At 54.8% G+C, this 57,671-nt stretch carries 50 protein-coding genes and 2 tRNA genes (1 of these 52 running past the window's edge); 23 read left to right on the top strand and 29 right to left on the bottom strand.

What is annotated here, in order from left to right; genetic code table 11:
- A protein-coding gene (locus BUC04_RS10060; protein WP_143165672.1) for a hypothetical protein crosses the window boundary here: on the bottom strand, positions 1 to 316 show its 5' portion. The gene continues 1,778 nt to the left of window position 1, outside the view; 316 of the gene's 2,094 nt are visible here — the first part of the coding sequence; it begins with the start codon at positions 314 to 316; its stop codon lies beyond the left edge, outside the window.
- 137 nt (positions 317 to 453) lie between these two features.
- Positions 454 to 828, bottom strand: coding sequence for a hypothetical protein (locus tag BUC04_RS10055; RefSeq protein WP_067654954.1), 375 nt, complete (start codon positions 826 to 828; stop codon positions 454 to 456).
- 163 nt (positions 829 to 991) lie between these two features.
- Here BUC04_RS10055 and BUC04_RS10050 point away from each other — a divergent pair, with 163 nt between their 5' ends.
- Positions 992 to 2,650, top strand: coding sequence for an SPFH domain-containing protein (locus BUC04_RS10050; RefSeq protein ID WP_067654957.1), 1,659 nt, complete (start codon positions 992 to 994; stop codon positions 2,648 to 2,650).
- A gap of 67 nt (positions 2,651 to 2,717) precedes the next feature.
- Here BUC04_RS10050 and BUC04_RS10045 read toward each other — a convergent pair whose 3' ends face one another.
- The 5 genes from BUC04_RS10045 to BUC04_RS10025 form a co-directional block, all read right to left on the bottom strand.
- Entirely contained in the window at positions 2,718 to 3,323 is a 606-nt protein-coding gene (locus tag BUC04_RS10045; protein ID WP_067654960.1) for a hypothetical protein, read from the bottom strand.
- 248 nt (positions 3,324 to 3,571) lie between these two features.
- Positions 3,572 to 4,645: a hypothetical protein gene (locus BUC04_RS10040; protein ID WP_067654962.1), complete on the bottom strand. Its 1,074-nt coding sequence runs from the start codon at positions 4,643 to 4,645 to the stop codon at positions 3,572 to 3,574.
- A gap of 68 nt (positions 4,646 to 4,713) precedes the next feature.
- Positions 4,714 to 5,514, bottom strand: coding sequence for a metallophosphoesterase (locus tag BUC04_RS10035; protein ID WP_067654966.1), 801 nt, complete (start codon positions 5,512 to 5,514; stop codon positions 4,714 to 4,716).
- A 33-nt stretch (positions 5,515 to 5,547) separates the two neighbouring features.
- Positions 5,548 to 5,772 (bottom strand): hypothetical protein, encoded by a 225-nt coding sequence (locus BUC04_RS10030; protein WP_143165671.1) that lies wholly within the window; start codon positions 5,770 to 5,772, stop codon positions 5,548 to 5,550.
- A gap of 131 nt (positions 5,773 to 5,903) precedes the next feature.
- Positions 5,904 to 6,623, bottom strand: a complete 720-nt coding sequence (locus BUC04_RS10025; protein ID WP_067654977.1) for a hypothetical protein — start codon at positions 6,621 to 6,623, stop codon at positions 5,904 to 5,906.
- A 138-nt stretch (positions 6,624 to 6,761) separates the two neighbouring features.
- On the opposite strand from BUC04_RS10025, the gene BUC04_RS10020 reads away from it, so the two are divergent.
- The 6 genes from BUC04_RS10020 to BUC04_RS09995 all read left to right on the top strand — a co-directional run bounded on the left by BUC04_RS10020 (position 6,762) and on the right by BUC04_RS09995 (position 10,491).
- Positions 6,762 to 7,469: a hypothetical protein gene (locus BUC04_RS10020; RefSeq protein WP_067654980.1), complete on the top strand. Its 708-nt coding sequence runs from the start codon at positions 6,762 to 6,764 to the stop codon at positions 7,467 to 7,469.
- A gap of 19 nt (positions 7,470 to 7,488) precedes the next feature.
- Positions 7,489 to 8,361, top strand: coding sequence for a hypothetical protein (locus tag BUC04_RS10015; RefSeq protein ID WP_067654982.1), 873 nt, complete (start codon positions 7,489 to 7,491; stop codon positions 8,359 to 8,361).
- A 10-nt stretch (positions 8,362 to 8,371) separates the two neighbouring features.
- Positions 8,372 to 9,241: a hypothetical protein gene (locus BUC04_RS10010; RefSeq protein WP_067654985.1), complete on the top strand. Its 870-nt coding sequence runs from the start codon at positions 8,372 to 8,374 to the stop codon at positions 9,239 to 9,241.
- A 418-nt stretch (positions 9,242 to 9,659) separates the two neighbouring features.
- The gene (locus BUC04_RS10005) at positions 9,660 to 10,238 is read left to right on the top strand and encodes a hypothetical protein (protein ID WP_067654988.1); all 579 of its coding nucleotides are present in this window, start codon (positions 9,660 to 9,662) and stop codon (positions 10,236 to 10,238) included.
- Positions 10,239 to 10,276: 38 nt separating this feature from the next.
- Positions 10,277 to 10,353: transfer RNA gene (locus BUC04_RS10000), tRNA-Met, on the top strand.
- A gap of 47 nt (positions 10,354 to 10,400) precedes the next feature.
- Positions 10,401 to 10,491, top strand: a tRNA-Ser gene (locus BUC04_RS09995).
- 39 nt (positions 10,492 to 10,530) lie between these two features.
- Here the strand turns inward: BUC04_RS09995 and BUC04_RS09990 are convergent.
- From BUC04_RS09990 to BUC04_RS09965, 6 genes are all read right to left on the bottom strand, one after another.
- Complete coding sequence (locus tag BUC04_RS09990) at positions 10,531 to 11,040, bottom strand: hypothetical protein (protein WP_067654991.1); 510 nt, start codon at positions 11,038 to 11,040, stop codon at positions 10,531 to 10,533.
- 66 nt (positions 11,041 to 11,106) lie between these two features.
- A complete protein-coding gene (locus BUC04_RS09985; protein ID WP_067654997.1) occupies positions 11,107 to 12,375 on the bottom strand; it encodes a Y-family DNA polymerase in 1,269 nt (422 codons plus the stop codon).
- A complete protein-coding gene (locus tag BUC04_RS09980; protein WP_067655000.1) occupies positions 12,372 to 12,746 on the bottom strand; it encodes a S24 family peptidase in 375 nt (124 codons plus the stop codon). Before BUC04_RS09980 ends, BUC04_RS09985 begins: the two co-directional genes overlap by 4 nt.
- Positions 12,747 to 12,907: 161 nt before the next feature.
- Positions 12,908 to 13,594, bottom strand: a complete 687-nt coding sequence (locus BUC04_RS09975; RefSeq protein ID WP_067655003.1) for a hypothetical protein — start codon at positions 13,592 to 13,594, stop codon at positions 12,908 to 12,910.
- Between the two features lie 260 nt (positions 13,595 to 13,854).
- Positions 13,855 to 14,904: a hypothetical protein gene (locus BUC04_RS09970; RefSeq protein ID WP_143165670.1), complete on the bottom strand. Its 1,050-nt coding sequence runs from the start codon at positions 14,902 to 14,904 to the stop codon at positions 13,855 to 13,857.
- A 39-nt stretch (positions 14,905 to 14,943) separates the two neighbouring features.
- A complete protein-coding gene (locus BUC04_RS09965) occupies positions 14,944 to 15,591 on the bottom strand; it encodes a hypothetical protein (protein WP_067655009.1) in 648 nt (215 codons plus the stop codon).
- Positions 15,592 to 15,851: 260 nt separating this feature from the next.
- Between BUC04_RS09965 and BUC04_RS09960 the strand changes: the two genes are divergently transcribed.
- The 4 genes from BUC04_RS09960 (at position 15,852) to BUC04_RS09945 (ending at position 21,546) form a co-directional block, all read left to right on the top strand.
- The gene (locus tag BUC04_RS09960; protein ID WP_143165669.1) at positions 15,852 to 16,523 is read left to right on the top strand and encodes a hypothetical protein; all 672 of its coding nucleotides are present in this window, start codon (positions 15,852 to 15,854) and stop codon (positions 16,521 to 16,523) included.
- Positions 16,524 to 16,556: 33 nt separating this feature from the next.
- Positions 16,557 to 17,021, top strand: coding sequence for a hypothetical protein (locus BUC04_RS09955; protein WP_067655013.1), 465 nt, complete (start codon positions 16,557 to 16,559; stop codon positions 17,019 to 17,021).
- A 185-nt stretch (positions 17,022 to 17,206) separates the two neighbouring features.
- Positions 17,207 to 20,644: a hypothetical protein gene (locus tag BUC04_RS09950; RefSeq protein WP_143165668.1), complete on the top strand. Its 3,438-nt coding sequence runs from the start codon at positions 17,207 to 17,209 to the stop codon at positions 20,642 to 20,644.
- A 98-nt stretch (positions 20,645 to 20,742) separates the two neighbouring features.
- A complete protein-coding gene (locus tag BUC04_RS09945) occupies positions 20,743 to 21,546 on the top strand; it encodes a hypothetical protein (RefSeq protein ID WP_067655019.1) in 804 nt (267 codons plus the stop codon).
- Here the strand turns inward: BUC04_RS09945 and BUC04_RS09940 are convergent.
- From BUC04_RS09940 to BUC04_RS09925, 3 genes are all read right to left on the bottom strand, one after another.
- Positions 21,537 to 22,358, bottom strand: a complete 822-nt coding sequence (locus BUC04_RS09940; protein ID WP_067655021.1) for a metallophosphoesterase — start codon at positions 22,356 to 22,358, stop codon at positions 21,537 to 21,539. The genes BUC04_RS09945 and BUC04_RS09940 overlap by 10 nt on opposite strands.
- Positions 22,359 to 22,750: 392 nt before the next feature.
- Entirely contained in the window at positions 22,751 to 24,268 is a 1,518-nt protein-coding gene (gene sbcB / locus BUC04_RS09930) for an exodeoxyribonuclease I (protein ID WP_067655025.1), read from the bottom strand.
- Positions 24,269 to 24,392: 124 nt separating this feature from the next.
- On the bottom strand, positions 24,393 to 24,998 hold the full coding sequence (locus tag BUC04_RS09925; protein WP_067655028.1) for a peroxiredoxin: 606 nt from the start codon (positions 24,996 to 24,998) through the stop codon (positions 24,393 to 24,395).
- A gap of 295 nt (positions 24,999 to 25,293) precedes the next feature.
- Here BUC04_RS09925 and BUC04_RS09920 point away from each other — a divergent pair, with 295 nt between their 5' ends.
- Both BUC04_RS09920 and BUC04_RS09915 read left to right on the top strand, forming a co-directional pair.
- A complete protein-coding gene (locus tag BUC04_RS09920; protein ID WP_067655031.1) occupies positions 25,294 to 32,493 on the top strand; it encodes an Ig-like domain-containing protein in 7,200 nt (2,399 codons plus the stop codon).
- A 255-nt stretch (positions 32,494 to 32,748) separates the two neighbouring features.
- Complete coding sequence (locus tag BUC04_RS09915) at positions 32,749 to 33,579, top strand: hypothetical protein (RefSeq protein WP_067655034.1); 831 nt, start codon at positions 32,749 to 32,751, stop codon at positions 33,577 to 33,579.
- A 14-nt stretch (positions 33,580 to 33,593) separates the two neighbouring features.
- On the opposite strand, the gene BUC04_RS09910 is transcribed toward BUC04_RS09915, so the two are convergent.
- The gene (locus BUC04_RS09910; protein ID WP_143165667.1) at positions 33,594 to 34,574 is read right to left on the bottom strand and encodes a hypothetical protein; all 981 of its coding nucleotides are present in this window, start codon (positions 34,572 to 34,574) and stop codon (positions 33,594 to 33,596) included.
- 638 nt (positions 34,575 to 35,212) lie between these two features.
- Positions 35,213 to 35,839, bottom strand: coding sequence for a YkgJ family cysteine cluster protein (locus BUC04_RS09900; protein WP_067655041.1), 627 nt, complete (start codon positions 35,837 to 35,839; stop codon positions 35,213 to 35,215).
- Between the two features lie 153 nt (positions 35,840 to 35,992).
- Here BUC04_RS09900 and BUC04_RS09895 point away from each other — a divergent pair, with 153 nt between their 5' ends.
- From BUC04_RS09895 to BUC04_RS09880, 3 genes are all read left to right on the top strand, one after another.
- On the top strand, positions 35,993 to 36,712 hold the full coding sequence (locus BUC04_RS09895) for a hypothetical protein (RefSeq protein WP_067655044.1): 720 nt from the start codon (positions 35,993 to 35,995) through the stop codon (positions 36,710 to 36,712).
- A gap of 59 nt (positions 36,713 to 36,771) precedes the next feature.
- Positions 36,772 to 38,739: a hypothetical protein gene (locus BUC04_RS09885; RefSeq protein WP_143165666.1), complete on the top strand. Its 1,968-nt coding sequence runs from the start codon at positions 36,772 to 36,774 to the stop codon at positions 38,737 to 38,739.
- Between the two features lie 308 nt (positions 38,740 to 39,047).
- Complete coding sequence (locus BUC04_RS09880) at positions 39,048 to 40,388, top strand: hypothetical protein (RefSeq protein ID WP_067655053.1); 1,341 nt, start codon at positions 39,048 to 39,050, stop codon at positions 40,386 to 40,388.
- Positions 40,389 to 40,638: 250 nt separating this feature from the next.
- Here BUC04_RS09880 and BUC04_RS09875 read toward each other — a convergent pair whose 3' ends face one another.
- Positions 40,639 to 41,097 (bottom strand): hypothetical protein, encoded by a 459-nt coding sequence (locus tag BUC04_RS09875; RefSeq protein WP_067655056.1) that lies wholly within the window; start codon positions 41,095 to 41,097, stop codon positions 40,639 to 40,641.
- A gap of 353 nt (positions 41,098 to 41,450) precedes the next feature.
- On the opposite strand from BUC04_RS09875, the gene BUC04_RS09865 reads away from it, so the two are divergent.
- Positions 41,451 to 42,467, top strand: a complete 1,017-nt coding sequence (locus BUC04_RS09865; protein ID WP_143165665.1) for a hypothetical protein — start codon at positions 41,451 to 41,453, stop codon at positions 42,465 to 42,467.
- Positions 42,468 to 42,538: 71 nt separating this feature from the next.
- On the opposite strand, the gene BUC04_RS09860 is transcribed toward BUC04_RS09865, so the two are convergent.
- A complete protein-coding gene (locus tag BUC04_RS09860; RefSeq protein ID WP_067655065.1) occupies positions 42,539 to 45,370 on the bottom strand; it encodes a hypothetical protein in 2,832 nt (943 codons plus the stop codon).
- A 215-nt stretch (positions 45,371 to 45,585) separates the two neighbouring features.
- On the opposite strand from BUC04_RS09860, the gene BUC04_RS09855 reads away from it, so the two are divergent.
- A complete protein-coding gene (locus tag BUC04_RS09855) occupies positions 45,586 to 46,323 on the top strand; it encodes a hypothetical protein (protein WP_067655068.1) in 738 nt (245 codons plus the stop codon).
- A gap of 126 nt (positions 46,324 to 46,449) precedes the next feature.
- The gene (locus tag BUC04_RS09850; protein WP_067655070.1) at positions 46,450 to 47,133 is read left to right on the top strand and encodes a hypothetical protein; all 684 of its coding nucleotides are present in this window, start codon (positions 46,450 to 46,452) and stop codon (positions 47,131 to 47,133) included.
- 130 nt (positions 47,134 to 47,263) lie between these two features.
- On the opposite strand, the gene BUC04_RS09845 is transcribed toward BUC04_RS09850, so the two are convergent.
- Positions 47,264 to 47,902 (bottom strand): hypothetical protein, encoded by a 639-nt coding sequence (locus tag BUC04_RS09845; protein ID WP_067655073.1) that lies wholly within the window; start codon positions 47,900 to 47,902, stop codon positions 47,264 to 47,266.
- Between the two features lie 241 nt (positions 47,903 to 48,143).
- Here BUC04_RS09845 and BUC04_RS09840 point away from each other — a divergent pair, with 241 nt between their 5' ends.
- The gene (locus BUC04_RS09840; RefSeq protein ID WP_067655076.1) at positions 48,144 to 48,665 is read left to right on the top strand and encodes an SHOCT domain-containing protein; all 522 of its coding nucleotides are present in this window, start codon (positions 48,144 to 48,146) and stop codon (positions 48,663 to 48,665) included.
- Between the two features lie 32 nt (positions 48,666 to 48,697).
- Here the strand turns inward: BUC04_RS09840 and BUC04_RS09835 are convergent, their stop codons facing one another.
- Both BUC04_RS09835 and BUC04_RS09830 read right to left on the bottom strand, forming a co-directional pair.
- Entirely contained in the window at positions 48,698 to 49,330 is a 633-nt protein-coding gene (locus BUC04_RS09835) for a hypothetical protein (RefSeq protein WP_067655078.1), read from the bottom strand.
- 118 nt (positions 49,331 to 49,448) lie between these two features.
- Positions 49,449 to 49,976, bottom strand: a complete 528-nt coding sequence (locus BUC04_RS09830) for a hypothetical protein (protein ID WP_067655081.1) — start codon at positions 49,974 to 49,976, stop codon at positions 49,449 to 49,451.
- A gap of 322 nt (positions 49,977 to 50,298) precedes the next feature.
- On the opposite strand from BUC04_RS09830, the gene BUC04_RS09825 reads away from it, so the two are divergent.
- The gene (locus BUC04_RS09825; protein ID WP_067655084.1) at positions 50,299 to 50,745 is read left to right on the top strand and encodes an RDD family protein; all 447 of its coding nucleotides are present in this window, start codon (positions 50,299 to 50,301) and stop codon (positions 50,743 to 50,745) included.
- Positions 50,746 to 50,803: 58 nt separating this feature from the next.
- Here the strand turns inward: BUC04_RS09825 and BUC04_RS09820 are convergent, their stop codons facing one another.
- Both BUC04_RS09820 and BUC04_RS09815 read right to left on the bottom strand, forming a co-directional pair.
- Positions 50,804 to 51,904 (bottom strand): tyrosine-type recombinase/integrase, encoded by a 1,101-nt coding sequence (locus tag BUC04_RS09820; protein WP_143165663.1) that lies wholly within the window; start codon positions 51,902 to 51,904, stop codon positions 50,804 to 50,806.
- Positions 51,905 to 52,016: 112 nt separating this feature from the next.
- Positions 52,017 to 52,502: a hypothetical protein gene (locus BUC04_RS09815; protein WP_067655088.1), complete on the bottom strand. Its 486-nt coding sequence runs from the start codon at positions 52,500 to 52,502 to the stop codon at positions 52,017 to 52,019.
- Between the two features lie 812 nt (positions 52,503 to 53,314).
- On the opposite strand from BUC04_RS09815, the gene BUC04_RS09810 reads away from it, so the two are divergent.
- Positions 53,315 to 53,707, top strand: a complete 393-nt coding sequence (locus tag BUC04_RS09810; protein WP_067655090.1) for a hypothetical protein — start codon at positions 53,315 to 53,317, stop codon at positions 53,705 to 53,707.
- A gap of 73 nt (positions 53,708 to 53,780) precedes the next feature.
- Here BUC04_RS09810 and BUC04_RS09805 read toward each other — a convergent pair whose 3' ends face one another.
- Positions 53,781 to 54,239: a hypothetical protein gene (locus tag BUC04_RS09805; protein ID WP_143165662.1), complete on the bottom strand. Its 459-nt coding sequence runs from the start codon at positions 54,237 to 54,239 to the stop codon at positions 53,781 to 53,783.
- Between the two features lie 424 nt (positions 54,240 to 54,663).
- Here BUC04_RS09805 and BUC04_RS09800 point away from each other — a divergent pair, with 424 nt between their 5' ends.
- The gene (locus BUC04_RS09800; protein WP_159437685.1) at positions 54,664 to 55,347 is read left to right on the top strand and encodes a DUF2913 family protein; all 684 of its coding nucleotides are present in this window, start codon (positions 54,664 to 54,666) and stop codon (positions 55,345 to 55,347) included.
- Between the two features lie 502 nt (positions 55,348 to 55,849).
- Here BUC04_RS09800 and BUC04_RS09795 read toward each other — a convergent pair.
- The 3 genes from BUC04_RS09795 to BUC04_RS23930 form a co-directional block, all read right to left on the bottom strand.
- A complete protein-coding gene (locus tag BUC04_RS09795) occupies positions 55,850 to 56,518 on the bottom strand; it encodes a hypothetical protein (RefSeq protein WP_143165661.1) in 669 nt (222 codons plus the stop codon).
- A 47-nt stretch (positions 56,519 to 56,565) separates the two neighbouring features.
- Positions 56,566 to 57,099, bottom strand: a complete 534-nt coding sequence (locus BUC04_RS09790) for a potassium channel family protein (protein ID WP_159437684.1) — start codon at positions 57,097 to 57,099, stop codon at positions 56,566 to 56,568.
- A 163-nt stretch (positions 57,100 to 57,262) separates the two neighbouring features.
- The gene (locus tag BUC04_RS23930) at positions 57,263 to 57,400 is read right to left on the bottom strand and encodes a hypothetical protein (protein ID WP_159437683.1); all 138 of its coding nucleotides are present in this window, start codon (positions 57,398 to 57,400) and stop codon (positions 57,263 to 57,265) included.
- Between the last annotated feature and the right edge of the window lie 271 nt (positions 57,401 to 57,671).

Genomic DNA, 57,671 nt, shown 5'->3' with positions numbered 1-57,671 from the left:
CCGCAAGCAAGCGCAGGTGCCGATCCGCACGCTGCGCCCCCTCCACCAGCATCTCATCCATAGTGGACTTTACAGCGGTCACATCGACAACCCCGTCGTTAGACGCAGCCTTCTCATGAACTGAACTGGCCACCTGCCTGAGGGTACCGGGATGATTACCGGCTAAGCGGTACATCAGCGTCAGCGCCTTGGGGTCCACCCGCGTCAGTTTCGGGGAACCGGGGTCAAATTCAGCCTTGAGGAACTCTACCGACTGGGCTTTAGAAAGCATGCCGACACCTTCACGGCTACCGATCCCGTCGGCAGTATCGTGCATCGACTCTACGCCGTCAGGGGTGAGTCCTGCGGCTAATATTTCCTGTTTCCCGTTCATAGATGGGGGCTGGGCCATACGTCAGTTTCCAACAGCAACATACTTTAATTGTACTTGCTGGCGGTTCTGGGCCGGACAACTCAGGTAGGTAAGCGGAGCGTAATCGACAACAAAAAGCACAGCGAAGCCATGATGTGCGGGACAGGAACCTGCTGGCAGTTGATGAGCGACCGTATTGCCCGGTCATAGCAACGGTAAGGATCCTCCAACTCTGTTACCGGCGAACCAATGTGCAATTCTCCCCATTTGTCGGTCACCAACCGGCCACCGTTAAGATGAAGCTCTTCAGCCATCTCATAGAAGGCATTACGGTCACTCCAGAACCTGGCGGGGATTATGTGCCGGCCAAAGACAAAGCGGGTACTGCCCAGGATGGCCTCTGCTTCGTCCAATCCGTCAAAGTGACTCGCCTCCAGCCTGGCCATCTCACCTTCGAACTCGATATCGTTGATCAACCTGCTAACCCTCGTTATTAATGCTGCCTCTCTCCATACTACCGCACCCGGCCCGCCACTCAGTGATGCCCGCTTGGGATTTGCTGGGACCGTTGTTAGTCTGACTCCAACCCCGCCCTGAGCGGGTTCAATCGTTGGGCCTTCTGGCCATGGAGTGGATGGAATGATCTTTATATTTCTGGGCCTGGCGTTTATCGTCGCGGCCCTGGTTGTGGTACCTCAACTTAATGCGCTGCCGATCATCAAACGATCAGTCAGTGCGGTTTGCGTGCTGGTTGGCCTGCTTATGTTCGCCAACACCAGCTTCCTGATGGTCCCTGAGGGCAGTTTTACCACGCTTAATCGCATCTACATGGCCGATGACCTGCCCCAGGGCCGCGTGATGGGGTATGAGCAAGGCAAGGTATTTAAAGGACCGCAAGCCCGGTACATCACCCAGGGCTTTCACTTCATGCCGTTCGTATCGGTACTGCACGACACCCGCACGCACCCGCTGACCACAGTCAACGAGGGCCAGTACCTGAGCCTGGTGGCCAAAGACGGGCGTACCCTGCCCACCGGCCAGTTCATGGCCCCGGAGTGGGAAATGGACGTCAACGAAATGCTAAAACCCGAAGTGTTCCTAGACCCCAGCCGCGGCAACGGCTTTAAGGGCACCCAGCTGACCGTGCTCCCCCCGGGGCGCTACCCTATTCACCCGGATCTCTGGGATGTTAAGCACGGGGTCGCCCTGACCGTCATGACCGGCGAAGTCGCCGTGGTTAGGTCGAACGTCGACACCAACACCGATTTGGACTGCGACAAGCTGCCGGCAACCAACAACGCCTCCGACCTTAACGCCATTCTGGTTCCCCGAGGCTGTAAAGGGGTCTGGGACGAAGCACTGGTTCCCGGCCGCTACTACCTGAACCAGCTGGCTCAGACAGCCACCAAACAGACCACTCGAGCGGTACTGTGGGCCTACGTTGGTGGCTACACCCGCCGTGAACTCAACCTGACCGTGGCGGACGACGGCACCATCAGCCAGGAAGAAAGCGTTCAGGAAGTACCGATTGACCCGGAAGCGGCCGGCGAGGCGATCATCGTCCGCACTAAGGACGGCTGGACTTTGGCGATCGAGCTTTACGTGATTGCCCAGGTACACGCCAACAACGCGCCCCGGGTCATTGCTGGTGTCGGCAGCATGGAGGCGGTAGAGAACCGCATTGTGACCAACATTGCCCGCGATCTGCTGCAGCAGAAAGCCGGTGTGACTGACGCCAAGGACATGGTCACCGCTCGTGAAGACCTGGTTGCCCTGCTGGAAGACGCGATTAAGCCGGAGGCCGCCAAGACCGGCGTGACCGTGGCAGAGGTTCGGGTAGGTGAGATTGTGCTGCCGCCTGAGTTGCTGCTGCCACTTCGCCGCAAGCAACTGGCCAGCTCACTGCAGGACACCTACGCCCAAGAAACCCTGGCAGCAACCGAGCGCGCCAACACCGAGAACGCACGAGAGATTGCTAATCAGCAGAAGACCATCGTAGCTGCTGAGATGAATGCCAAGGCCGCAAAGATCATCGGTGAAGGCAAGAAGAACTCGATGATCCTGGTGGCCGAAGGTCAGGCCGCCCAGCGTGACGTGATCGGTAAAGACGCCACGGTACAGTTGATGATCTTCGAGCGGTTCCTGGAAGTCGCCAAAGACAACCCGGATCTGATCAAGGTACCGATGGTGAACGTCCAGGGTGGCGGCGACGGCGAGAGCCTGGCCGGCATGGCAGCGGTACTGGGTTCCACCTCTAACCTGGCCCAGTTCATGAAGTCCGGCAAAGAGACCGAGTAAGCCCCAACAAAAAGGCCCTGCGGGTGTTACCACCTGCAGGGCCTTTTTAGTATCTGCTCTACGCCAATTAGGCGACCAGCATGGTCTGCTCCAGGTGAGACTCGATGTCACGCCAACTCCGGAACAACCCAGGCTTAGACGGGGCGCCATTGGGACAGAACTGGAACTGGTAGCTGGGGATCCCAAGCTCCTTACCGGTTTCGACGTGCTCTGCCAGATCATCGAACCACGCAACCACCCTGCCCTGCTCGGTAAAACGGGCCAGATGCTCCTTCTTGCTGACACGCAGCGGCAGACACACTACTTCTCTGAAGACATCACCAAACAGATCCTTCAGGTTTTGCCGGCGCCGCTCATGGGTCTCAGCCCACTCCCCAACTGAAGTGATGGCCACAATGTCAAAGTGCTGGCTTAAGCGCTGCAGCACATCGACTGCACTGGGATCCAACAGGGGCAACTGGCCCAGCATTGGCGAGCGGTTAAACTCGATCATCAAATCGTACGCCTGGTCGCGGCATTCGGTATCGAATAACTGGCGCAGGGGCACATCGTTTCGCGGACACAGGTACTCCCGAGGAGTAGCAACCCCCCTGGAGGCGTTAAATGCGGCAACGCCGCCTTTCCAGTTCAACAGTACGCCGTCGACATCGGTCGCCAGGATTGGTTTTTCCATAACAGCAAAACTCCATAATTAACTCAGGCTCGAAACTAACACCACTCTGGGAAAATCCCAATAAAACAAAGGGCCGGCAAATTTCTTTGCCGGCCCTATGCTCTTGCTCATTGGTACACACGGGTTATTCCCGAATGCGGAAGACAAGGAGATTGACGGATCCCGATGTCTGGCTCCCAAGGTTCATCAGAAGCGTCTTCATCCTCTCAAACCCAAAGAGTCATGTCAACAGTATATGAAAATATATTTTACCTTTGGGGCTCAATGCCGGTAAGCTCACGCCCACCATAGGCATTATTAGCAATCCGCTCAAACGCCGCAGGGAGATCGGTTACCTCATCCAGGTGCTGCGACAAGCGCTCCAAACCGGCAATGGCCCGGGCGGATGCACGACGCTCCCTGATGAACAGGCAATTACTGGCCATCCAACCTACGAGTTCTTCGAAGTCAGTACGTTCAGAACCCGCACTCTTGTCGCTGACCAGCTTAAACCGGTCGAGCCGAACAGCGGGGTTATTTTCGTAGTCATCGCTCCGATAAGGAAACACGCTATGCGCAAAGGCCTCTTTAGAATCCGGCCCAGGCTTCACTGCAGCGTGCTCAGGGAATAAATCCAGGACTCTCGCGACGGCGTCCCTCCAGGCGTGATGGCACTCACTCTTATCCCGGCGGAACACGGTCCAGGCCGAATCCCCGCTGACACCACCGCGCATCTCTCGGTGCTTGTCTTTAATCAGATCGGCCAGCGCTACAACTCGGCCGTAACCTTCAAAATAAGGATTTGGTAGTGCGTTCTTGCAGACCGACATCACCGCCGCTGCCAGACCCTTTGCTGAGTTATCATCGAATCCCCATCCCTTTACCAGGTACTGGGTTACCTCCCGCACCCAGGTACCGTCATCATAGGTCCTGGCTGCAGCCAACTGCTCTTGCTCGAAATCCTCGGCCTGTTTAAAAAGCAAATCGTAGCCTTTCGTTGAGACTGTGGTGGGGTCCCCGGGCATATGCCGAAGCAACACTTCGTTGGCGGCACGCGATCTCTCGAAGTCCCCGAGCCACCCAGGCCTAAAATTTGTCTTGATCGTCTTGCTATGATGCGCAAACGTTACCGCTTCCAGGTCTGACATCCACTGATGAACTGCCGCCAAGTCTTCGCATGGGATCAACAGGTCGTTGTAACAGGACACCGTCTGGCCAAGGCCCTGCACCCGGCGCTGGAATTCATGCAGATGAAGCTCTGAAGGGAATCTGGCGATTAGTGTGTGCCTTGCCTTGGTGTTGGTGCAGCCAACACCACGCCCGGCGTGTTCACGCTTGCTCATATTGAACCTCACAACATTATGCCAGGCGCCTGGCACTCAACGAGGCCCCACCGGGCCCCTCCCATTAATTACGTCCTCTGCTTTGCCCCATGGAGCAGCGATGAGTAGTGACGTACCCGCTTAGCATCAGGACCGATCTCGAGCAGGCTAAGGCCCGCCCCTTCCCTGTCAGGATAGCCAGCTCCGGTGTCCAACCACACCTGGTTTCCGAGCTGCTTTGCCCGGGCCACTGGGGTATGGCCGGCCACTACCATACCAATACCCTCGATGCTGGCGGACTCACCGCTCTCGATCCGCGATTTGCCCTTCAAGGCCTGCTTGATGAGGCGCCCGCGGGGAAATTTGGATGAGATGTCCCGACGCCCTTTCTTCCACTCAGCGGGGTCGCGCAGCACAAGGAAGTCTCGAAACTCATCCCAGCTGTCAAACGGGATCTCGGCATGGACCACACCGACACAGACACCCGGCGTAATCACCTCCATGGCCACAGGGAACTCCTCCAGCGCCTGCTTTAGCGCAGATTCAAGCCGATGGCGGTCTACCGCATCTGACCATTCTCCACCGGCGCCAAACCACTCGCGCTGGTCATCAGGATCGTCATCGAACAAGGCCTGCAGGGCCATTGACTCGTGGATCCCCAGGACAGAAACGGCGTTCTCGTTGTCCAGAAAGAACTCCAGTACCTCGAGACTCTGCGGGCCTCTATCGATGAGATCACCACAAGCCACCAGCAGATCAGAATCGCTGAATCGAACGTCACGGAGAGCGTGGGATAGCAGTGTGAAGTCGCCGTGGATGTCTCCGACGAAAAACACGCGCTGGTAATGGGTAGCGTGTACGGTCCGGTACAGCAGATCAGGGATGAACAACGGTGATCTCCAACTTCAACTTTTCAACGGCGCTCAGTCGTAGATGAGCACGTACTTTCGATCCAGGGCTGCATGAGCGATTTTGTCCAGGGCCGCGGTGAGCTGTAGCGGCGAACTGCTCGCTTTTCTAATGTGATCCAAGGGGAGGTCAACCAGTTCTGGGTAGCGCTGAGTGATGCGATGCAACACCTGCAAGCAACCGGTGCGACTGTAAGGGATCGGCAGCTGAGCCTGCACCGGAGTGTAGTTAGGGTCCAACGCCCGGCCCCTTGGTGTATCGATCACCAACTGCTTCAAGCGATCCTTATAGGCTATATGGCTCTGTTCCATAGATTGTTTTTCGTACCATTAACGCGTAGCGGTCATACTAGCACACGAATCCTTCCTGGCTATAGCTTTGGATCTGGCCACAACTCTGGCCCCGGATTCAGGCAGCGCTGGTTTTCCAGGTTGCTGCTGAGCATTTCTGGGTACGCTAACTCAATGGGCAGGGCCAGCTTGGTCCTTACCTGTTTGGCAGTAAGCACCTTGCCGGGGCTCCAGCCAATGCTTTCACCGCGCTCCCCCCGCCTTTTCAGGCTCTTGGTGTAATCCACAAGTGCGCGGAACATCCGCACGCAGTCGGATTGCAGCGCCGCCCGCAACCCCTCCTCGCTCTCGACCTCAATTCGAGTCTTGTCTTCTTTATTGCCCCGGACAGCGGGCCATTCAAACAAATACCCTAACCGACCACTTCCCCTATCTTTTCGGCCATAGCCGGCCATGGCCAGGCATTCCAGCACAACTGGCCCAAGGACAGAGCCTCGACGCACCTTGTCTGCATCGAAGAAGATCCTGGTCTGGTAGGTCCGGTCAAAGCCGTCCTTTCGCTCATCCATATTAGGAAGAGGGACATCGAGCTTGAGATCCGCCAACGGACCCTTGCTGTCCTCTTTGAATCCGTGGTCTAGGTTGTAATCGCTGAGTTGGAGCATAACCTCAGCAACCACCGCCTCTACATTAGCCGGGCCTATCATCGGTAGGTACAAGCCCCGCTTCTCCGCCTCAGCGCAAAACTGGCCTAATGTTGGCTGCCCCAGGTTTTGTTGCGCGATATCCTTACCCTGCATGACGTCTTCACTCGATGCACCTTCTCTTCCATTAATTTTACCACTCAGCCGTTACTACTCCCCTGAACCCAATGGGTTTCACCCGTCATCCCGGCCCAAGGGTTATTATTTGAGTAAGCACTGTATCGAGTATTAATTATGGCTTCTGACCTGCTCCAGGCCTTCGTCGACCAAACGAATAAAGACAGCGCACTACTTTTCGAAGACTCCGGCTATGAATTCCAATTAGGCGACTACACCTACACAAAAAAGGAAAACGATATCATCGCCATCTTCCCTGATGGTCCAGCAGCTGATGAAGCATTCAGAAAGTACCAGGCCAGCGCAGCCCCACTTTGCCATGAGGATGCCTCCGTGGAGTACGCCTCGGCTATGTTTACCCTTGATGAAGACGGTGATGCTTCGCTAACCAGCATCACTCCAACAATGGTTAAAGCGCCCCACCCGGACTGGCCTAATCACAAGATCGTCATCTACAACCCTGAAGGGGTCCAATTGACTGGCGTTGCCTTGGCGCAACAACTAGCTGCCTTCAATGTCGTCCTCTCCACTGAAATGTTCGAGGATCTAAGGGAGCACATCAGTACACGTCATCAGAAACAATACCGGCACCCCCCAGGGACGCTAAAGATCCTTGAACAGGCCCGAAATACCCTAACCGCTAACTCCTACCTCAACGATCACTGTGCACGCTTAAACTCGTTCAGGATTGGACTATCCAGCATAAAAGAAATCGCAGATGCGATTAAGAGCCTAGCGATTTCCGAACCGACCAAGGCCGACCTCCTCCGCAGAGGGGTACAGCAATTCCATAAGAACCAACAGTCCGTTGAGCGGGCTCATTAATACCACAAGGAAAAGTCAGATGACTCCCAATAAACTTCGGTCCTTTTGCCAACAGCTGATCAAAGACTTAGGGCTGCATTCTGGCACCCCTGCAGATGCATCAAGCACTAGTCGTGCATTGCTATCACCTAGTGTTCAGGGATTCAAAGCACCAACATCTTTAAGCGCCGGGGCCATTCCTGGATTTAAACAACAGCTCAGTGATTGGACCCTGGTGTGCGACAGCGAAGCGGAAGCGACTGAGGCCTTTCACGCGCTTACAAAGCACTTTCCTTTTTCCTGCCAATCTAAGACATACTCTATTGGATGCTTGGAGCCAGAGGCTCGACCCCAGGCCGGCAAGGTCAGCTACGGCAGCTTGGAAATTGAGGAACCAAACGCCTCGTTCGAAGCAGATCGGTTCCCGGTGAATGCACTAATGTTACGGCACCCCCACGAAGACAACCGCTACCTGGTTCTCTTTAGCCACGAAGGGCTGGCACTGGATAAAGACAAACTGGATACCAAATTCGCGAAGTTTCTTGAGCACGTGAAGAACGACTATGCCAGTGACCTCGCCAAACAGTGCAGAACTGGTCGCAAAACCCCAGTCGGCCACAAGTGGCACTCCCCACTACTTTTGACGGGTGATATCGACCCATGCATGCGTGACGCCCATCAATTCATCAACAAATCCTTTGAGCAAAGTCAGCGATTGTCTGATACGGCCCTGGCGGCCTGCAAGCTTCTGGCATTGAATCCGAAGGCACCAGGTAGTGCTGTCTTCGCACGCTCAATCCTGGAAAAGCGCAGCACTATTAGCGAAGAGCACATGGCCCTCTTAGAAGCACATGTCTCAGAGAACTTCCGTGATCTCAGCCAGGCGCGCAGTGCAGCGCCGGAACTTGGATAAGGGGTAGGTTGTGACGAACAAGACCAATATCATACAGCTCACTGAAGACTTTAAAACGTTGCAAGTGGTGTCCAAAAGGTTCAACAACAACCTTCTCTATGATTCAACCAAAGAAGCGATTGAAGTAGCTGAACGCGGCAAACGCAGTTTCCCACCTGAAGCGAAAGCCGTTTCTCCCACTGTGGGTTTATCGGCCAACTTGAGGGGCGGGTACGCGCTTCCAGTCCATAATCGTTCCGATGCCGAAAAGCTATACAATGCTCTCGCTGAGAAAGCCAGGTTCTCATTCGATCTAAAGGACAAGAACGGCCAGCGTGTGCGGTTCTATATTGATGAGGCGGTGTTCTTTAGAAACCGACCGAAAGACAAGTTTGATTACGAGAAGGGCCGCGTGGAGTTTGATGTCGCCGGAGCGATCCTCCCAGTATCAAATACGTCCCTAGAAGACCTTACCCTGGTTTGCCATGGTTACTTCTCTGATATCAGAATCGACCCTGATCTAAAGGCCATCGCAGAAAAGCGGATCCGTGAATATGCACAAGAGCATACTGACCAACTTTATCTTGTTCTAGATGACGACAAATATACGCAGTTCGGTCGGAGTCGTGACCTGATGTGTGCTACCAGCGACTTTTTTGAAACACTTGGAGCATATCAAGCTAATATCCAATACTGCATTGATGCGCTTAAGGATGCCCAACGCGAGACGTCCACTCACGAAAATAAAGTCGGGTTCGTGTATCGCAATCTCTTTAATGAGGACCGATCAAAGCGCCTACCAGATGAGTTGCATGATATCGTCGCCGGTGCCGCCCAGTCTCACTTGGGCATTGAAGCAAGAGACCTGGCGCGTGCGCACAACCATCTGGTACGTGCCTGACTGACAGAACCTAATGGTATATTCGGGATCTGGCTCACGTTCTGGCGCTGCCAGATCTTCTTTTCATCACTGCTCCTAGTGACTGGTGTAACCGGGATCGACTCAAAGGTGGAGGCGATGTCCATACCTCTGCGCTGAATCTTATTTCGCTCAGGTTCATGGTTTCGCTCCTGAAACGCATATATACCAAGGGCTCAAAAGGAAAAGTCATTGGATCCTCCCCCGCACATCTATTAAGAACGCCAGCAAGGCGTGACTGTCTTTGGTGGTATAATTGTTCCATCAATTTATTCAAAGGCTTATAGGTGCACCACTGAGCCGTATGTCAAGAGCCTTTTCCGGCTTGGATATGCGGGCGTGACAATCCATTTCTTCTGGTTATTATCTTCACACCCAATCGGAACCTAAGAAATCCTGCATGAGCATTACCACCCCCTTTTTCAAGAGCCAAAAGACCAAAATCGCTTACAACCCGCCCGGGGGCAACCCCACCTCAACCTCCATTGACAGCTACTACCTCTTCTCTTGGCATCAGGATGCACAGAACCAAGGGCATTGCCCAGTCACTGCCTTTGCCGCGGCCAAGACGGAAGCCCGGACCCAGATCTACTCACTCCTAGCTAGTGGTGTCAGCAAAGACCAGGTCCGGCACGCCCTTAAGGTCGCCATTTTGCTAGAAACCGTCCCAGGCATCGCCGACAAAATTGGGACACGCGACGCGAGCGCCCTAAGTCACTACTACGGCCGCAAACTTGTTCAGGTAACTGCCGACAAAACCACTACGGTTGAGCTCGACAAGCTGATCTACGAATACCTGGAAACCCTCTATGGACCCGGCCGCAAGCGGTTCCTTGACGAGTTCATCGCTGACCTAATCCCGGACATCGCTAGTGGCGAAAAGCTGGCGCAGGTCGTCCGCCAAGAGTTGTTGTTCCGGTTATTCAATCCAGCGGCGCTGTTGCAGCATTATCCAGCACATGAGATGGCCCGTGGTTGACCTCATTCTCTGGGTTGAGTTAGAGTCTCTTTAACGGACGCGGGGTGGAGCAGCCTGGTAGCTCGTCGGGCTCATAACCCGAAGGTCGTCGGTTCAAATCCGGCCCCCGCAACCAATTCCAAGGGTATCGCGCATTTTCGCGGTGCCCAGCAGAACGTTTACGGTGAGATGGCCGAGTGGCTGAAGGCGCGCCCCTGCTAAGGGCGTATGGGTTAATAGCTCATCGAGGGTTCGAATCCCTCTCTCACCGCCATCCCTCCCCTAGCACTAGATATACTTAGGTATATACGGGCTATTTCTTAAGCAGGTTGTAGAGATACTGATCCAGACTTTGGCCGGCCGCCTCAGCTTGCTCCTGCAGTTTGCCCGCGACGTCCTCATCTAGGCTCAGGTTGTGCTTACCTGGCGCAAACCGGGACCGCAAGAACTCATCGACGCTTTTGCACTCTTCCTTCTCTGCTAATCGGTTGATTTCGTTGCGCACTTCAGTCGAAACGTTTAGCTGCTTCATCTCCCGTTCGCTGTACCTCTTGTCCTTATTAGAGCGTGCCTTGCGGGCACTGGCGTACAGACGCTTGAGCGCTGGCTCGGAGCACACTTCGCAAAGCAGAGCTGCGAGTGATGCTACATCTTTGTCTTGGATGCTGCGTAGCCTTGATGCCACCGCTTCACGATCAGTGACTTCCTCTTTCACCAGCAGGCTAAACTCCAGCGGGCTCATGAGCTTTCTATTCGCCCAGTTACGCAAGTAGATGTAGTCCTGCTCTTGGACGTAGGTTTGCAGCGGATGGGTATCGCTCATGGAGTGCCTCTTTGTGAACCGTTCACAAAGACTCTACCCTCTCGTGGCGGGGTCTTCAAGTCCGCCTTAGCAGCGAGCCTTTGGGATGTCGCTCCAGCGGGTAAGTGGGTTTTTCGACAGGAATTGCCGGTGGTTTAGCTCTGCCCTATCTAACATACCAGTGGCGGCCGTTTGTAGGGCGCCAGAGCCAAACCGGGCGTTGATGTCGTCCATTGCCTTCATCAGCGGTCCCGAGTTCGCTGGCGGCGCCTCAAACAGGCTCATTTGACTGCTGCTGGCGTTCGATAGTCCGCTGAGGATCACACCGTGCTTCGCAACGCGGGCCCCGGGTCGCCACATGGCCTCTACCTCTGTCATGACTTTGCTGACCAGCGTGCGGGTGTCGTCGGTGGCCACCGGCAACTGGATCACCTTAGAGGCCGAAAAGCCATTGCCACGCTCGCGGTCCCCCTGACTGGCATAGGCAAATACGCTGATCACCTCACACATCTGACCCTGGCGTCGCAACCGCTCTGCGGCGTACTCGACACGCAGTGCCATGGCCTGTCGGAAGCTGACAAGATCAGTCAGGCGCGCCTTCACCGTCAAGGAACTGCAGATCTCCTTTGCTGGCGGTGGCACTTCGTCAAATCCCATGGCCAGTTCGCCGTTCAACTCACGGACGATGCGCTCGACGTTGACGCTGAACTGCCGGCGCATCTGCTGGGGTTGCTGTTGGCTCAGATCCAGCGCAGTGCGCAAGCCAATGGCCTCCATCCGAGCTGCCAACCTGGAACCAATGCCCCAGACATCCGTCAACTTCATCTGGGCCAGGATCCGGCGTCGTTCATGGTCGTTGTCGATCACCGCAATGCCCCGGTAGCCCTCTAACCGCTTGGCTGCGTGATTGGCGGCCTTCGCCAGCACGTAGGTGGGCCCAACGCCCACACCCATTGGGATCCTCTGCTCTTTCCAGACACGCTGGCGGATGGCCCGGGCCAGTTGGTGGTGATCAGTGATGCCGTAGTATTCCTGGAACGTCTCATCGATGCTGTAGACGTGATGTCTGGCCGGGCCGAAGCTACGCAATGTCTCATTCATCCGCTGGGAGACCGCGGCATAGAGCTCATAGTTTGAGGAGTGAACCCGGATCCCATGTTGCTCTACCAGGCCCTCAATCTGGAAGTAAGGTTGGAATTTCTTACCGAGGATGGCCAGAGCCGGCTTGGTCGCCGCGCAGACACAGCCATCTGAGTTGGTCAGCACGATGTGTCCGTTGGTCAGGTTACGCAGACTGGGATCGACGGAGGCCTCGGCACCACAGTAGAACGCGTTGGCATCGATCAGGTAAATCATCGGTAACGGTTCAGGCAGCCGATCACCACCCCCTCAATCACCACCTCACCAGAACGGCCTAGGCCAACCGCTGGGTAGCCGGTCTCATCACCCGGTAGCGGTTCCGCAACCAGCAACTGGTTCATCTCATCGACACGACGTACCAGGTGCTCACCATCAACGACTGCCAGCACCAGATCGCCATGGCGTTCTCGGAACCCGCGCTCAATGATCAGCACTGAGCCATTCAAGATCCCCGCTCCGGCCATGCCGTCTCCACTGGCCTCGCAAAAGATGGTGGCGTGCGGCTTTTCAATCACTAACTGGTCCAGCGACAGCTGATTACCTTCGTAACTGCGCGCCGGCGACGCAAACCCCTTGATACCTGCCAATCCAACCCCCCAAGATCAATTGCGGTCAACAAAACACCGTAACCTGTACACCCATACAGTGTACGGTAGTTTTACTATCAACGACCAGCCATTGATCCCATTGTGACACCGGTTGGCGGATATCTGGGCACAACAACAGTCCCGGGGGCACCCGTCTGCTACTAGATGGGCGTAACCGTATTGAACCTGGAGATGGACTTGCCCGGGTCCCCCTTGAGCTGATAGTAGGTATCCTCGTAGATACCCCAACGACACAGATCAATCGGTGTCACTTCCGATGCATTCACCGCCCCCACGGCGCCAGCCATTTCCAGTCCTGCGGCAACCAACTCACTACAGAAGAATCGGGAGAAATCCTCTCGATTGTAGGTAGGCCCATCCGCACCAAAGGGCAACTGATCCAGTGCGTCCAAGGCTGACCTTATAGCCTGCGGCATATCGTAGCCCTTGCGCTCTCTAGCCTGGTTGAACAGAAAGTCATAGAACGCTTTCTGGTCAAATCGCCCCTCACGGATTTCCTTTCTCAGCGGCAACCACCAAAGCTCTCCTTCGTAGGCGGCAAGCCGGTCGCTGAAACGATTGATCTGAACCCCATTGAATCCATGCAGGGAGGTTGATTCGATGATCTGGTTGAAGAACCGTGTGTCGGCCTCATCCTCTGTCGGGATCTTGGTTTGCAAAATCACCCCGACGTGGGATACGTCGCTTAGGGTCCCAAGTTTGATGATTTCTGAAAAGTGACCCTTTCCCCCGAAGGCGATTACGTCTCCTGGGCGCATTTCAGGCCTCGCATCCGCATACTGCATCTGAACGACTGAGTGCTTAGAACTCGATTTTCCGAACGGCATAACGGGCCTCCATTGATTTCGGTACAGGCACTGTTGTGTAACGACACATAGGTATCGCTGATCGTAGGATCAGCCATGAATCCTCAGAGACCGGTTTGAGTGAACAAGGACGCAGATCGCCGAATGCACATGCCATACGCAGTGCTTTTACTTTGTTTTTAACTCAAGCACCCCACACTTGATCCACCCTGGTGGTCAGGTAAAATACAGTAGGTGGTACAAATTCGGGCTTAGGACTCAGGTGTTTTTCATCGCAATCATTACTCATCTTTCCCTGAGGTTTTTTTATCGTCCATTTCATGCGGGTATATATAATGGCCCATAAAGAAAAGAGCAAGGAATGCCAATATCTGAAATGTTTTAATTAGTCTTTCGTCAACCGGTTCTTTTGGTACCATTTCACTTGATTCTAATTCGCACTCATCCAATGTCGCGAAGCGCAAAAAGTCGGTTATCTTTAAATGTCTGTCATCTTCTAATGATAACTCCTCATCGGTTCTTACTGAGGACTCATTTTCTTCTATTGCCCTGTTGATTGCTATTAAGATATCAGGCTTGAGAAATGCACCACTATGCTCCACCCCAATACCTTTCGCTATGAATTCAAGCCCACTTTTCATCTCGGAAAAAGTGATAGATTTTGCATAACCTTTGTAGTCAGCATAAAAACCAGGCTGTTTGTACTCCTTCCACCTAATAACAGCACACCAATTGCCGGTTTCACTGCAACGAGTCTCCCGCTCATCTAGATCGCTGATCAAAGCCTTGAACCAACTCAGATCACTGAAACTGTGATACGTACAATCAATTCCAACCTCACATTGAACAAACTCTCTTGACACTCTCTTTGCAAAGAGAGTGATTTCTTTTTTTTGTTCGTTGTTTTCGCGCTCTGCAGCCATGATAGAAGTATGATTTTCTATGCTCTTCTGTGATGGAATGATTTGAAGCCACCCAAGCAAATAGATCACGTAAAGAATAAGAAATAGAAAGCAAGAAATCACAAAGCCAGAAAGGTACTCGATAACCTTAAAAACTGGCCTTGGGAGGCTTGCAGGCAAACTAATCCAGATGACTCGCACTAAAGACCTTGCAAGCAAAAGGAAGATTAACGCAATTGCTACCGATACATAGCGTTGGGTAAGGTAGTCTGTCTCGGTGTAAAGGTTGTATATCCAAACCATGGCGAAGATGAATGATAAAGCCACCCCCAAGACCCAGCTAAGGATTATTATTCCCTCATAAGTGCATACAGGTGAAAACTTCCTCTTCAAGTATGCGGAAATCCTCTCTGAATTATCTCTGCTCACGATGATGGTCCTATTATTTGACTGTCGTGCCCCAAGCGATCAACCGGGATTGCTCAAAAAAGACTCCCAGATAGGGTTGTCACCCCATGGATAAATTCGCTCTCTATATTTAAACTCCTTTTTCTCTGCTGTTTGCGCCCAATTATTAATATTGTCGTCTTCGAACGTGGATAAATAGCTTTTGAAGATTTCAGCGATCAACTCATCAGCATCAACATAATATGTGACCCCTACGTAGTGGGGGGGCCTCGCTGTGGGCTGGGTTAAATGTACTTTGTACGAAACTTGAAATGGGATGCCAGGGCTTATAAGGCCACTAAAGGAAGATAGGCCCTCGACCCGATATGAGGCCACCTCTAGCTCGATGCCATCTTTATCATAGAGCGTGATCAATAGTTGGTGAAAATAGACGGGAAAATTGGAAATGGATTCTATGAACACCCTGATGCTGATAGCCTTTTGATTTTGGTCCATTTGATTTGTGTAATGGATTCTTAACTGCGGGCGGTATGTAGCAACATTGACCAGAGCTTCCCTTTTGGCCAATGCCAATTCGAGCTTGAGTCGGTTGTTATCATTTTCTATTTCGTTCAGGCTGACCACTATGAATGCAACTGCGGCCCCGAAAATTGCAGTGCACCATTTTATTAATTCAGTGGTGTCAATCTCTTTCTTTAAGGTAAACATTCGACGTTCCCTTTCGAAGTGATAGTCGCTGACTCGCGCTGTCCATGCAGTAGGCGGTGGGTCCGAATAGGCTCAACAAAAGCTAGAGTGTCGATTAAACTTTTTCAACACATTATGTGTGATGCGGGGGAATACTGGACCCCACCATACGGGCACTGGGGGTAGTAAATCCAGGCATGCAAAGGGGAGCAACCACTAGCGGATGGTATTAAGGGCTGACTACTGCTAGTTTCACCAGCGTTAAGGGAGTCCTGTTGATCATGCCTAAGAAAACCACCATCCGATTGTTGTCCGGCCTTGAGCTGGAACTGCTGTTGCTCAACGAGGGTGACGATTACCCACTGCTGGCGATCTACCACGATGGCCTGAGTAGCCAGTGGGCCCTAGATGCGAAGATGAATATCACCTCCAGTGCGAGCGCTTTGCCACTGTCCGGCAAGCCATGTACTGAGTTCCAGATCCAGAGCATTCGCCCGCGAAGCCTCAATGGCCAGTCCTGGGCGCTCCACTCCGGCAGTGGCCGGGTTCTCCAGGCCTTCTTTGATGAAATTGGTGTGACCCAGCAAGAATGCGAGGTCGAAGACAACCGCCCAGCAGAGCGTCCAATTATGGAAGTGAAACTGGTAGAGGGGCCGACCCTGGCGCTGAGCCTTTGTGGCGAAGACAACGCTACACCCTCACTGGTGATCCGCCATGGCGACATGATTTCCGAGTGGGGCCTGGATTGCGGGATAGACACTAGCCACGTTTACGCTATCGAGGGCGGAGTCAGCCACGGGCGCCTGCAGATCTACGGCAAGAACGGCCAGGATTACCAGCAGTGGTTCGTTAAAACGGAGGAGGTCGATCGCATCGCCATGTTCCTCAAGCAACAACGCTTCCCCCTGCCAAACTGGACCCCGCTGGATCCAACACTACTAGAACAGCAATAGCACGAATTCCCAGCCTGGAAGCGAGTTGTCTCCATGAGCATTAAGAAGTCGCGGCGTCGCAAGACGCTAGAGAACGGCGCCAAATACGGTCGCCTTACCGTGATCAGGAACCTGGAAGTGACATCCGGTGAGTCGATGTCGTTGTTCGAGTGTGACTGCGGTACCCAGTTCGAAAGCCGCAACTGGAACGTCACCTCAGGACGCACCAAGAGCTGTGGCTGCCACCGCCGAGAGCACGCTGCAGCCGTCGCTCGCAAGTACAACTACAAAGAGATCCTCGGCGGTACCGAGTTTGGCCTGCTTAAGGTCATTGGGCCCCTCGACGATCATGCGCCTGGTTACCCTGACTACCAGGCACGGTGTCAGTGCGGAAAGGTGATTGAGGCGCGTAGCAACGACCTCAGAACCGGCCACGTCTGGCGCTGCGGTATTGACTGTGAATTAAGTGCCGGCATGACCAAGGGCCCCGCACTAGCTTCTAGCAGCACCCGGGCCTAGGCGCTAACTCGCCAATGGGAATTAGCTCACCCCCACCACTGCCGTTAATCGCAACACCCATGTTAATGCCCCTCTTTTATCACCACCATAGGAGGGGCTAACTCCCCGTTTTACTCCCCTATCGCATGACCAGCCTGAAGTGTTTCTAAAATCTTGCGCATCTCCCAGCTCAGCTCAAAGATGCCATGACCCAAGCACTGCCAAGTCTCCATTCGCTTCAAACAACGCTAAAGAATCAGGCCACCACGAACTTGCAGCCTGCCATGGCCATTCACCCCCCCGGGTACTTCCAAAATCTTGTAACTCGGGATAAGGCGTCTGAAGATCCTGTTCTCAAGCATCTTGCAACAAGACTCAACTTCACTGATGAGCGGATCCGCATGACCCGCTACCGCCTACTTCCTGTTGACTGGGAGAGCATTGTTCCTGCAAGCATCTATGGGCGAGATACAGAATTCCGGTTCCTGCGCGCCATGTTTGAACAAAGCTGGGGCGGTAATCCCTTTACCAACTTATCGATTTCAGCTTTTATCGATGACAGGCAGTACACCCATTTTCAACCGGTATCACTGCCCCCCGTGATTGCCTACGCCTGGCCAAAACAACCAGATAGTGGATTGACCAGCTTAGTGCTGACAAATGACGGCGAATCCTATGCACTCTTTTTTGGCGGGCCAGTGGACTTTGCCAAAGACTACGAAGGGGCATGGTCCAAAGTTGCAGCTGCGGTCAAAGTAAAACCAAGTATCCGCGGTGACATCACTTTGCCGATCGCCATCCAGTTCCAGAAGGTCAGAACTGACACTCTGGCACCGGCATTCCTCGAAGCGCCAATACCGGTCCTACCGGATGTACCAGGCTTCCCATTCACCCCGCCGGCGCCTGACCTCGGAGGCCCGGTTGTGGACTTTGATCCGGAGCGTCCCATCCTTGACCTGCCGAACCCAACCCTCCCTCCAATCGAGCTTAAGGACCCGGTGTTCTTCTTGGACTTTGTTAAGCACATTCTCAATACGGAAGACTCCATAAAACCCAGCAAGGTACGGAGCATAGTTGAGAGGGACTGGATGGTGTCTGCAGAACCGATTGACACGTCAGAACTGATCTTCAGCTACGACCCGGCGAAGCACGGAGTAATCTTCGTGGGCGATCCTGAACCGATTGACACCGCTAAAGAGAACCCAGCCTTTAGACACAACCTGCTGGCGTTCCGGTTCTATTCAGCGCAATCGCCGGAAGAGCAGTACACCCGTGCCAAACTGCCCGAGAACACCCTGCTTATCCGAGATGGATTGAGTGGGCGCGTCTACGCAGCAATTCAGGAATCTGAAAGCGACAACCAAAGCACCCCTACCGACCTCAGCAAAGGGACCACCATTCCACGCCCCTCCTCCCAGGAGGAATGGGAAGCGGTATGGCAACAAGCCACTGTGTTTGCGATGGTCTCCCTTGACCCCGGGGATAATCAGAGTGACGACTACTCACCCGAAGGCCAGACTCACTCACTGGGACGGCTGGAAACCCGGACTATTCTTGAACGATACCAAGCGTTAAAAGCTGAGCAGGAAACGCTGGTACCCGTATCTGAGATCCAATCAAAGTGGCTCGATACTCTTGGAAACGAGCAAGAGTTTGAAGCGCTGACGTTGGTGAAAACCCATTCCGTCATCCAGCAGATCACTCGCACCAAACAGAGATTGCATGCTATCCAGCAGCAATTGGTAGAACTTCAGGGAGATGCCCAGCAACTCGGCTATAGGCTCTTCCTTGAGGCACCCCAGTCTGACGGCGGTGGCATGTACAAGCCTTACAAGGACGTTGCCAATGCACCACCGAGGATCAGAGATATAGCCGTTCCAGTCCCCCAACCCGGTAACCTCTATCTCGAACGCACGGTCAAAACCGAGTGGAAGACCTACCACAAGAGAACTGAATTTAGGTACAAGACAGTGCGCAGTGGGTTCCTGGGACTGAGCCGCAGCACAAAGCGGATACCCGTCACTGTTCACTACACGCGCAAACGCAAGTCCAGTTACACCCGGTTTGACGCCGTTGGGATTGGGGATGAGCCCTGGGAAATCCTAAGGAACGATTTGCTGAGAGAAAACTATAGCGTCCACATGCTCGAAGAAGCCGATGGCGGTTACTTCAACCAGCACAGTGAAAGCCTTGTGGCAATCATGCAGCGTTGCCGTGTCGATGAGCGATACCGCCTCAGGACGGCCCTTTTTATTCCAGAATACGACCCCAGTTTTCGTGACGGTGGGCGGGTGCTAGTCAGGTACCAGGTGATCATCAAGCCCATGCCAGGATTTACCCCGGTCGCACTGCCAGACGTCCACGTCCTGGAAGGGATCTCGCACCGTAAGGTGTTGGCGGGAACTGAGCTTGGGGAACTGGTTAAGTCCATCGCATTGGCGCCTGGTGAGTCAAGGTCAATGACTTACACTCGGTCCTTCAGCCAGAAGACCGACAAGCGACGAAGCATCCGTTCTTTCCAGGACTTGGTAGAAACTGATGAGAGCAGTTTCGAAGCAGCACTAGAAGATGAGATGAAAAGCGACGCCAACGCCAGCTCAAGTAACACGTCTTCTTCAACTGTCAGTGCTGGCGGCTCATACGCTGGATTTAGCGGCTCTGCCAGCTTTACCAACAGCAGCACCGACAGTAGCTCACTGAACACTTTCCTCCGCGAAGTGGAGGGGCGGTCACAGCAGTCCTCACGACGGGTAAGCCGCTCGATCAAGGACGAAGTCACTACCGAACTGACCGAGACAGTCTCCTCAGAAACGTCGGAATCTATCACGACAGAAATCCAAAACATCAACCAAGGCGCCAGCCTGAACCTGATGTTCCACCGACTGTATAACACCTACCTGGCTGGCGTGTACCTCGACGACCTGGCACTGCAGCTGACTCACCCCTTTGAGCTGGTACAAGGCACAGGGATCCGGCACAAAACGACCTACAAACTAAACGACTTCGATCATTTCGTACGCGACCTTCAGGACTTCTGTGCCCCGTTTGACTTCGGCAATGATGACCTAAGCTCTACGCTGCAGGAGCGGGTACTGCAGTTTGTAGAGGCTGCTCTCCGGCAAGACTACCTCAAGTTTGAGGCCATCACCGTCAGCGAGAATGAAGGCCGCAAAGCTGACAGCCTCCGGGAGCTGGTCAATCGAATTCAACTAAGGCAACAGGCCCTAGCTACGTTCTTTATCCGCCTGCCCAGCACCTCCTCCTATGTCGACTCTCAGCTCGGCGCCAACCCGGCGACCGAACCGTACTCCGAGGCCCTCAGGGCAGAGGAACTGCTGGAGCGACAAGCTCAACGTCGACTTATCGGCGCAAAAGCGGCGTCCTATGGCAACGCGGTGACCTATATACCGGTACCTAACACCACCTTCGCTGCCCGGCACATTGATGGTCAGTTCATCGAGGTATCAACCTCAAAGCCCCTTCAGGACGGCCACTGGATGGTGTACGACGGCATTAGCCCGCTGGGGCCGTTTAATCCCGACAACGCCATGATCTCCTGGCAAGGCTCAGCATCTGACCTCGAGCTAGCTCCGCTTCAGTTGCTCGAAATCACGCAGGGGCTGAGTGTCCCCAGAGAACGATGAACAAGGGGAAATCTGTCTTAACTGCACCGCTGACTGGTGCAACAGAGGGGCCAGTCAGCGCTCCCACATCAGGCCATCGTCGAGGGCAACCGCACATTATGGCCGGCGTTCCGATGCCCGCCCACCAGGACGACGTCTACATAGACTGGGAACTGCTAAAGCGGGCCGCCCCTGACCTGCCTGACGCCTTGGCCCAAACACTGCAAGCAATAAGCAGCGCCAAAGAGGCTGCTGAAACACTGCGACGCTTGGAGCTGCAGGTTAGGGTCACGTTGCGCTTTGTCGTGATACGAAAAACAGAGATGATCAAGCTTGATGGTAAGTACGGGGCATTGAGATTGCTAATAGAGAGCAAGGCCCAACACATCAACATCACCACCCGCAAAGTTCTCAAGGGCAAGGTGCTTTCTCCCCCATCGAAGATGGGTGTCTTTGTTGCTTTAGCCAAACCTATAACCACTGCTATGGATGGAGACACTAGCCGAGCCGCTGCACAGGCGGCTATAGCATTGGGAAGCGGCTTAGTGACCCACACCCTAGAACAGGCAATGCTTTTGCTTGTACGGGCCCTAGGAAAGAAAGCGGTGGTCGCCGGCGCAGTCGCCCTCGGTCCTGCTTCGGGCATCATCATCGCTTCGGTGGTAGTTGGCTACGGCCTCGCTGTACTTGCAGAGCACACCGGTCTAGAAGACGACCTGACAGACCTGGCCAAGCAAGTAGGAGACCGGTTCGACGATACATGGGAGGCCTTAAAAAAACAGGCTGGGAACGTCATCGATGATGTAACCCTAGCAGCAGATTTGGCGGCTGATGAAGTGGTGCAGTCGCTACCCACTCAAGAAGAAGTCATAGAGGGTATTGGCGGTGTCCCGATTAGCCTGCCCGGCGGCTATCAGCACTGAGCCTCATTAGGGGCACTCACCAGCTCACACACCCCATCCACAAAGCTGCAGCAGAGCAGTTCCTGGGTCAACTCGCCCTCCTCCACAGATAGCGCCAGTAGGGTCAGGTAGCAGTTGGGCCACTCACTTTGGTATGCCCTGGTGTCCAGGTACAAGCGGTTGCCGTCTCGCCGCGGCCCACGCAAATAGGCGGTGTGGCCCATGGCCACCAAGTCGATTCCAGGCACCGGCGGTGCTTTGGACATCTCTGACACCTCCCTGCCCCACAGGGCCTTCTCAACCAACTCTTCGCGGGTCAGTTCACCCAGACCTTCCTCACGATCAAGCGCATTCAACCACTCAGACCAGGTTACTCCGGCAAGCACCGGCACCTCAGCATGAACAGCTCCCACCACGCTGGCTTCTGAAAAGCGGATCTCCATGGCCACCGGCACTCGTGCCAGCTTAGTCCGGATCTCAACTTGAGCATCTGGCTCAAGGTCGTGGAACCAACGACCCCCGTTGACCTTATGCAGCTCCGCCGTGTCCTCGCAGTGACCACTGTCGATCACCATCTGCTCGTGATTACCGCGAACCATCTTGTACCCCGGGTCACTAGAGGTGAACAGGTTAACCAGCCTGGCAGAGTCAGGCCCGCGGTCGACCAAGTCGCCCAGGCTCACCAATGTGATGTTCTCGAACAATCGAGGGCGTGTTCGGCTTCTCAGGTACCCCAGGTAGCGCAGGGCTTCAATGAGCCTGCCGTAGTGGCCATGCAAATCGCCCACCAGCAGCACGGTGTGCCCTTCTGGTACATCCAATCGTTCGATCACTGAAACCCCCTTGAAAAGATAACGCGCCAAGAGATCACACTGCCCCCGGCGCTGACTTCCCAGCCGAACCTATATTGCGAAATTTACGGAAACCACCCTTCAACCTCCAGAGGCGTGAACTGCGAGGAATGCTTGCGGAGCTAACCCTCTTTTGTCGACCTCAGATTGCGAAGTAGCCAGCCCTCATCCAGGGCAAGGTGCGCTGGCATCTCCTGGATTTCCGAGCTAACACAATCGACAGCGACGACCTGATCAGACTTTGGCAGCACCTCGATAAGCTTTACCTGCTCGGCAAAGCTGGCCAACTCATTGTCGCTAATGACATGCTCGTGATCCGGAATTACGGCCTTATACCGATGCCCAGCCTCTAACTTTACGACTTCACTCATAGCCTAGATCGACAACTCAGCTTGCTCTTTGGCACGACTGGGCTCTGGGACCTGGTACTTTTCCTTGATCTCTTTGCAGTAGGCCAGCAGATCGTCAAGTTGAGCAACTTGCTGCTCAGTGAGGTCGCGTTCACGCTTAATTTGAGCAATATCCTGCACACACTGGTCAATGGTGTACCCAGGGTATTTGTCAGATCCTGATAGCTTCTCCCGGACGAACCGGTCCCACTGCTCGCGCTGCTCCTCATTGAAGAGGTCGGGATCGGCACGACCGATCTGCAGGAACACGATCCTTCCGACGCGGGTATCCAACTCAGCGAAAGCGACTCGCTCCTCGATTGGACGGGATAAAGCTTGCTCTATGCGATGAGTTTCATCGCGACTCAGGAAGCCACCCGAGTAGAGGTCGTAATCAGGCCAGTCTGGCTTTGGGTCAAACTCTTTGGCCATCAGCAAAGTGACCACGCGCTCCCATGTCTTGCGCCTCTCCATTAGGGCTTTGGCGTTGGCTCTTATTGCCTGCCCGTCAAGGCTGCAGTGGGACATAGTCTCTGGGCTCAGCACCATTTCGCCAGTTGGCAACCTGGTTGGGAACACCTGGGGAACACCATTGGTTTTCACCTTTGTCAGACCGGGCCGCTCAATGCCTTCTGGCATGTCCTCTTTTTTCGAGTAAATGAGATCGACGATCTCCTGTTCAGACAGCCCATCGAACTGTGCAGGGTCAACCATCAGATTGTAAACGTAACGCTCCTTCTTCCCACTCGACGCGACGTTCATGAACAAGCCAAAATAGTTGGTCTTGTTGAGGTATGGGGAGGTCATCAGGAACGGCTTACCACCATCGATGATCGTGTTGTTGTATGCCCAGTCTCGACACTTCAGTGCCGCCTCCCATACCAACGGAACGCGCTCCCGAATCATCTGGGAAATCTTAATTAGGCACTCCACATCGGCCAAAGCATCGTGGGCGTTTTCGTGCTCGATCCCGTTGAGTCCGGACAACTGGTCCAGCTTAAAAGAGACCCCTTCGCCAATGGTCCCGTCGGGATTCTCTACTTCCTTCGTTGGCCATTTGAAGACTCCCGGAGCCAGCGCGTGCACCATGCGCAACACAGGCAGCAGATCTAACCGAGACCTGCCCATCTTCCACTCGTGGTCATAAGGCGGCATCAGATTACGATACATCCAACGGCGCATGACCTCATCATCGAAGTTACTTGAGTTGTAACCGGCAAGACACGCACCATCGTATTTAAGCAGCAGTTCGCGAGTCTTTTCGGCTACCTCATAGTCAGAGGGAAACTCTGCCAGGGACTGGGGCGTGTGCCCGGTCACCAAAACGGCACCCGGGTGAGGGATGATGTCGTCACCGAGACGACACTTCATTTCAAACCGCTCAATTTCGTTCAAATTACCATCAGTAACAATAAGCGCTACCTGGGTAACGCCTATGCCATCGACCTCGGTGGTGCTGGCCTCAAAGTCATACCAGATGTAGTAGTCAGGCACACGGTTCATAGGTTCTATCCATAACGATCAGTCACTTACCTTCATCATACCCCGGCCATGACCGAACCCCGAGCACCCCAGCACGAAAAAGCGGGCCCAAGGCCCGCTGTTATCAGAGCGTACGATTCTCCAGTCAGAGATCGTCAGCATTGCCGGCCAGGAACCGGGCTACGCCGTCTGGCGACGCGTCCATACCCTGCTTGCCCTTCTCCCATTGTGCCGGGCACACCTCACCATGCTCTTCGTGGAACTGCAGGGCATCGATCATCCGCAGCATCTCATCGACATTGCGGCCCAGCGGCAGGTCGTTGACCACCTGGTGGCGCACCACACCCTGTTTGTCTATCAGGAACGATGCCCTAAAGGCCACACCGTCCTGGGGGTGCTCAACGTCGTAAGCCCGGCAAATCTCATGGCGCACGTCCGCCAACATGGGGTAGCGTACAGGTCCGATACCGCCCTGCTCTACCGCGGTCTTGCGCCAGGCGTTGTGGCTGAACTGCGAATCGATGGACACGGCAATGACCTTAACTCCACGTTGCTCAAACTCCGCCATGCGCTTGTCGAACGCGATAAGCTCCGACGGGCACACAAAGGTGAAATCCAGCGGGTAGAAGAACAGCACCGCGGGCTGCCCTTTAATCTCTTCCGCCAGGTTAAACCGATCCACGATTTCTCCATTGCCCAACACTGCCGCGGCAGTGAAATCTGGCGCCGGCCGGGAAACTAACACACTCATCAAAACTCTCCTCTCGTTCGGTGCCGCCTCTTTGCGACCTAATTCCAGCTTACCCAGCACCGCGAAAAAGCCGGCCAACCCCAGCGCCGATCACCACAATCGGCCAGGCCGATGGCTGAGCGCCCTGCTGCTCTGCAATGTGCCCGGGTGGATGAAGTCGCTGGCGGAATAAAGTTCGACGGATATCGCCAGACCGAGATCAAGGCCACTTACAATATTAATTGGATACCAAGGCCCGCCCTGCCAGTGAAACCACCGCCAGGGATCAAACAACAATAATAATAGGAGTCCAGGTATGGCGCGTTTGTGGCGAACCCCTGCCCTGATGGCACTACTACTGTTGACCGCCTGTTCTGGCGGCAATCCCAGCTCAGAACCGGATACCGGCAACCCCAATCCGGAGCCGGAGGCCTACAGCTATGAGATCGCCGGTCTGCCCGATGCGGTGCAGGTTAACGACGTACTCGATCTGTCGGTGGTGCGCAAACCGGACAACCAGACTGTGCCGGCACGCTGGGTATCCACCAACCCCACTGTTGCTGATCTGAATGCCGGCGGTGATCTGCTGGGCCTCACTTCTGGTAAAGCCACTGTGGTCGCCTACTTCGATGAAGGCATGGTACAAGCGGAACTTAACGTTGCCGATACCGAGCGGGACCTGTCCGCTGAGATCACCGGTATCGAGATCGTCAGCCTGGCTGACAGCCTTCCCGTAGACCAAGTAGCAGAACTACGCGCTATGGCCACCGACGCCACCGGTCGCCGCGCCCTGGTCACCGCCCTTTGGGCCACCTCAAATCCGGTGATCGCCACCACCGTATCAGGCCAGCTGCGTCCCCTCAACGAGGGCAATGTCTCTGTTAACGCCCAATATGGCGCGTTCTCTACCAGCCATAATCTGCAGATCACGGCAGCGCCCGAAGAGGCGCCCACACTGGAATCACTGATTCTACTCACCTCAGGCCCCGAGCATGAAGTTGGGCACCGCGAGAGCCTTATCGCCCTGGGGACCTACAGCGACGGCACCACGGCTCCCGTGCCGGATGTGCAGATCCAGTCCGAAAACACCGACGTGGCTTACATTGACGCTGACGGCCAGCTGGTTGCCAGTAGCCCGGGCACGACTGACATCATCGCCACCCGTGACGACCTGACAGCGAACAGCCAGATCACGATTACCGGTGAGATCTCCGGTGCTCCCGTGCCGGTGTTGACCGGTCTGCGTGTGTGGCCACAATCTGGTCCCTTGTTGGCCGGCCAGGTGTTCCAGCTCAATGCGGACGTGCAGTACGACGACGGCCAGTGGGTGCCGGGCAGCAACCTGCATTGGACCTCTGATCAACCTGAGGCTGTCCAGCACGGCTACGGCAACACCTTCCGGATCAGTCAAGCCGGCGACTTCCGCCTGACCGCCTCCCACGAAGATCAAAGCGCGTCAGTCCAGGTAATCATTGATCCGATCACCGTTGTCCGCTCCCTCATAAGCCTTGAACTGCAGGGCCCCACGACGCTAACAGTCGGCGACTTCGCAGGGCTGACCCTTCAGGGGACCTACAGTGACAGCAACGTGGAGACCCTGAGCGGTGCCACATACCGGTCCAGTAATACCGGGAGCGTGAGCGTCTCGGACACCGGGATCCTCACTGCTAACGGCGCCGGTACCGCTACCCTCACTGCAGAACACAGTGGCCTGTTCGCTAGGCATAATCTGACGGTCCTCGAGGCCGTCACCAAGCCGCCGGTACTGCAGGAACTGTTCATCGAGCTGTCAGACGCCCGATTCCTACCTAGCCAACAACGCACCGCGGTAGTGATGGGGCGCTACAGTGACGGCAATACCCGTGAAGTCACCGGGATCCAATGGATCAGCGGCGACGAGACCGTATTGACGGTCAACAACAGCGGCCAAATCACCGCGGTTGCCCCGGGAGTAACCTCGCTGGTTGCCCTGCTTGACGACCTGGCGGTGGAAGCCTCGGTTACCGTCTCTGAACCCGCCATTACAGGCTTGATGGTCCAGCTAGACGACAACCCGGTAGCCGCAGGCCTTCAGGCACAGGCCGGCGTTCAGGTGCAGTTTGAGTCCGGCATTATCCGGCCGCATGCTGCGGTGAGCTACCAGAGCAGCAACCCCTCGGTGTTTACCGTTGACCAGACCGGTCGTGTGACCGGCCAATCCCCCGGCGAGGCCGTATTGACGGTTTCGCTTGAAGGGCAAATTGCCACCGCGTCCATCACCGTGGCCCCAGCCGCATTGATCAGCATCACCGCCTCCGCCGACCGGACCGTGCTGGCGGTGGGTGAGATGACCAGCATCAGGGCCACCGGCCACTACACCGATGGCACCAGCCAGGCTCTCGCTAGCCCTGAGTGGAGCTCCAGCAACCCGGCCGTTATCACGACTTACACCTTCGGTACCGCTGCGGCTATGGCCCAGGGCTCGGCCAACGTGACAGCCATCGTCGGCGCCATCAGTAGCGACCCGATCCCCTTCACCGTGGGTTCCGCCGCCATAACCGGCGTAAGCATAACCGCGGACCAGGCATCCATCGCAGCGGGCACAACCGGGACATTCGCCCTGACCGGCCATTACACCAACGGCGATGATCTGACTCTAACCGGCGGGATCTGGGCGGTTGATGACGGTGCCATTGCTACCGTGACAAGCCCTGGCTCGATTCGCGGGGTCGCCCCGGGCACTGCGATAATCAGCGTGGATTACAATGGCAACTTGGCCAGCCTCCCTATCGTTATTGACCCCGCAGCACTGACTAGCCTGGAACTGCGCGGTGCGGCCGCTACATCACCAGCGGGAATCCAATCCAGCCACTCAGTTATCGGCATCTACAGCGATAGCACTGAAGTGGACCTGACGGACGAAGTTACAGTGACCGCCGATCCCGCCGATCTCACGGTAGCGCGCGGCCCCGGGACAGTGTCGTTTACCGGCCTGGTACCGGGTAGCTACCCCGTGACCCTCGAGCACGACGGCATCTCCCTGAATCTCAGTTACTCGGTTGGTCAACCGGTCACCACCGGAGTGCAGATCACCGATCTGTCAGGCAACGCGCAGGCACCGTTCTCTCTGGAACAGGGTCTGACCCAGGCTGTTGCCCTTAAGCGCCTGCTTAGTGATGGCTCTGATGAACAGGTAACTGCAGATTCCTGGTCAAGCGCCTCACCGGCCTACCTGACGATTGATGGCGCCGGCGTGATTACAGCCGTGGCCGAAGGGCAATCCACGATCACCGGGCAATACGATGGCCAAACCGCGACCCTGGTTGTCGATGCCGTATTCATCAAGCGCCTCGAGCGTATCGAGGTGGCAGGCGGCGATCGCCTCCAGGTTCTGGGCGATTCTCTCACCCTGTCGGCGAATGAGCACTACAACGATGGTGACGTTACTGTGGCTACCGGAATCACCTGGAGCAGCAGCGACCCTGCTGTAGCTACCGTGGACCCAAGCGGCACCGTCAACGTTGTGGGCTTGGGTAGCACCACTATCCTGGCTGACAACGGCACCTTTACCGATGTCATCCTGGTGACTGCCAGCAACAACGCTGTGCTGAGCCTGGATCTGGGCAGTGCCCTGACCCTGCCAGCCGGTAACAGTACCCAGGCCAGCGCGATCATCAGCTTTGAAAACGCCTTCGTACGCAGTACCGACCCCATCGTGTGGCGCAGCACCGATCCGGCCATCGCCACCGTCGATGTCAACGGCAACGTCACGGCCGTCGCCGAGGGCACCACTCGTGTTGAGGCCGAAACAGAAGGCGTAATCGGCAGTGTCGATGTCACCGTGACCAGCGCAGTGCTTACCAGCCTGGCGTTCAGCGTCGATAACACCGCCCTGCCCCACATCGCTACTTTCAACGCCAGCGCAGAAGGGACGCTGTCTGATGGCAGTACCTCGGATTACAGTGGCAGCGTGACCTGGCACAGCACCAACCCGGCGGTACTTGCCCCGGCCGGTGCCGGCAAGTACGACTCACTTACCCCGGGCATTGTTGAGATTTGGGCCAACAGCGGCGCGATCTCCAGCAACCGCATCCTGATCACCGTGTCAGCACCTGTTCCTACGGGGATCACCGCCTCGGCCCCGGCCCCAGATCTGCGCCAGGGCGCCACCGGGGTCCTCACGGCCAGCCTTAACCTCTCTGATGGCAGCACCACCACCCCAGGCACCACGATCTGGTCCAGTGACGACCCAGCAGTGTTCAGCATCGACAACAGCGGAGCATACACGGCAGTCGCTGAAGGCAGCGCCACCGTAACGGTTACCGACGTCGACACCGGCCTGAGCGACGGCATCGTAGTGACCGTGGGCCCAGCCCGCCTGCTCTCCATTGCGCTGAGTGCGGACATCCCGGTGCCGTACGCAGGCCAACCGGTCCAACTGACTGCAACGCCGACCTGGGAGTTTGGTCAGATCATCCCTATCAGCGATTACGCTTGGGCCAGCACTGATCCAGCGATCGCATCCGTCGACGCCAGCGGCAGGGTTACCACCCTCGCCGCCGGCACCGTGTCCATCACCGCCCAGTCCCAGGGCGTAGTCGGTAATATGGACCTGACCGTAAGCGGCCCCATTGTTACCGCGGTAACGCCGGATCAAGCGTCCTTGTCCATCACCGATGGCGACAGTGGCAATATCGGGTTTGTAGTGGACTACTCTGACGGCAGTCAAGCCATCAATACTGGTGGCAACTGGAGTTCTGACAACCCCAGTGTCATCTCAGTCACTGCAGGCGGCGCCTGGTCGGCCACTGCCGCTGGCAGCACGCAACTGCGCCTGACTGTAGGTGGACATGGCGACACCCTGGTCCCTGTAACCGTTGCTGCAGCCACGGTAACCAACATCACCCTCAGCGGTAATACTACGGTGACCGCTGGCGATACCCTCACCATCACGGCGACCGGCCATTACAGCAACGGCGACACCGGTGTGCTGGCAGGGGTCCAGTGGGCCTCTGAGGATGAAAGCATTGCCACCGTGGATGCCAACGGCACAGTGACCGCCGTTGCCCCGGGCAACACCAACATCAGCGCTTACCACTCCGGGATCCTGCGACTGCATAACGTGACAGTTGAAGCAGCGGGACCGGCTGGGTTCAGCCTGTATGTGGTGGACCCCTTCGCGGCAAACGTCACCGAACTCCCAAGCGGGATCATGGGGCAGTTGTTCGCCGAACAAGAGGATGTGGACGGCAACGTCATGGACGTCACGAATGACGTGATCTGGCATGTTTCTGATACCAGCGCGGTGAGCACCTTCGATCTCAACACCGGCTTCCTGCACGGCAATAAAGAGACCGTAATCGACGTCTGGGCCGAGGATATGCACACCGGCGTCCTGAGTGACCGCCTGAGTTTCACCTTCACCCCCAAAGTGATTGTCTACGTCGAGTTCAACGGCTACATGGATATCGAGGGCCCACTGGGCGCAACCGGCACCGTTCCGGGGATTCTCCAGTATTCCGACGCCAGCTGGGGCGACTTTGCTGACGTCGCAAACGATGGCGTGTGGACCTACGACGACGACCGCGACCTGGTGATCACCGGTGACCAGTTCACAGGCCTGCGCAAGGGCTATACCAGCGCTTACTGGGAACCGACCATCTCCTACTACGGTGATACCCATGAGGCGTTCTTCTACATCGGTGATCCAGAGTTAGAGTCCGGGCGGATCGATGGGTTTGCTGGCAGCGGCGAACCTGGCGATACCGTGGCCCTGCAGGCCATCGAGGTATGGACCGACGGTAGCGAAACTGTTGCCACCGGCAATAGCTGGAGCAGCAATGACATTGCCGTTGCGACCGTTGATGCTGGTGGTGCCCTAACCCTGGTTGCGGCCGGGGCCACCCAGGTGCACTTTGACCACCCAGAGATTGGAACACTCTCTTTAGAGGTCGAGGTTACCGGTGTAGCAGAACAGGAGCCGACTATCCTGGTTGACCGATGGAACAATCCAAGCGGAAATGACGTCGTTTGGTTCGGTGGCCGTTCATACCTTACCCTGTCCCTCCCTTCGGGCATCCCCTCAGATGGTGTCACTTGGTCGAGTTCCGATCCCGCAATTGCTGGCTTCACCAAAAATGGTAGTGCTGTTGCGGAAATTGATGGGTTAAGCCACGGCATTGTGACCATTACTGCCCTTCATCAGGGAGAGACTTACACGCACGATCTCGAAGTAGTGGACTTTCCACCAGCTGGGACTGGCTACCCAACAATAGAGAGCTACTTTGTAGGCGATCACCACACCATAAAACTGAACGAGAATGGTGCCGGCAAAGAGCCATACAAAATTGCTAAGGGGACCAAGGCCAAGGTCAGGATGAAGCTCATTTGGCCCAACGGCATCGTCAAGATTAACCCGTGGTCAAATTTGGTCCAATTCACCGGCGATCCTGAATCTCTCGACTATCTGTTTGTTGCCCTTGGGTTAGGGATTTGGGGCTGGGAAGACTTTAGCCAGGACCCCATCAGCGGCGACTACGAGATGACTAGCGTTACCACGAATGCCTGCTGCACGCTGGATTACACCTACAGACCCTTTGTCGAGAACGGAAGCATAAACAGGTGGGAGTGGTATCCTAGCGATATTGCACCAGTAGACGTTGGCTTTAATATCATCGAGTTCAACCAAGGTGACACGGTGACGTTCGATCATGGTGGTACAGTATTTTCGACACAACTTACCACGTCGCCCACTCCGAGAGGCACCTACGGTTTGCAACTGGAGGTGAACCCCACTTCGAATGCCGGAGTCGAGGCTGGCAGATTTGTTCATAGCATCGATCCAGCAGATACCTTTGCTGCAGCTAACGAACTGAAAGTTGACTACCTGGACAGCCCGCGGTCTGTCGCTGTGGATTACGATGTGGATGTAACTTCAGACCCCGCAGCCGCAAGCAACATTGCGCTATTAAAGCACAGCAATGGCACTCAACTGGTGTTGCAATTCCACCTGTTTGAAACGAACTCTAAGGGCGTAACACGAGCGGCATACTCTTGGGCAGCCAGCAGTAGCTTGAACGACGGCTCATTTAACCCGAACTATATCTTCCCCTCAGGCTTGGTGATGGTCTGTGATGATGACGGTGAGTTCTGGATGGAGAACTGCATTGTCTCGGAGACCCTGGAAGACTTGGAGCTGGAGTTCTCGATCACCAACACTGAGCCCCAAAAATGGTCCAGAAACATTATCTTTATCCCTGGCGACGGCTCTGCTGGCTCAACCCTTCGCAAACCTACCGTTAAGGACCGAGGCGTTCTAGGATTTGAGGTTACAGCTGAGCAATTGAAAGGCATCGACCCCAGTGCGCTGGTTTTTCCGGTTAAGAACAACGCCCCACACCCTGGTTACCCACTGGGCTTTAAAGCCGTGCTTGATAATCCAAGCGCCACGCAAGGTCTCGCCAGACCCCAGTGGAGAATCCGATTTAACGAAGGAACAAGCGAAATCAACGTAGTAGGGGAAGTCACGTATGAATAACGTAGCTTACTGCAGGCCTCGCACGGCTTTAACCAGGCCTGCTGCCACGGAAGTGAAATGAAACAGGAGCGGCCCCAGATTAGGCCGCTCCGCTTTTCGTAGTACCCGCAGCACCTTCCCAAAGGGGAAAACTACGGCATACACGACCATCTCGCCTACACACCATTCCACAGCTCATTAATCGACCCGGTTGACTATTGATGGATACCAGCTGCTGCCTTAAAGTGGTCTGAAACGAACACACCCAAACACGCCATGACCCCATCACAGCGCCACGCCCTCGACAAAATCTGCAGCCAATACATACCCAACTGGCGCCAACTCAGCGATTACAGGCAAACCATGGCTCGGCACACACTGACTGACGAGCTCAGCGATCGACTGAACCTACGATGCCAGAGTGACGTGCTTGGCCGTGGACGCTTCGCCCTGTCGTCCCTGGAGGTTCACTGGCTGCCCCCAGGTCGTGATCTATGTGACTACCCCACCCTGCTGGCGGCTGTGAACGCGGCGGAACACTACGGCGCACCCCAAGATGGGATAGATACAGCATCAGTAGAATCGACCCTCGCCAGTGAACCGCTCGACGGCAAACTGATCGCCTACGTTGATGATGGCGCCTATCGGACCGCCTCCATTTTCGCCTTACACCACTACCTGACCTACCAAATTGAACTTGGGGTAGGCGAATGGCTCGATGATCGATACCCAGTCGAGCACTCCCTGCCGGCGACAAAACCGCAACACTCGACTGACGGGTCCATCAACGCAGAACTGGCTTCCAGCAATCCACATGCAGACAAGATCCATGCCTCCGCCTGGGTTGCCATTGAAGAGGTGATGGAACCGCTGGTTTCCGTGCTCCTAGCGGGTATAGACCGGCATGCGCCCCGTGTTTACCAAGTACGGGATGGCCGCATTCACACCACCCTCATTGTCCGCAACGATCAAACAATGACCCTGCTCCGACCCGCACACCTAATCGAAGACCTGAACAAGATCACAGGCTCGTATCAAGAGGTTGACTCACTATGCCGCAGGGGCCTAAGTGCAGCGGTCAGCGCCCTTGTTGAGCAAGGGTTTTGACAGAAAGTGCATTCCTATCTGGACGCAAGAGTATGGTTTTCTAACCCTTGCACAAGACTGCACTCTCCGAGGTTAGCGACGCTTACGGTGATGTCTGCACGGCGATTGAGAGCCCCCCTCAATTCGTCATACTCATCACCCTGCTCGCCGCCACCATCTGTGTCTTTAAAGTGCTGATGAGGTTCACCGGGCTCTAGCCTTTGCACGAATTGAGCTATCTCTGGCGCGGATACCGTTAACGCGTCGTAGGCAGCTTCTGCCCGGGCCTTGATGAGCATTGCATTGTCCTCCGCACTACCAGAGCTACTGGCGTGACCTGATACAACAATCCGCACCTTCCCATCGTCCACCCCCTCCAAGCAGTCCCTAAGTGCCAGTCCTAACATCCGCAAATGCGCCGGTACAGCATTACCTGAGAAAGAGCTCCTTCCCTCTTCGAAGAGTACGGGGAATTCCATTGTTTCCACTTCTGGCAGTCCCTGCTCATCCACCGGCGTGTTAGGCCCTGTCTTAGGAGGCAGGTATACGATATCCCGAACCAGTTGATGGTCAGTGTAATTGAATACATAGAAATTTGATGGCTTGTCGTCTGTTATTGAGTTTAAAGCCGCCCATCCTAAAGTGAATGATATCGACACCATCGCAATCGACGACGTCATAGAGACCCAACGATCGGCGGTTCCCTCTTTGATAAAAAGCCATGCCGGGCAAACCAGTTTTTCAATCCGTTCAAGGACAAAAATAAGGAATACAAAGCCGGATACTGCACCTAAGTTTCGCCCGTGAGCAAACACAGTGTCACTTATAGAAATCCCAAGAAAACTTTCAATTGAGGTTATTGTGTTCGGATCACTCAAGTATCCGTAGAATTGGTAGGTAAAGAAACCAGCAAGCACAAGTACGAATAAAACGTACAATGTCCTCACTATTATGGCTCCTAATTTCAGTGCTGATTGACCCACCCATCGGGCCAACGCTCCACCAGAGCGATTCATAAGGTCCTCCCTCAGGGTCGCTTCATCGCAAAGTCTTAAGGCTGCCCTTCATAGATCTTGTTATCGCCCGGGAACCAGGCGCCACTTTTTGGAGTGAATGGTTGCCCGGCCGGAACCCAATGACCGCCTTTAACGACCCGGCCCGCAAACACTAGCCTGTTTCGTGTAGTGAGAGTAACCTAGCCCCGTTGACTTGGTAGATCGCAAGTAAAACAGGACGTTGAATGAACAAGGTACGAAGAAGAGCCCCGCTTACGGCTATGGGGCTAGTTGGACTGGCTATGGGCCTGTGGGGGGACATGAAAGCGGCACATACTGCCCCCGAAAAGGCAGAGCCCGCATTCTCGCAAGCGCAACCCATCGCCTCTGCCTTGGCCACATTCGCTATCGAGATGCTGTTATATGGCCTTCCGCTCGCCCTAGCCTGGTGGATCTTTTGCAGATACCACTACCGGCTTCCAACAGAGATCGGGTCAAAGTTCAACGGCCACGCCACCACACAACAAGATCGCTTTTTCGCTATGTACTGGGGGCTAGGTAATGCCTGTCTGCTGGCCGGGCTGGCAGCCTACTGGCTAGTCCGCTAAATCAAAAACTGAAGACAGGCGCTAGGCCTTCAGGCTTACTAACTGTACCGCTCAACGCTGGGTCGGGAAGAACTGACGAATGTCGCCGGCGTGGCGCCCTACTCCGAACATGTCCTCGCCTGACACTTGCCCGTAGACCTGGTTAACGTACTGGTGACTGAGATCCACGAAGGCACTGTACAGGTGGAGGAAGGCCGGCTGTGCAGCCACCAACTGGTGGCTTCCCTCAAAGGGCTCGCACATAGCCGGGTCATCTCCAGACAACTTCATCCGGCACGCGAGTGGACGCACCTCGTAGACAGAACACTCACCGTCTTTTAAGAAAGGACATGGTGTTCGCTCCTGAATCACCGGAATTGTGCGATCTGCCAGCGGCAGCTGCTGATGACCACAGCTCTCGGCGATCACCGCAGCCTCGATCAAGCAGACTTCCACTGGGATATAGCAACAATGGTTACAGCCGCGACGGCAGGTGATCTTCAACTGCTCCCTGGGAATCGCCGCGTTGTAGTCGTCGACGATGCGGTAAAGCCGGCTTAGCAATGGCTTGGGATCGACACTTTTCCCAACTGAACCAAACAGGTCATCCTGCAACTTCTCCAGTTTGCGGGTTACGCTGCGCCGTGTCTTACGGTCCAGGGCAACAGACCGAACCTCTTTGTTGTGCTCTGATTTCATGAAGCCTCACTGATTAACGCCGCAATCATACCCCCTGCCACCTCTTGACTCAAACCCAGCCCCAAGGCTTAAGAAATAACTCACCAAGCTGGGTTTCGCATGTCGGATTTTCGCCAAGGGTAAAATAGAAGAAAACCCAAGAGAACATTGGCGATGACTCAGTCTACTTTCTATCCCACCAACAGCGACATTGGGATCAAGATTTATACCGGTGACCTGTCCGAATTCGGCCTCAATGACAATAAAGACTCAGCCGCACCGACCAACCCAGCGAGTTGGAAATTTTCCCTGAAGACAAATAGCAAACCCTCACACACTACCGGTGCCGCAGGCGTTGCCCAACTGTTTGAACTTTATCAAGCTGGCCGTCAATTTTGGAAGTCAATGCACGCAGAAGGACATGGGCAATTTCTGGCAGAGGTGGCCATGCAAGTTAATATGGCTCGCCGTGGTCCTGAAGGCCTGAACTTTGAGGATGTAAAAAACAAAGGCGTGAGCATCGTTGGCATCAACAACAAAGGCCTGAATCATTCAGACGATCCCGATAATGCCGACGGGTCCTTCGATCGCATCACCGTTGCGCGCGGTAATAATTCTCAAGGCAAAGGCCCGCTTGACCCCCAGGATCTGGTGTTTGAGATCTCGAAGAAGGACAACCATTTCCGGAAAGATGCCGCTGGCAAGGTTACCGGATATGACGGGGAAGAATCACTCGCCTCAATGTACCAAACCCTACTGGCCATCAAAGATGCCCTGGATGTCATCCGTGACAAGGAGCCCAAACTCTACTCGGAGGCCCTTCGAATCTTCCATCGCGGCGCTCCTGCTCCTACGAAAGAACAGCAAGCCTCGCTGGCTTTAGAACTGTCCTAACCCTTCCGTGCTAACACGGCGCCCCAGGGCGCCGTCTTGTCGTAAAGGACTCCCGTTTTATGAAGAGCCCAGTGTTTCATTTTCTCACCGGCGTAACGTTGTGGTCGGCTCTCTTAGCCATGCCACTCAGCGCCGCAGCCGATACATTCGAACTGCATGAAGTCTATTACCAACACCCAGGCCACAACTACTTTCTGGTGGATCCGGTAAAGAAGGAGCTGTCCATCCATCTCACCGTGACGAATGAGGAGATTGAACAACACAGTAAAGAGCCTGAACCCGCTAACGGCTCCCGTTGGCTCGAAATCAACGTCACTGCGGCTGGCAAGAACCTCCCGAGCGCCTATAGCAAAAATGCAACTAGGAACGACAATCATGCCCTGCTCACCTACACCTACTCATGGCCTGGTAGCGCCCTTGAGCAGGTAACCGCCAAGATAATCGGTAGGGACGAAAGTGTCTTACGAACCGAGACACTCGGCACCTTACCCCCACAGCATATGGCGCTGATTAAGCTGAACGACAAGGCCACATTCAAAGCCCTTGAGCACTCAGTCCCCATCCAGGACTTTGAAGCCGAGGATCTGGCCGATGGCTTGATGAAGGAATGGCTGGTGAACATTCAGTCGGCATACCAAAAGAGCGGCCCCCGGCCAGATGATCCACCTATCAAGCACTTCCGAGCGGATATCAAAGTGGGCGACACGCTGTTTTGGGATCAGGTGACCATTGAATCCAACTGCTACGGCGATGCACTGACCAGCACCGATGTTTTGTTCGCCGCAACGGTGATCGCCCCGGGCATGTGTGAGATTCGATTCCCGCTGCCCCCAGTTCCAGAAGACTCGATCATTTGGATAAACCTGCAAGCCCCCAACGGCATCTTTAAACGGAGCTTCCTGTACCGATACAACAAAGACCGGTTTACTGAAGAGCGGCTTGCAAGGGCCACAGCACTGGAGCGTATGAAGGCCTCCCACAAACATCAAAAGGCTTTCACAGCATCGCGCCTGGCTGAAAGTGCCAGCGATACCCGACTGCCTCGAACAGAAGAAGCTCACCTAACCACCACCCTTTCCATTGCCGCCCCGGGCACTTCAACCCATGGGCTGGGTAATACCGGCCACACCTTGTCCGAAATGACACAACCTAAGGAACAGCCTGACAAGCTGTCACCGCCCAGACAGGAGGTCACTGTACACCCCCTGTCTGGAAACACACCTGAGTATTCCTATTTCGAATATGACAACGACCGGGGCTCAATCACCGTGTACACCGAAGTGACGGGTAATGAGCTCATTCAGCACGGCGCCTCGAAGGACTTTCAGGGCAAAACCGCATACCGACTGGACCTGAGCATCGATGTAGATGGCGTCACCATTCACGAAGGCGATGGTTCGGGCTACATGCCGGCCGGCCCAGGTCCGAGCTCGCTTACAGGCCAGTTCGACTGGGATGGCCCCACACCGTCTGAAGTCACGCTCAGTTTCCACAACAGCGCCGGCGACGCCTTCCGTACAGAGCAGATTTCCAGCAAGGAGATGCTCAGGGTCATGAAGATCACCCTACACGACCAAGCGCTCTTCGATGCAGTCAGCGGCACGGACATCTCCCAACTCCCTAATAGCAGCAGCCAACAGAAACTGCTGCAGACCTACCAACGGATGAAGGAGCGGGGCCAGGACCGCATGCTGGCGGACGTACGTTACTACCTGGTCAACATCACGGCCGGCGATACCCGGGTTGAGAATCACGCCTTCACCCTTGGCGCCTGCTACAACGAGCAGGTGGCCAAGATGATGCTCACCGGGGCTAAGAACTACGTGGCGCCAGGCAGTTGCGATCTGGAGTTCCAATTGCCACACCTAAGTGATGACACGCCCATCACGGTGGAACTGCTCTACCCGGATGGAAGCCTGGCTAAAACCTACGACTATCACTACACCCTGGACCGCTACGAGCATGAAAAAGCGGAACGTGACGCCTACGTTGACCAGGAATTTATGAAACACCTCTGGGGTGGTTAGCCCCCCCTCCTGCAAGATCTAACTGGGGAGCGATCAGGTCGCTCCCCAGACTGCATTTACCCTACCTTGATGGACCGCGTGGCCCTCAAGCAACCTGGAATCCTCCGGATGGCCAAAACCCCACTATCACATGGCCAACTCTTTACTCTATGTCCCTCATCGCATATTATCCGCGAAACGGCTTGCCCGGCCGCGGTTGGTGACGATACCAAATCCTGGGTGCTCCTCCTGACAAACCAGTACTTCATTCGTTGAAAGGCACTTTCCGAAATACGTCACCCCGAAAGACACGCCTGGAAGACATGACAATGATCGTACTCTCCTCCGATGCCTTTATGAGGCTGATCCACAGCGCCGATCGTGCTGCCGAAACCCAGCCGCACCTCAAAGCCCTGAAACTGCGCCTGCGCCGCGATTTCCTCTGCCTCAGCTTGTTTGGCATGACGTTCGATCAGGCTAGATACGCCAGCAAGAACACCCACCTGATTGTGCAATGGCACACCACCTCGGTCGAGGGCATCAAGCGCCACAGTCTCACGCCGAACATTGTACGCGCCACCATCAAGCTGGGACTTGACATTGATGCTGCACCGCACTGGTATGCCCAGTATTTCGGCATGGCCCTGGGCGGTGTATTGCTTGAGCTGGAACCTCACCTCCATGCCCTCTACCTACTGGCCAAAAAGGAAGGCCTCTCGCAGCCCCGTCTGATAGCTGTGCGCAGTCTTACTGACAACGGAGAACCTAAAGCTGGGCTTTACCAGTTCAGCCTGGCGAGTCTGTCCTACAAGAATTGGTACCTGCCCTGCACTATCACTCCTGATGCCTCGGACTGGAACGGTGGGCTGGATCATCTGGCGATGCGGATTGTCTCAAACGCACTGAGCCAGCACATCACTGGCATCGGCAACCAGGACCATGACGAGCTATATCTCGCAGTTAAAGAGAAGTGGACCACTAAAGACGAGCAGCATCGGCGCTGGCTAGATGCAAATACCGAGGCCCTGCTCCAGAGTGATGTCGTTGGTTACTTCCTAGATGCAGCGATCCACGAGCTTACCAATGCCGAGCCTGAAACCGCTGAGGACTATCCCGAGCTAGCGCAAGACTCCCTGACGAGCCGACGCACCTGGACCCGCCAGAGCCGTATCAACTGGGCCATTAAGCAAGCCAATGAAAGAATCGGCCTGCACTGCCATTGGGGTGAGTTGAGCAGCCAGTTCGATGCTGTCTTGACTCAAGTAGTCGACCGCTCAGACAAATTAGCCCGGCACGCTGCCCAGGCTGCAGCTAAAGAGGCGCTTAGCAGTAACGAGAGCAAAACAGAACTCAAGAGGTGGACGGAACTTAACGTTGTGAAGATGACCACCGCTTACAACCAAGGAGAGGCTCTGGGCAACCTCGTCAATCTCATCAACGCCGGAACCCCTCTTAGTGACGACACCACTTTAGGACAGGCAAGGCTCGAAGTGAGCCTCAAGGCCGCCATCAACAACTTAGTTGGCAACGATTCCGGCCGCAAGACCCAAATCCAACGCTCACTGGATAAGCTGGTTAATTCCAGCGGCAACGACAATCACGCCCAGCCACTCGAACAATTCGAGGGGCGGCCCGATATGCAGCACGATAAGCACAAACACGACGAATAAGGCGACCTCGGTCCACCTAGGCTGCACCGAATCAGACCAACTCAAATACGAAAACGGCACCTATTTAGGTGCCGTTTGCCTACACCTCCCAGTGACACCCCAACCATCTTCTACACCGTATCCCCAGGTGTGAACCGAAAGTACCCTACCGCCACTGATAGGCCCGATAGACAGCCGGGTATCGCAGGGAGACCAATTGCTAAAGGGACGGTACGGTATCTAAGCCGGGGTCGCACCCACCAACTGCCAACTAAACCCTGATCAAGGCCAGGTCTGAATCCAGCATCGAGTAGTCCTTGACCTTCAACTTTCGGTTACGGCGTGAGGGACCGACGACCAGGAGCCTCGAGCCTTCCAGATCCAGCAAGGCATCCGCCACCATGTCTTTCATCTGACTGACAAGGCTAGCGAGCCATCTCACGAACATGCCGACAGCCTCCTCCATGCAACCCCTGATCATTGCAATCTCAACTTCCTCGGCAATTGACCAACTCCTGAAACGATCGGCGCCGAAGTAATAGACAGCAAGAAGATGCTTGCTTAGGCTGTCTGCTAATGCAATCACAAAGGGCGGAATCTCGACTTCCGATACGTTATTAACGTCCTTGCCTGAATCCGAAAAAATGATTGCTTTTCGCATATCAGATTCATCACCTTCGCCGTGAATGATTGCGCCAATACTTTCCCTTATATTGTCTGTGCACTTCATGTGCCAGCCTCCATTTGATTGCCTGATTACAATTTAGCCCATCATTTTGTTTTTCGTCAAGCGAACATCAAATTAAAGTTGATTTGCAAGAGAAGGATTTCTTATTTTTCAAGTGATGCTAGCAAAAACAGTCATTTAGGTCTTTAATGGTTTGTCGCTTAGTTCAGTAAATTATAACTACTGAATGTTGGTTTAGATATTTTGACCACCAGTATTGTGACTCCAGTTTAATTTGGGTGATTTTACTGATGAGACAAAACGTAAGGTGTATATTTTTTGTCGCAAAGTGACATTCCAGTCCAGGACTGCTTAGTGAAAATGCATGTGGTAATTCAGCAGTGATAGGACGAACAATGAGAAGTTTAAAGCTGGCAGTAATAGGGATCGCCACCGTTAGCAGTTATGGCTGCGGAAGTAGCAGCGATGATCCCGAGAAAACTCCCACTGTCCCAGTAGAATCCGAATGCTATATCGAGGACGATCGCCTGCAGGCCCTCTGTGATGCTGCCGAGCAAACTGCGAAAGGCCTGACTCTGGATAATGAGACCCATCGGCTCTCCGCCTACACATCGGGTGATATCAAGCAATCCACCGGTTCGGTGTCAGCCTATGCTGAACCACTGGGCCCGCCGACTCTTTACCACGTTGGCTGGAGTGCCAACCAATTCGGCGAAACCACAGTGACGGTACTTGCCACTGAAGCTGCTGAGCTTTGGAATGCCTGGGAGTGCCAGTACGCTGTCGCCGCCTGCAGACTGGAGACAGAATTCGGGCCCGCCAGGATCCGGGAGAACAACATCGAGCTGGCTCTGTCGGAAGACTTAGCTAACGCTTTTGATGACAGAACCCTGTCAGCAACACTGTTCGTTGGTGAGAATGAAACGGATGCCGGCACCCACCAGATTGAGTTGCCGGCCAGCGCCTCTAACCTGGTTAAGGCGATTCACACCGGCACTGCCCACGGCCAATGGTACCCCGCCTCAGTTCGGGAGCAACTCGATCTCTATGGATACCCCGGGAACAGCAATGACCTGGTGCTGGATAACCGGGTGATCGAATTCGGCCTTTCCGAAGACCCCAACGGCAATGTCTTGAGACTGGAGTTTACCTCTCTCCACGACGGAAGAAAGCTGTACACCGGCGGCGGAACTGGGGTAGCTCAAAGCGTTGTTGGCCTTAACGGCGTGACGGGCGGATGGTATCCCTGCGATAACTACTCAGATTGTGGGAAGTACGTAAATCCAACGTCAGCTGATATCCCGCACATCCGCTATCTCATGTCCTTATCCGGTACAGTCTCAGTAGCATCAAGCAAGGAGATCCAGGAAAGACTGCGCCTTGAAGCCTGGCTCAACGAGCAGAATCAATAACGAATCGGGCCGCACCATGCTCAACATGGTACGGCCCGCATTTGTTCCCAGGGGCTCACAGCCTAACCCGGCTAGAACAGGTCCAGCTGGTCGTCCTTTTTGAGAGGCCGCTTGTCTGCAACTCGCACATGCTCCGGTTCCGGCTCAGGCTTTCGGCTGGCCGGCTCTGGTGCACCCGCTGTAGCTTCGGTGAGCTCTGCCGCCTCTGCCTTGGCCTCTATAGTGACCACCGGCCCCAGGGCTGCCCGGGCCTCGGCCTGTTTGCGCTCAAGCGCCTTTTGCCGGAAATGATGGACTGACGGTGTTTGTTCTACCAGGATCTGTCTATACACGGCACGCTCATCTGCCCCGCCGTTCCACGCCATCATCAGCAGGTCTTGCGTTTTCTCACAAACAGACTCAGGGATAAGATGTAGGCAATGATATTGATCGTCAGGCTCAGGTCCTCGAATGATGTGACTGTCCAGATTATCCAGCACACCATCAATAAAACCGTTTTCCAACATTGCCGCGGTTAGCCACAGGTCGAACTGTTTTCGCTCCTCATCACCTGGCGGCAACTGCGCCCGAATAGAATTGTCCTGGAGTAGCTGGACACAAAGAAGATCCTCCTTTTCCAGGTAGCCTAGCATCTCCTCTACCTTTGCTCCTCGCAGAATGTCCCTACATAACCTGTTCATCTCCTTGTTCATCCGAACCGTGGCAGCCCGGTTGAGTATGCTGGTGGAGTAACTTCTGCGGCGACCCACTTTCTTGGACTTAGTCTCCAAGAAGTTCTCGGCCCGCATGTACAAGTATCGCTGTTGCAGTTCAGGTACGGCCTTATTCATCTCGTTCCTTAAGGCCATCCCGGGCTTGAGCTCTGCTGATTTGAGATCCTTTTTAAGCTCCCAAACTTCACCGCGTTGCTTCTGGTACTCTCCAGGGCTATTACGATAGTCAATCAGGTCTGACTTACGTTCTGCCTCTACCAACTCCGACTTCAGTCGATCAATTTCGCCCTGATATTGCTTATTAAAATCCTCGATGTTCAAGGCAATGGGCTCGCGCAACATAGCCATCAAAATGTCGTTACGATCATAATCAATCTGCCCTTTTGCGGACTCATCAGGAGACAAGTAGTTGTCTAGTTGTTCTGTGGGCCGCACATCAATCCTGGGACAATTGACCAAATAGGCCTTCAGGAACCGGTAGTTCAAGTAGGGATCGTCAACCTCCCTAATAAATTCGCACATTTGGTGCAGGGCCTTCATTTGAGACCACCAGACCTCATCCGTAAGTCGCTGCGTGGTTCGGCCAACATGGGTCTTCTGCTTAATTACCGCTTCAACAAAGTCACCCTGGTCCATCACGCCATGCCGTTGGTTGTACCGCAGCGCTTCGCCCAATGAATCCGGCGAGAACAGCGAAACTGAGCGCAACTGATACTTTGCTTTGGCGGGCTTCTCACCGATAACGGTTTGGCCTTCCGAGTGCACCTGTAGGGTGGTGTTGCGCCTGGGCTCGACGCCATCCACGCCCATAAAGCTCTCATAGTAACCTTTGACCAGCGAGAGCTTAGACAGTGGGATCTCCGACAGGTTGAAGTAGATGTGCGGGTTATTCAGGTAGGTGTCGATGGGCTTTACCGGCACGATGTCATACGGACAATCACGCTCTTGCTCGGCCTTACGGACTCGCCCAGCAAACTGCTCCATCGACTCCCCCTGCTGGTAGTCAAATTTCTGCAGCAGATAGGCGATCTCGCCGGCCCGGGCGATCACCTCTTTGGGGTTGAGGTAATAGGCAGCTCGCTTGTTGCCGCAAACCTCCCGTAGCGCCTCCTCATCCATTTCAGCCACTAGGGTGCCGACAACGTTCTGCCGCTGAGGGTCCCAGCTGTAACCCTCACGGTTAAGATCCACAGCATGGATGAACTCGTGCACCAGGGCACCTGGGTTTTTGATGTCAACGGCGACGATATGGTAGTTCGAGCTGTAAAGGCCGTTTGCGTTGTAGTTACCAAGCTTACGCACCTTGAAGATCACTTGCTTGTGGAGGTCGAATTTCAGGTCCCGGATCTGGTCGAGAGCATTGGCGATGGCCTCCAGAGAGGCGTCCTTATCGATCTCGATAGCCTCGATGGCGCTGCTCTCATCAATCTGGCGTTTGATGCGGGCAACCAACTGGGGCTCTTTCTTATGACTGCCAGAAACCTGCTCCAGCCCCTCCACTTTTGAGATGTAGGTGGAAGTTTTTACCACGCTGTCGATCATGGCCCGCTCGCCGGTGACCTCGTTGTCGATCTTGTCTCGCATCTTCCTGGGCAACGCCGTGCGGTACTCAATGAATTCGGTACCGATTTGGCGGATCTTGTCGATGACACTACGGTGCTTCTCGTAGTCAGCGGAGACACTGAGAAAACGCACCTTGTCGTCAGTAGTAAAGAGCTCTTTGTCGTTCAGCTGCCAAATCTTGTTGCGGTTCTTGTAGAGCCGCTCATAGTCTGCGCCCGAAAGACCGAGCACGTTGTGCAGGATCTGCTCTTTGATGATCTCCCGGTCAAAGTCCCAATAGAGGCCAAGCTTGAAGGTACCGAAGTCAATTTCACGGTGACCTATGTCGTAGCGATCCCCGAACAGATTGACCAGGTTCTTCTCAGGCCCCTTCATATGCAGAACGTCATGATTGGGATTAATGGTGGACAGCAACTGGTAAGCCTTCTCGGCATACAAAACCGTTTTGGCCAGATCGGCATGAAAGGCCTCAAGCGCCTCAACCGGATCCGTCTCGGCATCCACCGCTGCCAACTTGGAGCACAGCAATTCAGACCTTGACTCGATCAGGTACAGCGCCAACTTGAGCACCTTGTCTGAGTGCTTGGCAATGTCCACCAGGGTATTGACGGTAAGTGGGCGCATCATTAATTACGCTCTTTTGGGGTTTACCTCAATTTTACCGCGGTCCGGCAAGCCTCGGGGCGGATCCGGGACCCCCGGACGAACTCACAGCCAGAGGACCCGCCCGCCCACTACCCAGCACGCGGCAAACACCCGCCAATGACAGTACAGCACTGTCGAATCTGCTCCTCTGCCATGATAGAGTGCAATCGTTGCAAGGCATTGTTTTAAATTGAAGTATGAACTTATTCTCTGATGAGTTAAACGAATACACCCGCACCCACCCTCAGCTGGTGGCCCTGTGCCTGGCAAGCGGTTGCGTCACAGCTGTCTGCCTGTTCTCTGCCTTTACCCTGTGGGTTTCTCTACTGCTGCAATTTGGCTTGTCCGTTGGGGTGCTCTCAACCCTTCTGGCCCGCCGGCGCACCGCATTGATGGCAGTCCAACAAGGGTTAGATAAGGAGAATTGGTCCAAGCACGGGGTCATGATTGCCGTAACGGCAGGCTTTGCTGTGTACCTGGGCTTTGCAATTGCCCATGTCAGCTTTAATCATGCCGGCAATGCTGACGGCATGGGGGAAGCCGCAATGACGCTAAGCCTCCCCAACTGGGCATTTGTGCTCCTTTCAATAAGCGCAGTGACTCTGGGCCTTCGATTTGCCATTCGCCGCGCCTGCGCATACTCCGTCGCCACCGCGGTGGCCAGCCGGGAAGGCATGAATGACGAAGCCTTTGAGCACCTACGCAAGCACGTGCTGTACATTGTCACCAGAAGCATTCGACACACCGACAAGTGGGGATGGGCCGCTCTGGTAGTGGTGTTCCTGTTCACGCCGGTACCGGCAACACTATTGGGGGGCCTGGCCCTGGGCGCCTACAACTGGGTCTTCCTGGTGATGACCGTTTTGGTGATCTACCGATTGGACCCGCCCACGAAACACGCGGCCTCCGCTACCAAACCGGCCCTCCAAACATGATGATCGCAGGATCATTCTGCTGGCGGTCGCCTGCCAGACAGGCCCCTGCTAGACCAGCGACGACAACGCTGTAAGATCAATCCCTGTGCCGGCCATAACCGGCAACGCTCAGATGATGCGACACCGATGACCTATACCCAACTCAAAGACCATACTCGCTCGTACCCTCAACTGTTCGTGTTGTCGCTGGTGGTGGGGGTCATTGTCATGCACCTTGGCACCCAGCAGCCCACCCTGTGGCTCGCGGTCGCCATCCAGTGCCTGGTTACCACCGGCATGCTCAAAGCACTGCTGTTAAATCAGAACACCCTGCTTGATGTGCTTTCCCAGGCTGCCAAGGCTGAGAACTGGTCGAAACACGCCATAGTACGGCCGGCCTTTGTGATAGCCCTCTGCTACGCCGGCTTTGCCATTGCGGACTGGGGCAGCGACCCTTTACCCATCCAGGGCACGCCGAACGAATCACACTCCTCATGGAACCTGTCTTTGGGGCTACTCGCACTGGTGTTGGTGGGGGGCATAACAGTGGCCAGCAGATTCTTGATCACCCGCTGCGCCACCAGCTCAGTGAGCAACGCCCTCTGTGGGATCGAAAAAACCACTGCCAGTGAGGCGCAAGCGATTAACTTCCGGTTGCAGCGGGACCTGATAAGCTTGTTCGGTTACCTCGATTGGATCCCCTGGCTGATCGTTGGCGCAATCATCCTAGCACCGGTCAACGGGGTCCTATGGTTAGGCCTAATACTGGGGGCTTATACGTGGTCCTGTCTGGTGCTGACTGTAAATAGGATAGGTGGTGCGCGGATGTGACTTAAAGGCGCGATAGGAACTTGTTAAAAGGTCAGACTTGCCGGGAGCAATCAGGTGTCATAATAAGGCAAGCCAGGACAGACAGATGGCTTGCTAGCACATCAAATACTGTTTTTCCCGTGGTTCAAATTTATTTACTAGCTATGGCTGGATATAATGATGAGTTGGTGACTTCAGATGCACAATCCCGCGCGCTGACAGTCGCTCCAGGGTTTTCCAAAAAACGGTCCCAGCAGGTATCTTCGGACTCCCTTAAGGCCTCTACCAGCAAGCCAACAGCGGCGCGCGTTTCATCTCGATAACCCTTAAATTCATCCCATTTGTCAGAGTCCTTCCAACTTTCATGCATATTTTTATTGGTCTCCTCAACGTGCATTACTAAAGGCTCCAGCGAAGGATATCTACCGGCTATATCCTGTAAAGCCCGGTCGAATTCGTCATAGTATGCGTTTTCGTAACGGTCCTTGCTGGACGCGAGAATTTGACCGTCTGCACAACTCGGACTCCAATCGGCTCGCTTGGATTGCGGATTTCCCGCACTGGAGTCATAGGCCACAGCGAAGTAGTTGTCAGACGCTAGGAAAAGTCGTTCAGCTGCGCGTCCTAGGGAACTGATCTCCCGTTCGGCCAACAAGTTTCTCATCTCTCTACGGGTCTGATCCCTGTCCACCGTATGCGTCGCTATCATTGCCACCAAACCAAATACCAAAATGGATTTGATCACGTCCATGACCCACTTGAAGCCGTCAGACCACCCATCAGTGCGCATAAACTCCCCATCCCTGCCTCAATCGCGATAGCACAAGAGATAGTTCAATCATAGGCTTATGACAAGCGAACTACCGACAGGGTGCTATTGAACCTCTACCCTTAGCCATGACGGACGAAGTAGCAGTGTGATTGCTCCCATCCACTCACAAGGGCTGCAATTGTGCATGATCCTGCTTAACTTCCATTGCCAAAGCCCTGCTCGGTAGCAACTTCATTGGTAATCATAGGGGGGGGTCGTGATGACGTTTTTTTTATATTTGCTTATACCAATTCTTGTATTTATCAGCTACAAAGTCATGAGAAGATCTGGCTTCGTGGCCAGGTATAGGGAAAAGAATTTGTTTTTAGCCCTATATCTAACATTGACTCCGTTTTTCTTCCTGATTATACATGGCGTCATGGCTATCTATTATGAGGGCGTTGATCAGGAACCATCTTCATGGATACAGCTGGTTTCCTGGGCTTATGCCGCGACCATTGCTTATTTGGTGTATCGCGTAGCAGTAGCTTCGCAAAGAAATGTGTTTGCTTGGCCACTGCTCTGCTGTTTGTTACCACCCATATTTGTTTATGTCTTTCTAATTACCGACAAGGAAGCTATCTCCCAATACAAGAGTTTTTATCACCCGCCCCACAATCAACCAGCAAGCAATCCGCTGGACAGAGCTAATGCGCTTGAGAAACTGCAGCAACTACGAGACAGTGAGGCCATCACCTCAACAGAATACGAACAACAAAAACATCGGATTTTGAATGAGTAGATCACCCAGGTACCATCTACTGCAATCGTGAATCAATATGACTTCCAGACTGGTAACGTTAGCTGCTTAGACAACAAGCTCGCCAGCTCTTCAACTTGATCCTGCGAGCCTGAGTAAAACACGCAGATACGCTGCCCTGTTGGCATAACCAGGTTTACCTCATAGGAGTAATAGCGAAAAGTACGGGTACCACTATCACTGGTACGCAGACTGCGGTAGAGCTGAATGGCGTAGATCTCGGACAGGCTGCCGGATCGGATCTCCCCCTTCCCGAAGACGCCCAGTACGGGGTCGTATACCCTGTAGGTGCCTTCTACAAAGCGGAAAGACACCTGCTTATGGCCAAACAGGGCGATTAGCATCATTGCTGCAGATATCAGCAATGCCATCAGGGAATACAAGAGAGGTACCGGCTCCGCTCTAGCAATGAACACCGCGTAAAACAGCCCTGCGCCGGCAACAAACATCACCACCCTAAATACGTAGCCCACGCAATTATTAGAGATGAACAGTGAGTTTGGTGTCTTTTTCCACCCAAGTAACCGATTAGGGGTAAAACTATTACCTGCCGGCCCATTGCTCATTAATTTTGCAACAGGGTCATCGATTTCAACCTTCGACTGTGACGTCGGCGCATCACCACTGCCTGGCGCTACCATTTTCATGCCTTTCCCCAATCATTTTCACTATGATATCCACCCTGGCCCCGCACACCCCTGGGTGCTGTGAGCTCCCCATTCCTTGGGCTCCGGAAGGGTATTTCTGACCCGTAACCAGACAGATTTAGCTGAGCAGCGGCAGGCTTAGCCTCGATGCGAGCTCCCGAGCCAGCTTATCTGCTTTGGCATGGGTGCCAGCCACAAAGACGTGAACCCTGTCGCCGTTCTTCAGTACCAGGAAGACGTCGTAGCACAGATGAACTTGACTCTCACCCCACCTCAGTTTGCCCCAGCGGGAGATCTCAATGGCACCGACCCCACTGAGCAAGCATGAGTGAGTTTCGCCTTTGCCAAACCAACCCAGCAACGGGTTGTAGACCCGATAGGTGCCTTGACCAAAGTGGATCAGGACCCGTTGCAGATAAAGCACCCCAAGCCGCAGCAGGACAAGGCCTACCGCAGTACCTAAAATCACCTCCCATAGAGGCAATTTCCCAAAGCCCAAGAGCGGATAGAGGGCAAACATCGAGATGCCCTGAACGAGCTCAAGCGGACAGAAGTAGCGATCAAAACGTTTGCCGGAGATCCAGATATACTCGGGATCTTCCGTCCAACACTGATCGTCCGCGGTCGTTCGGACGTCTCGCCTCATGCTCCACTAGGGCGTAGCCTTCGCTGTCGTGAAGTGTTCGAGTATTGCTGGCTGCTCATCAGGGGTTCTTGGACTGGGAAGGGCCACGACATTCTCCATTTTTTAGACCCATGATACCCAACCCCAACCTGACCCATCGGCCTTTTCATCGAATAGGGTGAGTCAACCACCACCGCTCAATTGGCCTTGTTTCCTACATACCAGAGGGGTGCTCTGCACCACCCCCAAAGCCCGAGTGACACCCACCCCCAATCATGTCCCGCATTGCCCTGGTGGCCACATGGTAAAATGGGCAGACTATAACAAGAAGGAAATCATCCTCATGTCTCAATACCAGTACGCCGGCTTCTGGGTCCGTGTGTTTGCCTCATTGATTGATTCTGTGCTTATTTGTACCCTGCTGTTCTTCTTAATTCCTGCCCTGGATTATACCCAAGGGGGCTACGCCCTTATTCAGACCTTCGCGGGGATGCTGGCCTTTGTGATCACCTTTGTATTCTGGTCCAGCCGTGGCGCGACCCCCGGCAAACTGATGCTTGGCATTAAAATCATTGACGCCAAAGGCGGTGGCGCCCCGTCGACCTACCAATGGATAATTCGCTACCTGGGCTACTTTATTTCCGGCGTGTTCTTTATGCTCGGTTATATCTGGGTGGGTTTTGATAAACAAAAGCGTGGCTGGCACGATTTGATGGCCAGCACCGTGGTGATTTACAAGAAGAGTGAATTTATTGCTGAACAAAATGACAAAGATGAGGTTCACCCGTAATTATTTGCGAAAGAACAAAGGGTGCCGACAGGCGCCCTTTTTATTAAGGAATGAATGATTAGCGTGCGCGGAATTTCACCATGGCGTTCTCCCGGCTCAGGATCTTATGACCGTAGCGGTACACCATCGCTGGCGACTGCCAGTCGCCTGCCTGCTGCACCTCCAGCACTGACGCACCGCTGGCCAACAGATCCTGGCAGGCGCCGACCCGGGCAGAGTGCCCAGACCAGCGGCGGATCCCCCGCACCAACCGCGGTTCGGCGCTGGCCACCACCTGGTGAGCCCGGGCGAACACCCGCTCAACCGCCTTGGTGCTCAGTGCTTTGTCCCGGTAAGCCTCAGGCAAACTGCCGCTGGCGTGGATCCGCGGGAACAGCCAGTCGCCCTGCCCCAACTGGTACTGCTCGATGTACTGCTCCAGCAGCCCCACTAACTGGTCATTGAGCGGAATGGTTCGCTGGGTGCCGGTCTTGGTGCGCGCCACGAACAGGTGCACTGGCTGGTCGAATTCGTAGATCAGATCCTCCACCTTCACGCCCACCAGCTCGGACTCACGCAGCAGGGTTTCGTAGGCCAGGCTAAGCAGCGCCCGGTTGCGCAGGTTCTGGCCCTGGTCTTCAGCCCAGCACTGACACAGCGCCTGCAGGTGCGCATCGCGAAACGGACTGGCCTGGCGCACGGTCTCGCCGTCACGACGACGCTGTTTGCGCAGCACCGCCATGGCGGACTGGGCCTCAAAGTCGGCGGAGGGATCCGGCAAGCCGGCGGCGCGGTGCACGGTGCGCACCGCCCAGATAAACACTTCAACCACGCCTTTCTTATATTGTTGGCAGCGCTCGGTCAGGAATTGAATAAAGCGATCCGCTTGACAGGGTAACGGACAGATACGGTCCTGCTGACACCAAGACTCAAAGGTGCCCCAGGCGCTTCGCAAGGTTTTCCAGGTGTTATCGGCGTAGCGCTCATTATTGGCAATGAACTGCTCATACAGCTGCCGAGATAATTGCGCGATATCATTAGGATCGGCGTTGGGGTTATTCAGTAGTTGATTCAGGCGGTCGCGGATACGCTGGCCATCGCTGCCCAGTGTTTGCGCCAAAGTAACCGGCTCGGACAGCACGGACGGCAAACCACCTGCAGGGGCAAGTAATTCGTTCAAGGGGGTTCTCCACAGTGACTAATATTAGTCTAATCCGGTGAAATTGCCCCTGCAACCGTATTTTTGATTTATTTTACTGGCACCCAAACAGAGCGTTTTTGTTATTTACTCATTAAACTTTGGGCGGCGGGATTAAATTATCGTCGCGCAGTTCGTCCATCATCATCTGATACCAGATCTCCAGATCAGGCTGCGCGCTCTTGCACCAGTCGACCAACTCTGCCGGCAGAAAACCGGTGTCGAACAACCGGTCCCCTTCCTGGTGATCGGCAACGATATGGACCCAGGATGCCCAGTTCACCTGGAACATCAGCTGGGCGTGCCAGAGGTGCTCGTGATCCTCCGGGCTGTCGCGCCAACCGCATAGATCCAGTAACCGCACCCGCCAGGGCCGGGCGGCTTCCCAACTGAGCAACTCGTTCTCCACCCGACTGGCCCGGCCGCAACGCATGGACTGGCGGGACAATGCCTGGTCAAACACCACGGTGCTGATCCGCGGATCCCTTCCGGTCAACTCACACCACTGGGCCAGGGTGCCGGTTTGCCACTCGGTAGGGTTGTCGGGGCAGGACTGCTCGGTGCCGGTGGATAGGTTCATGCGCAAGGGTCTCTTAGTAATTACGGCCACAGGGTACGCGAGTGGTTCGCCGGGATCCAGCCGCCACCGAGTGCACCCGCCCCCGCTCACTCCGACCAACAAAGGCCCGGAATATACCGTTGTGAACGGTTCACAATTCGGAGCCGGCATTGCCGGATCCGGGCCCGGCTGGCAGAACAGCCCACCAACCCCATGGCCATGATCACCCCCCCCGTGTGTGAACGGTTCACAGAAACATGGGTCAGCCAGCTGGTTGTGAACGGTTCACAACGCCACGGCCAGGCCTTAACGTTTGTGAACGGTTCACAGTGGCGGCCGGTGATCCCCGCCCGGGCCCGGGCAAGATCTCGGACTGCTCAACCGTCGGCGCGAGCCGATGCGTGTATGTTGTGAACGGTTCACAAGGCCGGGCGATCCTCGGCCCGGGGCCCACCGATCCCATCGCTGCCGGCCGGCGCCAGGGGCCTGTACGATCAACACCGGGCCGACTGCCGCGCTGGGGCCGGTACCGATAGGGGGAAATATCGGCTAAATCGGGGTTTTCTCATCGCACTACCCTATTTCAGGGGGCGTTTCGGGCTATGCGGTTGAGTTACTGTCGTATTATGCGACTAATACGACAGTAGATAGGCAAAAAATTGGGCTTGTTGCACTAGGTGTCACATGCGATACCACGTTTGTGAGGTGGTTAGGACGGGTCATGATGCACGAAAAGAGGTTGTTTGGCTGGTATCACATGGGATATAAAGGGGGGGTATCTGCCGGTCACCGTTCTGACCGGTACCGTCATCTGATGTTCCCAGGAGGGACCCATGGCCGCCCGCAATGCCCGTTTGCTCGATGCCGAGTTCGTGCGATTTGTCCTGACCCGACCCACCGCTTACCTGAGCCGGCTTGGCACACTCACACCCGACCAGATCCTGGCCGGCGGCGAACGGTTGCTGGCCCAGCTGGAAAACTGCTCAGCTGCCGAAGCCGATCACCAGGTCAATTGCTGGTGCCTGGCGTTCGCCGATGCCGATCAGATCCGCACCCTACGCAAGCGCTACAGCAGTCATCGCCACCGAATCGATAAACAGATCACCTCGATGACGCTGCGGACCCAGACCTTGGCGGTGCTGCAAAGTACCATGGCCAGGGAAGGCTTGGACAGCTACGATGAAGCGATCTTGTGGCTATGTCAGGATAAAGAACAGGCAGGCTGAATCGATATTTGAAAATAAAAAACCGCGAACAAAGTCGAGTTTGTACGCGGTATAAATTGAATCTTAGTGGATATTATGCGGCTTGTTTGTCGGCTTGTTCGTCACGGTGTTTGTCTAATTTCATAGACGCCAAAGCGGTCATCTGTAGCTTATTAACAGGGCCTTGAGTCTTATTAACTCCGGATGTGGCCGCATCGTCGTCCTTGAGCATAAAGCTCAATTCCTCCCATTGCTGTGGCAACGGCGTTTCGTCTTCCAGGCCGGTGACATCCAGAGCGCTTTGCAAAAAACCGTCGCGACGCAGCAATACAAAGCCACGCAGCACCAGCAATTGCGCCGTTCCCGCCAACAACCACACCGCGACCTGGGTGGTGGATGGGCTTAAATAAATCAGTAACGCCAATCCGGCCAACATGGTTGGGAATAACCCGATCACCAGGTACTGGATCTCCCAATCACGGCGGAGAAACTGCTCCCAGTGTTCCCTGGCCCGCGACAGCGGCACCAACCAGTAAATCGATCTCAGAGACATCCTTTCCCCTCCCCGGTCATTCCTTGACCGGTCAAGTACCGCTAACCCTGCCCGCAACACCAACAGCGGTGTCATTCGAGCTTGCCTGAGCATGTGTGAATCCATTTCAACACTGCGCGTACTGCTTTATCCGCGACCAGATAACGACCAGAAGATTACCACGCGCCCACCTTTTCACCAACTGGCTACGGGTGATGGTTCGTTGTGCATCATCCTCCTAACGTACTGTTGTACATAGTTTTATTTTGGTACGTGTCACCGTGGAAGGGCCTTTGGTTCCCTACAGTACCCTTTATGGCGGATCTGACCACTTTTGCGGTGACAAACAATCTGGTTCAAAGTCTGAAAATGACCGTAATAAGGTTGAATCCTCTGCGGTTAATGTCTAATTTCCCCTTTGAATCCGAAACCAATGTTGACCGTTATGACTGAACCACGCCCCCTGCAGGCGTTACGACACGATCTGGCCACCGCCGCCTTAATTGCCTTTGAAATGGCGCGCATTGATGGTGAGAGCAAGCGGGCCACCTACGCTGAAAACCAGTTCCTGCTGCTGTGGTTCAAACGAGCGCAAAAACGGAAACTGTTTGACCGGGCCCTGGCGGCCGACATTGATGTGCTGATCCGCTACACCAGCAAGAACCTAGCGAAACAACCCGTGATGGCGCAACTGCGGCGCATGCTGATGCCGTCGCTGCAAGATGACCCCACAGGCAGCTCAGTGCCGCTGTGGCACCGGGTCCTGGCCTGTAGCCAGGCCTGGCAAAACGCTGGCTTCCAGGTGGAACTGCCTGTGTCACACGATGCGACGAAAGACGGACCTTACGATCCCAAGGCCGCGACCGTGTTTACCGTGCCCTTCCAGCATGATCTCATTGGCTCAGACGGACACCTGCTCGGACCGATTTCACTGCTGGTGGCAGGTGAACTGGCGCCGGTGGTGGAAATCCTTTACCAGCATGACGTGATCCCAGTGCTGCACTCACAGTCCGAGGGTAACGACAAAACAGCTGGCCTGACCTGTTACGAGATGCACCTGTACCCCCACAATGTGTTACCGCTGAACCTCATACCCATCCAGGAACCCAGCCAGGCTCGAGCTCGATAGCCCGCGATGACCACCCTTGATGCACAGCACAATGCCCTGCCCTGACTAACCCGCTAGTGACAGAGACCGCCCGTAGCCACCAATTCCTGTGGATTATTCCTTTTTTGCCGATAATCCCTATGTGACCATGAAAGCCATTACATCCATTTGGCCATTGGCTTTGTTGAGGTATTTAACTTGCCACCGTTAATGGAATTAACGCTAGCAATAATCTCTTACCGGTGACTTTCTACAAGTGGTTAACAAATGTTTATTAAAAAGAGGGAGTTTTTCTCTTTTTAGTGTCGGATCTTGTCTGTCATTGAGATATAGTCAGGCTCGTTGGGTGAGACAGGGATCTTTTTAAGAGAGTTGTCCACCGCTGAAGTTTAGGTTGTATGAAGTAAGGAAATGGCCGGCCAGACCTAACGCAAATAAAAAGCACAAGTTTGGTTGGCCAGTTCTGTGCAACAAAAGAAGAGGCAAAGCACGCATGCCTTGCCTCTTCACCGAATTCAAATGCCTATTCCAACTCATCGTAGATCGGCTCTTCGGTGATGATCAGCGGGGTGTTGTCGCCTATCCAGGCGCCGGTGATATTAAAGCAGGCATACTCGATCGCCTCCTCTTCCCCCATCCCCATGTCGTCAATCAGCACCGCCAGGATCTGCTCAAAGCTATACACGTTGACGCCGTTACTGCCGTGACCCAGGTAGGCATCGCCCAATCCATCCATGACCACGGTACCGGCCGGCGGCCTGGAGGGAGACAACAGTACGACCTTGTCCCCTACCGGGGTAACCGGGACACCACCGCATGGCTCATAGACGGTCAGCCGGTCGTAGTGGGAGGTGGGCTCAGTCACACCCAGGAACACCAGGTTCGGGGCGCCATGCTGTTCAAACAGGTCCTCTCTGCTACGGACCGGGTCACTGTCATCTACCACTACCACACCGACCGGCTCAACGCCGGTTTGGCTTAGCCTGACGAACTCAGCGCCCTGTGGCTGATGGCGTGAATACACCCGGCCGTATTCGCTTGCCCCCAGCACTTCATTATCACTGCTGGGGGTTGCGCGGAGTACGCGAGCGTCACTGGGAATATAGTGCTCGTTGTCCACCGCTTGATATAGCAAGCGGCCTTTCAACCCCAGCGGCTGAATAACCGTTCCGATAAATTTTGCTCGTTTCATGTCGCCCTTCTAATTATTTTTATTGCGAGCCACGTTTCAGCAAAAGATTATTTTGCTGGGGGTGAGTCTTTCTGTTCTTGCTCGTTCCTCACGGCCTCCCTGTCCATCAGTTGCTCAAGCCGGTCCAATTTGCTCATTACCTGATCGAGGTGATCGTCGTACTGGTCCATCCTGCGGGAGATCATGCGGGCGTAGCGCCGGTTCTCGAGATGATGTCGGCGGCTGTCCTGCCGGCGAACAGCGTTGTTGATCAGGGATACTGCCTGAAGATAGAACGGCAGGCCCAGCACCGTCATAAAGCCAATACAGGCGACAAACGCGACGATGTTGGTGATCCGTGCACCCAGGGTCAGCGGGACCAGATCACCGTAACCAATTGTACTGATGGCCATCAGGGTGACCCAGGTGGCATCGGAGAAGGTTTGGATATGGCTGTCAGGGTGGCCGGACTCAAACCACAAAGTCATTGCAGCGAACAGCGGTACATGGATTGCCAAGGCGACCATGGCCAACAAGGCAAACCACCAGGGGTTAAAACCATCAGAGCCGCCATGTCGCGGTGACAGCACCCCTTTCCTCATAATGGCGCCAAAGTACAAACGCGAATCTCCAACTGGGACTTCCCTTGATCTTGCCACAGTTGGCAGGGTGCCCCCCGATCTTGCCTGCCATCTGCTTGACCATGCACTCATAGTGATTGCCAGTAAGCAGATTGCCTGGAATATAATGCAGTTGACTGAATAGTTAGTCAGTTCTGTCGGCTTTGTCCTGGGCCAGCATCAACAACCGATGCACCTCGCCCAGTACTCGTACCAGATGGCCATCCCACAAGGTGAGGAGTGACTGCTCTTTATAGACTGGGTGCTCCATTAACTCGGACATTAGCCGCTGCGCCTCTGCCAATGGCCGGCGATCATCCACCCGCAAAGAGACCAATTGAAAGTGGTCTGGTAGGTACGGCATGCCGCAGCGGCGGCAACACAAGGTGAGGTCATCACCCTGACAGTGATCCGTTGCTAGTTCTCGAAAATCTGTGTAGTCGCAGTGAGAGCAATAGAGTTCCATCGGAATGCTCCGGTGGCATTTCTGCAAAGCGTAGACTGGGCAACCACTTAGTGCACCACAAAAAAGCGGGCCCTACCGGGCCCGCTTT

The organism is Ferrimonas marina (genome assembly GCF_900129905.1).
Lineage (GTDB): Bacteria > Pseudomonadota > Gammaproteobacteria > Enterobacterales > Shewanellaceae > Ferrimonas > Ferrimonas marina.
This window is presented reverse-complemented; position numbering and strand designations above follow the sequence as displayed.

Bases quoted from the DNA above. Each gene is read 5' to 3' on its own strand.
- BUC04_RS10050 (WP_067654957.1), top strand. From the start codon at position 992: ATGATCTTTATATTTCTGGGCCTGGCGTTTATCGTCGCGGCCCTGGTT.
- BUC04_RS10045 (WP_067654960.1), bottom strand. From the start codon at position 3,323: ATGGAAAAACCAATCCTGGCGACCGATGTCGACGGCGTACTGTTGAAC.
- BUC04_RS10040 (WP_067654962.1), bottom strand. From the start codon at position 4,645: ATGAGCAAGCGTGAACACGCCGGGCGTGGTGTTGGCTGCACCAACACC.
- BUC04_RS10025 (WP_067654977.1), bottom strand. From the start codon at position 6,623: ATGCAGGGTAAGGATATCGCGCAACAAAACCTGGGGCAGCCAACATTA.
- BUC04_RS10020 (WP_067654980.1), top strand. From the start codon at position 6,762: ATGGCTTCTGACCTGCTCCAGGCCTTCGTCGACCAAACGAATAAAGAC.
- BUC04_RS10015 (WP_067654982.1), top strand. From the start codon at position 7,489: ATGACTCCCAATAAACTTCGGTCCTTTTGCCAACAGCTGATCAAAGAC.
- BUC04_RS10005 (WP_067654988.1), top strand. From the start codon at position 9,660: ATGAGCATTACCACCCCCTTTTTCAAGAGCCAAAAGACCAAAATCGCT.
- BUC04_RS09990 (WP_067654991.1), bottom strand. From the start codon at position 11,040: ATGAGCGATACCCATCCGCTGCAAACCTACGTCCAAGAGCAGGACTAC.
- BUC04_RS09985 (WP_067654997.1), bottom strand. From the start codon at position 12,375: ATGATTTACCTGATCGATGCCAACGCGTTCTACTGTGGTGCCGAGGCC.
- BUC04_RS09975 (WP_067655003.1), bottom strand. From the start codon at position 13,594: ATGCCGTTCGGAAAATCGAGTTCTAAGCACTCAGTCGTTCAGATGCAG.
- BUC04_RS09965 (WP_067655009.1), bottom strand. From the start codon at position 15,591: ATGTTTACCTTAAAGAAAGAGATTGACACCACTGAATTAATAAAATGG.
- BUC04_RS09960 (WP_143165669.1), top strand. From the start codon at position 15,852: ATGCCTAAGAAAACCACCATCCGATTGTTGTCCGGCCTTGAGCTGGAA.
- BUC04_RS09955 (WP_067655013.1), top strand. From the start codon at position 16,557: ATGAGCATTAAGAAGTCGCGGCGTCGCAAGACGCTAGAGAACGGCGCC.
- BUC04_RS09950 (WP_143165668.1), top strand. From the start codon at position 17,207: ATGACCCAAGCACTGCCAAGTCTCCATTCGCTTCAAACAACGCTAAAG.
- BUC04_RS09945 (WP_067655019.1), top strand. From the start codon at position 20,743: ATGGCCGGCGTTCCGATGCCCGCCCACCAGGACGACGTCTACATAGAC.
- sbcB (WP_067655025.1), bottom strand. From the start codon at position 24,268: ATGAACCGTGTGCCTGACTACTACATCTGGTATGACTTTGAGGCCAGC.
- BUC04_RS09925 (WP_067655028.1), bottom strand. From the start codon at position 24,998: ATGAGTGTGTTAGTTTCCCGGCCGGCGCCAGATTTCACTGCCGCGGCA.
- BUC04_RS09920 (WP_067655031.1), top strand. From the start codon at position 25,294: ATGGCGCGTTTGTGGCGAACCCCTGCCCTGATGGCACTACTACTGTTG.
- BUC04_RS09915 (WP_067655034.1), top strand. From the start codon at position 32,749: ATGACCCCATCACAGCGCCACGCCCTCGACAAAATCTGCAGCCAATAC.
- BUC04_RS09910 (WP_143165667.1), bottom strand. From the start codon at position 34,574: ATGAATCGCTCTGGTGGAGCGTTGGCCCGATGGGTGGGTCAATCAGCA.
- BUC04_RS09900 (WP_067655041.1), bottom strand. From the start codon at position 35,839: ATGAAATCAGAGCACAACAAAGAGGTTCGGTCTGTTGCCCTGGACCGT.
- BUC04_RS09895 (WP_067655044.1), top strand. From the start codon at position 35,993: ATGACTCAGTCTACTTTCTATCCCACCAACAGCGACATTGGGATCAAG.
- BUC04_RS09885 (WP_143165666.1), top strand. From the start codon at position 36,772: ATGAAGAGCCCAGTGTTTCATTTTCTCACCGGCGTAACGTTGTGGTCG.
- BUC04_RS09880 (WP_067655053.1), top strand. From the start codon at position 39,048: ATGATCGTACTCTCCTCCGATGCCTTTATGAGGCTGATCCACAGCGCC.
- BUC04_RS09875 (WP_067655056.1), bottom strand. From the start codon at position 41,097: ATGAAGTGCACAGACAATATAAGGGAAAGTATTGGCGCAATCATTCAC.
- BUC04_RS09865 (WP_143165665.1), top strand. From the start codon at position 41,451: ATGAGAAGTTTAAAGCTGGCAGTAATAGGGATCGCCACCGTTAGCAGT.
- BUC04_RS09860 (WP_067655065.1), bottom strand. From the start codon at position 45,370: ATGATGCGCCCACTTACCGTCAATACCCTGGTGGACATTGCCAAGCAC.
- BUC04_RS09855 (WP_067655068.1), top strand. From the start codon at position 45,586: ATGAACTTATTCTCTGATGAGTTAAACGAATACACCCGCACCCACCCT.
- BUC04_RS09850 (WP_067655070.1), top strand. From the start codon at position 46,450: ATGACCTATACCCAACTCAAAGACCATACTCGCTCGTACCCTCAACTG.
- BUC04_RS09845 (WP_067655073.1), bottom strand. From the start codon at position 47,902: ATGCGCACTGATGGGTGGTCTGACGGCTTCAAGTGGGTCATGGACGTG.
- BUC04_RS09840 (WP_067655076.1), top strand. From the start codon at position 48,144: ATGACGTTTTTTTTATATTTGCTTATACCAATTCTTGTATTTATCAGC.
- BUC04_RS09835 (WP_067655078.1), bottom strand. From the start codon at position 49,330: ATGAAAATGGTAGCGCCAGGCAGTGGTGATGCGCCGACGTCACAGTCG.
- BUC04_RS09830 (WP_067655081.1), bottom strand. From the start codon at position 49,976: ATGAGGCGAGACGTCCGAACGACCGCGGACGATCAGTGTTGGACGGAA.
- BUC04_RS09825 (WP_067655084.1), top strand. From the start codon at position 50,299: ATGTCTCAATACCAGTACGCCGGCTTCTGGGTCCGTGTGTTTGCCTCA.
- BUC04_RS09815 (WP_067655088.1), bottom strand. From the start codon at position 52,502: ATGAACCTATCCACCGGCACCGAGCAGTCCTGCCCCGACAACCCTACC.
- BUC04_RS09810 (WP_067655090.1), top strand. From the start codon at position 53,315: ATGGCCGCCCGCAATGCCCGTTTGCTCGATGCCGAGTTCGTGCGATTT.
- BUC04_RS09805 (WP_143165662.1), bottom strand. From the start codon at position 54,239: ATGTCTCTGAGATCGATTTACTGGTTGGTGCCGCTGTCGCGGGCCAGG.
- BUC04_RS09800 (WP_159437685.1), top strand. From the start codon at position 54,664: ATGACTGAACCACGCCCCCTGCAGGCGTTACGACACGATCTGGCCACC.
- BUC04_RS09795 (WP_143165661.1), bottom strand. From the start codon at position 56,518: ATGAAACGAGCAAAATTTATCGGAACGGTTATTCAGCCGCTGGGGTTG.
- BUC04_RS09790 (WP_159437684.1), bottom strand. From the start codon at position 57,099: ATGAGGAAAGGGGTGCTGTCACCGCGACATGGCGGCTCTGATGGTTTT.
- BUC04_RS23930 (WP_159437683.1), bottom strand. From the start codon at position 57,400: ATGTCCGAGTTAATGGAGCACCCAGTCTATAAAGAGCAGTCACTCCTC.